We start from the raw sequence: 57400 nt of genomic DNA, 5'->3' as shown, positions 1-57400 counted from the left end.
CACCTTGCGCTCGATGTCGGGCAGTCGCTGCAGGACCGTCGCCAGCTTGTTGCGCAGGCGCAGCGCTTCGGCCTCCTCCGGGTTGCGTCCCCCACCCCGGGACTTCCCGGAGTCGGAACGCGGTCGAGAGGAGCTGCTGCCCTTGTCGGGCCGGCCTTCGGCGCTGCGGCGGTTCACGGGTCACGAGCCTAGCGGCTGGCCGGTCGGCCGCAGGCCACATCGGGCGTCCGATCGGGGCGGGCGCAGCCGCCCGGGGATGCGGCCCTCCCCTCAGCGGCATGCGAGGATTCCCCACATGGAGCCCGACCTCGTCCTGGTCGAACGCGACGGCCCCCTGCTGCGCGTCACGATCAACCGCCCCGATGCCCGCAACGCCATCAACGTCGACGTCACCGTGGCGTTGCTCGACGCCATCCGGCAGGCCGAGGCCGCCGACGACATCGTGGCGGTGGTCCTCACCGGGGCCGGTGACCGGGCCTTCTGTGCGGGCGGCGACCTCGGGGGCATGGACCTCGGCGCGGGCGAGACCGCCATCCACAGGGGACGTGCGCTGTTCGCGGAGGTGCTGGAGGGGTTCCGCCGGCTCCGCCGCCCGGTGATCGGTCGGGTCAACGGCCATGCGCTGGCCGGCGGGTTCGGACTGGCGCTGGCCTGCGACGTGCTGATCGCTGCCGACAGCGCGACGTTCGGGGCCACGGAGGTCAGGGTCGGGCTGTGGCCACACATGATCTCCACCGTGATCGCCGACCATGTCGGCCCCAAGAAGGCGATGGAGCTGATGCTGACCGGCACCCGGCTGACCGCAGCGGAGGCCCTCGACCTGAAGCTGGTCAACCAGGTGGTCCCGGCCGGGGAGCTCGACGCCGCCGTCGACGCGTTCACCGACCGGCTGGCGGCGCTGTCGCCGGTCGTCCTCTCCCTCGGCAAGGAGTCCTTCGGGACGTCCCGGACCATGCGCCGCGAGGACGCCCTCCCCTACCTGGCCGGCATGCTCTCGGTACACGTGCGCACCGATGACGCCAAGGAGGGGATCATGGCGTTCCTCGAGAAGCGTCCCCCGGTGTGGACCAACCGCTGACCGACATCACCACCGCGGCGCCCTTCCCCCGCTCCCGCGTGCTGGTGACCGGCGGGTCCGGCTTCATCGGGCGGTCGCTCGTGGACGAGCTGCTGCGACGTGGCACCGACGTCGTCAACCTCGACCCGGTCCCCGGTCCCGGTCGCTGGACCCCGGGTGACGTCCGTGACCTGCCCGCCGACCTCCCCACGGTCGATGCGGTGGTGCACGTCGCCGGCCTGGCGGGGGGTGGTTCGCCCACCGACGCCGAGCTGCACGGGGTCAACGCCGACGGCACGGCCCGGGTCGTCGACCATGCGGTCCGCACCGGTGTTCGCCGGCTGGTCCTGATCAGCTCCATCGCCGTGCTCGGTCCTTCCGAGCAGCCCCTGGACGAGTCGGCGCCCCCACGACCGACGGGCGCGTACGGCCGGTCCAAGCTGCTGGCGGAACGGGCCGTCACCCGCGCTGCACACGAGACCGGGATCGAGGTTGCGATCGTCCGCCCGGGGTACGTGTTCGGCCACGACAACCGCGGCAACTTCGGTCGCATGGTGGCGGCGATCCGGTCGGGCCGGTTCGCCGTCCCCGGCCGCCGGGACACCCTCAAGGCCGGCATCTACCTGCCCGATCTGGTCGGCCTCCTCGTGCGGTTGCTCGACGCGGCGTCCCCACCGCCGCTGGTCCATGCCGTCTATCCCGACACGCCCACGCTGGGGGCGCTGGTGGCCATGATCCACGGGCGACTCGAGGCGGACCCGACGACCCCCGGGCTCCCCGCACCACGGGTGGTTCCCGATCCGCTCGTCCGTGCGGGGCTTCGCGCGCTCGACGTCGCCGCCGGTACGGGGATCCGCCGGGCAGCCGACCTCGGCGAGACGATCCGCAAGCTCCGCGGGAGCTCCAACGTGGTGTCGTCGGTGCTCGACAGCTCGAGCTGGGCCTTCGGTTGGCAGGACGCCCTCGACGACCTGCTGGTGACGGGACCCGGCAGCTAGCCGGGCGTCTCGGCCGCCCCCCCGAGTCAGATCAGCGGAGCTCCAGCTTCGCCATGACGTTGTCGATGAGACCCGGCGGCGCGGCGTCCCGGCACGACGTGGCGACGATGGCCTTCAGTCGCTCCTCGAAGTCGGCACGGTGCCCGCACGGGGGGCAGTCCAACATGTGCGCCTCGACCTTTGCCCGCGTATCGGGGGCACATTCGTCGTCCAGGAACGCCTGGAGCTGGTCGAGGAACTCGGTGCAGCGGTCACCCATCAGCTGATCCTTTCCTCGTCGTCGGTCGGTCCGTCGGTGGTGAGATCGTCCTCGGAGATGATCCCGTGGCGAACCGCGTGGTCGTACAACGCCTTCTGCAGCCCGCTTCTTCCGCGATGCAGGCGACTCATCACGGTGCCGATGGGTGTGTCCATGATCTCGGCGATCTCCGCATAGCTGAATCCTTCGACGTCGGCGAGGTACACCGCGGTCCGGAACTGCTCCGGCAGGCCGTCCAGGGCGTCCTTCACGGCCTGCGCCGGCAGCTGCTGCATCACCTCGAACTCCGCGCTGGGCGCCGATCCCCCCTCGAGCCGGTCGAACAGCGAGAAGTCACCGGAGTCATCGAGGTTGTCCTTCACCCCGTCGGCGGAGACCTCCTGCGGACGGCGCTGCTTCTTGCGGTAGGAGTTGATGTAGGTCGTGGACAGCACGCGGTACAGCCACGCGCGCAGGTTCGTGCCGGGCCGGAACTGGTGGAAGGACGAGTAGGCCTTCGCCATCGCCTCCTGCACGAGGTCCTCGGCGTCTGCCCGGTTCCGCGTGTACCGCATCGCGGCACCGAAGAGCTGGTCGACGTACGGCATCGCGTCCCTGACGAAGATCTCTCGACGTTCGTCGTCGGTCAGCTGCTGCCGGACGGGGCTGCTGGAGTCCTGCTGCGGGGTCGTGGCCATCTCCGCCGAAGTGTACGGGGTGGCGACGGAGGCGGTTCGTTGCACACACAATGTCGTGTTAACCCTTGTCAAACATCCCAATAGCGAGTTATACCGTCCTCGAACACCTGTGAACACGTACGGGAGAGATGATGGACGTCGACGAGCTGGATGCGTGGCTGGGGACCGGGGACGATGCGTCGGGGGCGACGGACGGCGAGGGCCGCACCCGGCCCCCGTGGGGCAAGGCGCCGCCCCGCCGGGACGACCTCGGCGCCGACCGGGACGATCGACGCCGACGCTGGGTCCCGATCGTCGGCGGGGCCTTGCTGCTGTGGGTGCTCGTCATGGCGGTGGCCTTCGGCCGCGGAGCCGGGCCCACCGACGACGCGTCAGCCGACGAACCCTCCGTCATGGACCTCGCCATGGCAGGTGGGGCGCCGTCGGACGGGGGCACGCCGGTCCAGGGAACGGTCACGGCGGCCGCACCGACCGGCGCACCGGCACCCACGGGCCCAGAAGCGACCACCGTCGTGGACGCCTCGACGAGCCCCGAGGGCACCTCGGTCGTCGACACCGCGGTTCCGTCGAGCGGCGAACGCGACTTCGGGGCGATCGTGGCCCTCCGGGCCGCCCTCGGCGAGTCCACCGACGGAACCGACCGATACCTGGAATGGGCCGTCCCGGTCGACCGGGTGGCGCTGCACGACGAGGTGGAGCTGGTCGTGCTCGACGCCGTGTGGCTGAGCGGTCGCGACGGCACCTACGACCGTGCCGAGGGAGGACGATGGGCGGTGCCCGTCGACGCCGACGGCGCGGCGCTGACCGCACCGTGGGCACTCGGACCCTCGACCGCTGCCGAACCGCCCGACCCCGTCGACCCACCCGTGCTGCGACAACGCGTCGCCGAGGTGGAGGATGCGCTCGCCACGGGCGGCTGGAGCGACGTGGTGGTGCACGCAAGTGACGCGCACCCCGAGCTGACCGGCGTGTGGGTCGTCGTCGTCGACGGGGTCGACCCCGCCGGGATCCGACGCGTCGGCGCCCTCGCCTGGCTGCACGACGACGGGGTCCTGCGCGTCCTGGGCGGTGACCGGTGATGCGTCCGCGCACCCCCTTGCAGCTGGTGACGGCGTTCGCCAGCCTCCTCATCGAGGTCGAGGCCGGCGTGCGTCCGGCCCGACACCTGCGGCCGATGCTGGCACCCGAGCTGCAGGGCACCCTTCGCCGGGTGCCGCGGGGCGGCATCGGCGGCGGCATCGCGAAGGTGCACAAGGTGCTCGTGCAGGCACGGGGTGACCGATGCGAGGCGGTGGTCCTGCTGGCACGACCGGAACGCACGACCGCACTGATCGTTTCGCTGATGCGCGACCGGTCGGGCTGGCTGGTCGTGGACCTGGCCCGGCCGGGAGAGGACCCCATGCCGGACCTGCCGCCGGAGCACCCGACCCTGCCGCAGATCGCCTGGCATCGGACCACCGACCGCCAGACGCGGCCACAGGACTGGCAGCTGCCAGCCGGATGGCGGCAACCACCTCGCCCCGCGCTGCCGGACGCGGCATGAGGTGGAGGTCTGCCGAGCGGCCTATCGTGGCCCGCCATGGAGCCTGCTGACCTCCTCCCCCTCCTGACCACCGTGCTGCCTGTGGGCGAGGTGGTGGCCACGCCACACGCCGGTGTCGCCGACGCGCTCGCCGCCAGCGGGGTGGAGGTGCGGGTGGAGGGGCCGTCCGTGCTGCCCGACGGCAGCGTCGGCGCGGTCCTGCTCCTTGCCGGCGAGGTCCCCGCGGCGGGTGACCGCGGTCCGACGCTGCTGGCCGAGGCGGTACGGGCCACGCGCCCCGGCGGGATCGTCGCGGTGGCGGCGCCGTCGGCGATGCCGGCGCGGCTGGCACGGACCGGCGACGGCCAGCCGGCCCTGACGGCCACCGACGCCGACCACATGCTGCGCGAGCGGGGGGTCGAGGTCGAGCTGCTGGCCGCGCCCGGGGCAGCCGCGCGGCTGGCCGGTCGCCCGTGGGCCGGCGCCGACGACCTGCCAGTCGACCGCTCCCCCGGGCTGCTCGACGCCGGTGAGGTCGTCCTGGCCGTGGGGCGCACTCCCCGCAGTCCCGCCGACCGCAGCCGGACGTTCTTTGGCTCGATCGCCCGGAAGGTCGCAGCGGCGTCGGTGATCTGCACCGACGACGACGGCCGTGTGCTGGTCGTGTTCGACGACTTCAAGCGATCGTGGACGTTGCCCGGGGGGCTGGTCGATGCCGCGGAGAACCCGGCGGATGCCGCCGTCCGCGAGGCGTGGGAGGAAGGCGGCGTGCGGGTCGTGCTCGACGAGCTGCTCGGCGTGTTCGCCCACGACCACCCCGATCGCGTCCAGTTCTTCTACGCCGCTCGTCCGGAGGTGCCGACGCCCTCCCCATCCCCCGTGCACACCCACGAGGTGTCGCAGGTCCGCTGGGTGACCCGCGACACCGCCGAGGCGATGGTGGACCCGATGATGCGACGCCGCATGCGGGAGTGCCTGGACGGGCGGCAACGCAACCCCCACCGCACCTGGGGCTGGTGAGCCTGCGGCTCAGCGGTTGACGATCGAGCGGGCCAGCTCGAGGTCGCCCTCGACGTCCAGGTCGACCAGCGGCTGGCGGCCCCAGACCGCCAGCCACAGTTCGTCGGCCGAGCCCGCGACGGTCGCACGGGCAGCGTCGGGGTCACCGTGGGAGGTCGACAACGTCGTGCCCTCGTCGGTGAGCAGGACGACGGTTCCCTGTGGTGCGTCATCGGCTCGAGCCCGGGGCAGGAACACCGACAGGTACTCCGCGATCCCGTCGAGGGCCTGGTCGGCCTCGAACCCGACCGCGGCGTTGCGGGCGAGCTGTGCATCCCAGCGGTGGATGGCGGCCTCGTGGGCCATCCGACGATGCCAGAACGACACGGTGTCGTTGGTGGGGTCGAACGTGAATGCGGGGGCGTCCGGTGGCAGGCGACGAAGGGTGTCGAGCAGCACGGCGGTGCCCTCGCGGAACCAGTCGGCCAGCCCGTCGACCGGCGGGGTGGGCCGTGGCCCGGGCGGCGGGTCGGTCACCCCCCGGTCCAGGTGGCTGCCGTGGAACCACTGCACGACACCGAGGTGCCCGAGCAGATCGGCCATCGTCCATCCCGGACAGGGCGGGACAGGCACATCGAGGCTGCCGGACAACACCGCCTCGAGGAAGGCAGCGGATTCGTCCTCGATCAGGCGCAGGTGGTCCACGCCCCGGATCATGGCACGCCGTGAAGCCCTCCGGCTGCGCAGTGGCTAGGGTTCGCCGCCGTGACGACACATCCTCGGGACCGCGCCTCGCTGACCGCACGGGCGGTTGCGCTCGGCCGTGCGGTAGGTCGGGGCGACCTTCGCGACGGCCTTGCCGAGCGGGCGCTGCCTCGTCTCGTCCGTCCGGCGGTTCGCGGCCTGCGTGCCGCGGCGGGGCTGCCCGGCGGGCGGGCGGCGGTGGCCGTTGCGCTGGGCGGCCTCAACGTGCATGCCGCCCTGCGCATGCACGCCGTCGACGCCGAGGTCGAGCGGGCCGTGCACGACGGCATCGGACAGGTGGTCGTGGTGGGCGCCGGGTTCGACACGCGCGCCTGGCGGATGGAGGCGCTTCACGGCACCCACGTCGTCGAGGTCGACCGCCCGGCCACCCAGCGTCGCAAGCAGGCCACCATGGCCGATGTCGCGCCGCTCGCCGACGTCGAGTTCGTCGCCGCGGACCTCGCCGAGGACTCCCTGCTGATGGCCCTGGCACCGACGGCATGGGACCGACACCGCCCCACGTTGTGGGTGTGGGAGGCAGTCGTGCCCTACCTCGACGACCTGGCCGTGCGGTCCACCGCCACCGGGCTGGCCGAGCTCTCGGCGCCCGGCAGCCGTCTGGTGATGACGTTCGCCCACCCGGTCGGCGGGGGCGGCGTCGCCGGCGCGCTCGTGGACAGCGGGGCACGGCTGGCGTTCGAGGTGCTGGGCGAGCCCCTGCGATCGGCCTACGACGACTGGGACATCACCGCGCTGCTGACCGAGGCGGGGTTCCACGACCCCGTCGTCACGGGCAGCCGCGAGTGGGCGCGAACCGTGGGACAGGATGCCCCACGCCTGATCTTCGCCGCCGAGCGGCTGGTCACCGCCGTCCGGCGCTGACCGGGATCAGGGCACGGCCGGGGGCTCGAGCGCCTCGTCGGCCGTCGCGGGGTCGCCGGTGGTGTCACCGACCGCCTCCTCCTCCGGGGTGGACCGTCGCCAGGCGAGGATGCCCGCGCCGACGATCACGACGACGATGGAGACCCACCCGTTGCGGCTCAGTCCCAGCAGCCGGAAGGTCGTGTCGGTGCGGATCAGCTCCAGCAGGAACCGGATGGTCCCGTAGCCGATCAGGTACACACCGATCAGCCTGCCGCGCAGGGAGGGGTGGCGCCGCTCGAGCCACAGGATGACGGCTGCCAGCCCGAGGTTCCAGAGGGATTCGTACAGGAACGTCGGGTGGAACGTCTCGGCGTCGGGGTAGGCCGCCGGCCGTCGACCCGGCGAGATCTCCAGCCCCCACGGCAGGGTCGTCGGGGTCCCGAACAGCTCCTGGTTGAAGTAGTTGCCCCACCGGCCGAAGGCCTGGGCGATCGGCACGGCCGGGGCGACGGCGTCCAGCAGGTCGGGCAGCCGAACGTCCCACCGTCGGCTCAGCACGACCAGCACGAGCGTGCCGACCGTCAGGCCACCGAAGAGGGCCAGGCCGCCCTCCCAGATGGCGATGACCTTCCACGGTTCGTCCTCGAAGCGCGACAGGTGGGTCGACACGTAGGCCGCCCGGGCACCGAGGAAACCCAGCAGGATCGCCCGGATCAGCATGCGCTCGACGACCTCGGTGTCCGCACCCCGTCGGCCCATGCGGACCACGGTCATGCGCCACGCGATCGCGACGCCGATGGCGATGGCCAACCCGTAGAAGGTCAGCTGCAGCGGCCCCAGGTGCAGGGCGTTGGTGGACGGGGACGGGATCGAGGCGAGCGCCGCGGCTACGCCCCAGGCTTCCGCCGGGGGCTCCGCCCCCGGCCCCCCGAACGGCGCCCTCCGGGCCTCATTTCGTTCGATCCTCAGGCGCCGTGGCACTTCTTGTACTTCTGGCCCGAACCGCAGGGGCAGGGGTCGTTGCGGCCGGTCTTGTCGTCGTTGCGGATCGTGCCGGCCTGCTGGGCAGCAGCCGCGGCGTTCTCCTTGGCGGACCCGGGCGCAGCGGCGCCGGCGCCCCCACTGGCGACGGAGTAGGACGCCCCAGCGCCCTTCGGCGCGGCGTCGCCCGACTTGGCCGAGGAGTAGCTGAACTGCGTGTCCATGGGCCGGTTGGCGGCGCCGTCGAGGGACGGACGGGAGATGCGGGGGCGCGGTGACGCCGGCTTGGCCTCGGCGCTCGCCTGCGCCTCGCCTTCCTTGCGGACCGGCAGGTTGAAGATGTAGCCGACCGACTCCTCCTTGATGCGCGCCTGGATGTCGGCGAAGGCGTTGTAGGCCTCGCGCTGGTACTCCACCAGGGGGTCGCGCTGACCGACCGCGCGCAGCCCGATGCCGTCGCGCAGGTGGTCCATCTCGTAGAGGTGTTCGCGCCACACTCGGTCGACGACCGAGAGGATCACGCGCCGCTCGACCTGGCGCATGCCGGCCGCACCGATCTCCTCCTCGCGGGCCTCGTACCGCTCCATGGCGGTCTCCTCGAGGCTCTGCCGCAAGTCGAAGTGCGCCTCCTTGCCGTCGAACTGGCTGACGTCGATGGCGAACTCGTCGACGCCGAAGAGCTTGCGGACACGCTCCTCGAGCTGCTCGACGTCCCATTCCTCGGGGAACACGCCCTGTGGCGCGAACTGGACGGCCAGGTTGTCGACGGCGTCCTCGACGAACTGCTCGGCGATCTCCTCGACCTGGCTGTCCTCGCCGTGCAGAACGGTGTCGCGCTCGCGGTAGATGATCTTGCGCTGCGCGTTCATGACGTCGTCGTACTTCAGGACGTTCTTGCGGATCTCGTAGTTGCGCGACTCGACCTGCGCCTGTGCCCGGGCCACGGCCTTGGTGACCATGTTCGCCTCGATGGGCAGGTCCTCGGGCATGTTGAGGCGGTTCATGATCGACTCGACGGCCGAGGCGTTGAACAGCCGCATCAGGTCGTCCTCCAGCGACAGGTAGAACCGGGACTCACCCGGGTCGCCCTGACGTCCGGACCGACCGCGCAGCTGGTTGTCGATGCGTCGGGAGTCGTGCCGCTCGGTGCCCAGCACGTACAGGCCGCCGAGCTCGAGGACCGTCTTCTTCTCCTCGGCGCATTCGACCTGGAAGGCCGCGAGGGCCTTGTCGTACTCGGCCTGGTAGCGCTCGCGCCACACCGACTCGGGCTCGACCTCGCCGGTCTCGAGGTCGGTGACCGGCTCGGCCCCGGCCTCGCGCTTGGCGACCTTCGTCGCGAGCGCCTCGGGGTTGCCACCGAGCTGGATGTCGACACCACGACCGGCCATGTTCGTGGCGACGGTCACCGCACCGATGCGGCCGGCCTGCGCGACGATGTCGGCTTCGCGGAAGTGGTTCTTGGCGTTCAGCACCTCGCAGTCGACGCCGGCGACCTTGAGGCGCTTGTGCAGCTCCTCGGAGCGCTCGACGCTGGCGGTACCGACCAGGACCGGCTGGCCCTTCTCCTGCCGGGCCTTGAGGTCCTTGACCACCGCGTTGAGCTTGGCGTCCAGGGACTTGTAGATCTGGTCCGGCTGGTCGAGGCGCTGGATGGGACGGTTGGTCGGCACGACCACGACGCCCATCTCGTAGATCTCGGCGAACTCCTTCTCCTCGGTCTTCGCCGTACCGGTCATGCCCGCGAGCTTGTCGTAGGTCCGGAAGTAGTTCTGCAGGGTGATGGTGGCCAGCGTCTGGTTCTCCTGCTGGATCTTCACCCCTTCCTTCGCCTCGATGGCCTGGTGCAGGCCCTCGGAGTACCGGCGGCCGTGCAGCGTGCGGCCGGTGTTCTCGTCGACGATCAGGACCTCGCCACCGTCGACGATGTACTCGTCGTCGCGCCGGAACAGCTCCTTGGCGCGGATGGCGTTCTGCAGGTGGTGGATCAGCGGCGTGTTGGCGTTCTCGTAGAGGTTGCCGACGCCGAGGAGCTCCTCGACCTTCTCCACGCCCTCCTCGGAGACCGCGATGGTGCGCTTGGCCTCGTCGACCTCGTAGTGCTCGTCGCGCTTCAGCTTCGGGGCGATGCGCTTGGCGAACACCTCGTACCACTGCGAGCTGGCGTCGGCCGGACCCGAGATGATGAGCGGGGTCCGGGCCTCGTCGATGAGGATCGAGTCGATCTCGTCGACGATGGCGAAGTTGTGGCCGCGCTGCACGAGCTGGTCGGGCTGCAGGACCATGTGGTCACGCAGGTAGTCGAAGCCGAGCTCGTTGTTGGTGCCGTAGGTGACGTCGCAGTCGTAGGCCGCCTTCTTCGCGGCCTTGGGCTGCTGGGGGTACACGTACCCGGTGCTGATGCCCAGGAAGGAGTAGACCTGCCCCATCCACTCGGCGTCACGCGAGGCCAGGTAGGGGTTGACCGTGACGACGTGGACGCCCTTGCCCGCGAGGGCGTTGAGGTAGACGGGGGCGGTGGAGGTCAGGGTCTTGCCCTCACCGGTGCGCATCTCGGCGATCTCGCCCTGGTGGATGACGATCCCACCGAGGACCTGCACGTCGAAGGGACGCTGTCCGAGGACACGCCACGCGGCCTCGCGGACGGTCGCGTAGGCGTCGAAGAGGATGTCGTCGAGCGTCTCCCCGTCGGCCAGCCGCTTCTTGAAGACGTCGGTCTGGGCCGCCAGCTCGCCGTCGGACATCGTCTTGATGTCGTCCTCGAGCGCGTTGACCTGCTCAACCATCTTCCAGAGCTGCTTGAGCCGCTTGCCCTCGCCCATCCGCAGCAGTCGATCCAGCATCCGTCACTCTCCCGGCCGCCTGGGACCCGTGTCCTCGCGACCACCGTTTCGTCACGCGCACACGCCGATGGGCGCGCGTCGAACCCCGTCAGAACGTGGGGTCCGGCTCCCAGCGTATCCCCGTCCGCTGGATCGACCGACCCAGCAGTCGGACATCCCCCGGCCGACCGAGCAGATACCCCTGGACCAGGTCGGCCTCCACGCCGAGGGCGGCGTCCAGCTGGTCCTGGCGCTCGATCCCCTCCACGATCACCACGAGGTCCATCGCATGGGCCATCGTGACGACGGCCCGCAGCACCGTGTCGGTGTCCTCGGGCCGGCCCACCAGGGTCTGGTCGACCTTCAGGATGTCCAGCGGCAACGACTGCATCGTCGCGAACGAGGCGTAGCCGGTGCCGAAGTCGTCCAGCGCCACCCGGACGCCGAGGTCCCTGAGCCGCTGCAGCTGCGTCACGACCGTCGGCGTGCCGGCGAGCAAGGTGGTCTCGGTGACCTCCAGCACGAGCCGGCGGGGGTCGACGTCCTCGTCCCGCAGGAGGGCCTCCAGGAGGGAGGGAAAGGCCTCGGACTCCAGCTGCGCACCGACCACGTTGATGCTGACGACCTCCAGCTCGGGGTGTGCCGCCGCGGTGCGGACGACCGTGCGGGCCACCGCGTCGCCGAGCGGCACGATCAGGCCGGTCTCCTCGGCGATGTCGACGAAGGACGCGGGCGTCAGCATGCCCACCGTCGGGTGGTTCCAGCGCACGAGCGCCTCGACGCCCCACATGGAACCCTCCCTCGGATCGAGGATCGGCTGGTAGTGCACGTCGAGCTGCCCGGCCTCGATGGCCCCGGGCAGCTCGGCCTGGGTCCGCATCCGGCGCATCCGTTCGTGCTGGATGGCCGCGTCGAACACCACGACCCGGTCGCGACCGAGCTGCTTGGCCCGGTACAGCGCCGCGTCCGCATCGGCGACCAGCCGTTCCGCGTCGACGGTGTCGTCGGCGACCGCCACCCCGACCGAGCAGCTGACCCGGGTGATCCCGGCCTCCAGCGAGAAGGGCTCCGACAGGGCTTCACGCAGCCGTTGGGCGATGGTCGTGGCCTGCTCGGCATCGGTGTCGGGCAGCACGAGCAGGAACTCGTCGCCGCCGAGGCGCCCGATCCGGTCGTCCGGACGGATGACGCGAACCATGCGCTGGGCCGCGGTGACCAGCAAGGCGTCCCCCGCGGGATGTCCCAACGTGTCGTTCACGAGCTTCAGCCGGTCGAGGTCGCAGAACAGGACCGCCACACGCCGCCCGTCCTCGAGCATCCTCGTCAGGTCCTCCAGCAGCGCGACGCGGTTGTCGAGTCCGGTGAGGGCGTCCTCGTAGGCCATCCGCCGCAGGGTGGCCGCATGGGTTCGGGTGGCCGTCACGTCCCGGACGTTGGCGACGATGGCGGACACATCGGGGTCGTCGCGTCGGTCGACCAGGCGCATCTCCAGCCAGCGATCGGGGATCATCGCGGGGCGGGCGGTCACGCTGACCACACGGCCGCGGGTGCTCGCCGCCTCCCGGAACGCATGCATGACCGGGCCGATGTCGTCGGGGTGGAGCAGGTCGACCCCTCTCCTGCCCGTGGCCGCCTGCCCGGCGAGGTGCTCGATGGCCGGCGTGCTGTAGGTGACGAACCCGTCGGCGGTGAACAGGGCCACCCCGTCGACGGCGTTCTCGACCAGCGCGGCGAACAAGCGGTTGCGGGTGCCCAACCGACGTGTGCTGCGCTGGTGCCCGAGGATCGCCGCACGCAGCCGCACCCCGACCGCGATCAGCAGCAGCGACTCGAAGCCCAGCAGCCCGGCCCCACACGCGAGGTCCGCGCCGACGGCGCATCCCGTGCGCAGCACCAACGGCACGACCAGGGCGGCGCAGATCACCAGGAGGCGCGCCCCGGAACGGTCCTGCTGACGGCCGAGTCCGTCACCGGGACGTGTCGCGGACGGGTGGATCGCCGCGATGCCGACCAGCGCGTAGGCCAGCCCGAGCAGCGGTGCGGCAGGGCCTTCGTGCACGTCGCCCATCCGCCCGGTCGCCCAGTGCACGAGGGGAAACGCCGCACCGGCGATCCCCGCCAACGACATGACGGTCGCGTAACGCGGCAGGCCGCCGGCAGCGAAGGCCCAGCGCACGACCAACGACAGGACGAGCAGGACGAGCGCGAGGCTGCTCGAGACCCGGATGATCCCGAGCGTCGTGGAGCTCGCCAGGACCACCGGGTCGGGACCGAGGACCGCGGACCACCAGACCGCAGCGACGGCCAGCCCGACGATCAGGGCATCGAGCTCGTCGACGCGACGCCAGCCGAGTTCCTCGCCGTCCGGCGACCCGTCGGCACGGGAGTCGCCGTATCGGCCGAGCGAGCGAAAGGCCCCCCGGAGCAGGGGAAAGGCGGCCAGCGTGGCGCCGATCAGGAGCAGCTCGCCGACGAGGCCCTCGACCAGCTGGGCGGCCGTCATGCCCGCGCCGTGCACGACGAGGCCGAGGCGGAGCCGCCGCCAGCCCGGGTCCAGCGGAGGATGTCGTCGATGGAGGAGCACCATGACGCCGATCGGCCCCCACAGCAGGCCGAGCAGCCACAGCTGCCGCGTGGCTCCCGGTGCCAGCCCGTACCACGACACGACGACGGCCAGCCAAGCGACTGCGACGGCACGCCACCAACGGGGGCGCGACAGCACGGGACCCCCTCCGTCACGGCTCGTCACGACGTCCCACTCCTGTTCTTGCGGCGACGACGGATGGTAGCGCCGCGTGGACGGGCGGTGGACCGGGCGAGCGGGCGCCGGTCCCGGACGGTCATGGGATCCGACGGCGCTGCTGGCGAGCCCACCTCGTGTCGTCCGGGGGGTGTGACGACCGGGGCCCGGTCCCTCGGCCGGTGCCCGTCGGAGGTGGGCTCGCCCCCTCATGCAGCGTGTGCGCCACCGCTGGCGGCGCCACCTGGGTGCACGATAGGAACGTGGCTTTCACTATCCTTTCGGAACGTGGATGCCCTGCTCCTTGCCAGACCCTCCTTGACCGCACGGCTGGACCGCGCCCTGGAGCATCGCCTGACCGCGGTGGTGGCCGGTCCCGGGTCGGGCAAGAGCACCGTCCTTCGCGCGTGGTGCTCCGGGGTACGGGCCGCGGTCTGGCATCCACAACCGACCGCGTCGTGGGCCAGCGCGGCATCCGGCCTGGTCGAGGCGCTGGCCGCGGTCGTCGAGCTGCCCGACATGTCGGCGTCGTGGCGCAGCGCCGCCCCCGAGCCGGAGTCCCCCGCCCGACGAGGTGCCGCGATGGCCGGCGACCTGGTCGATGCCATCGGCGACACCGAGCTGGTCCTCGTCGTGGACGAGCTCGATCCGGTGGCCGATGTCCCCGGCGTCCGGCATCTGCTGACGTCGCTGGTGCGGCAGGCCCCGCCGACGTTGCACGTGGTCGTGGCCTCGGGTTCCGCGCTGCCTCCGGGCCTGGCCGCCCAGTGCGGGTTGGAGCTCACCGGTGACGACCTCGCGTTCGACCTGCCTGCCGTCGAGGCGATGCTGCAGGCCATCGGCGGTGACGCCGGTCGAGCCGCCGAGATCCTCGGGGCCACGGGCGGCTGGGCGCTCGGGGTCAGGCTGGCGGCAGAGGCCGACGACCCGTCGATCCCCGCTGAGGTCCGTCCGCTCGTCCAGCGCGCGCTGGAGCAGCGGTCACCGGCTGCGCGAGCGGTCCTGCAGGCGGCCGTCGACCTGCCCTGGGTCGATGACCGGATGCTGGGGCACCTGGGGGTGGTCGACGCGCGTCGGGGCCTGGAGGAGCTGCAACGCCACGGGGTCTTCCTGACCCCCGTCGGCGGGAACGGCCATCGGCTGTCGGACCTCGTCGGCGACATCGTCGCTGCGGCGACCGGCGAGTCGCCGTCGGACCGCACCCGTCGCCTGCGCACCGCCGCCGGATGGCTCGAGGACAACGGCCAGCCGGCCCCGGCGCTGGCATGCCTCGTCCGCGCCGCCGACCACGAGCGGTTGGTCGCCATGCTCGAGGCGAACGGGACGCAGCTGCTGCGCAGCGGCCGCGTCGACGTGGTCGCCGACGCCTGCACGGCGGTTCCACCCGAACGACGCACGAGCCTGCTGCACATCCTGGAGGGCGATGCCCACCAGGTACGGGGCGACTGGACGGCGTCCCTCGCCGCCTACCTCCGTGCGTCCCAGGACGCCGACCCCGGTATCCGCCCGAAGCTGGCATGGCGCATCGGGCTGATCCACTACCTGCGGGGCGAGCTGGAGGAGGCCATGGCGGCCTACGAGCGTGGCTTCCCCATCGCCGGGGAACGACCGGCCGGCACCGGGGACGGGGCCGGACTGGGAGACATCGCGCTGGCCCGGGCGTGGGGCGCCGCCGCCTGCTGGCTCCGCGGGGACCTGCCCCGTGCCCGGCAGCTGGCGACCGATGCGTTGCAGGACGCCCTCGCGAGCGCGGAGCCGGGCGCCGAAGCCGCCGCCCGGACGGCGCTGGCGATGGTGGCCGCTGCCGATGGCGACCGCGCCGCCAACGACGCCCACTACCGCGCGGCGCTGGCCGCTGCCGAGCGGGCGGGCGATGCGCTGCAGCTGATCCGCATCCACACCAACCGGGCGTCGCACTTCTGCGAGGAAGGGGCGTTCGACGCGGCGCTCCGCGAGCTGGAGAAGGCGATCCACCTGTCGGGGCTGGCGGGTGAACGCACGATGCGCAGCATGGCCCTGTCCAACCGCGCCGAGGTCCACCACCGCCTCGGCCGCATGGAGGAAGCCGCCGCCGACGTCACCGAGGCCGAGCGCATCTGCACGGAGGTGGGCACCGACATGGTGGTCTACCCGCTGCTGCGGCGGGGCCTGCTCGCCGGCGACCGCGGTGACCGCCCCGCTGCGCTCTCCGCCCTCGGACGGGCGATCGAGATCGCACGACGAACCGACGACCGACAGGTCCTCGCTCCTGCCCTGGCGGCGCGGGCCGTGGTCCTGGCCATCGAGGACCCGACGGCCGCCGAGGCGCTGGCACGCGAAGCCGTCACGGTGTCCGGTGGGCTGGCCAGGGCGGAGGCGCTGATCGCCCTGGCGGCGGTCGCCCTGCACCGCCACGACCGCGCCGAGGCCACGCGCTTGGCCCTCCAGGCGCTGGCCGACGCGCGTCATCGCCGGGATCGGGTCAACGAGGCCGAAGCGCTGCATGTCCTGGCGGCGGCAGACCGCACCTCCGGTGCCCGCCACGTCCGAGCGGCACGGGCGATCTGGGCGGGGTTGGGGTGCCCGATCGGCGTCGCCGCGACCACGCTGCTCGCGGCCGACATCGGCAGTCCCGCGTCCGCCGAGGCCGAGGCGCGGCTGGTGGGCATGGGCGCCGCGGGCCTCGCCGAACGCATCCGCGCCTGGCGCGCCGACGGCGGGCACGATGCCGGCACCGAGGACGTGCGCCTGCGGGTGCTGGGCGGGCTCACCCTCGAGCTCGACGGTGTCCCGGTTCCCCACGAGACCTGGGGCTCCCGGAAGTCCCGCCTGCTGCTGGCGCAGCTCGTCGCCCGTCGAGGTCGTCCGGTCCCCCGCGAGGAGCTGGCGGTGTCCCTGTGGCCCGACGGGGACCCCTCACGCCTGGGTCCCCGGTTGTCGGTCGAGCTGTCCAAGCTCCGTCGGGCGCTGGGGCCCGCTCGGGACGCCATCGTGGCCGACCGCGACAGCCTGCACCTGGACCCCGACGAGCTGTCCGTCGACGTGTGGCGGTTCGTCGACGACGCGACCGCGGGACTGGACGCTGCGAGGAGCGGCGCGGACGGCAGCGAGTCGTTGCGGCGGGCCGACGCGGCCTACACCGGCGACTTCCTGGAGGAGCATCCCTACGAACCATGGGCGGCGGGTCTGCGCGACCGTGCACGGGCGCTGGCGGCCAACGTGGCGCGAACCCTGGCCGCCACCGCCTGGGCGGCGGGTGATGCCGCCGAAGCCGCACGCTGCTGGCGACGGGTGCTGGAGCGCGACGCCTTCGCCGAGGACGCCCACCTGGCACTCGTCGAGGTGCTGTCGGCCGTCGGCACACACGGCGAGGCCCGACGCGCCTACCAGACCTACGTGGCCCGCATGGAGGAGATCGACGCCCCGGTGGCGCCGTTCCCGACACCGAAGGCCGCTACGTGATCACTTGATCTCGAGCAGCTTCTCGCGGACGGCGTAGACGACTGCTTCCATGCGCGAGTGGAGGTGCAGCTTCTCCAGGATGTTGCGCACGTGGTTCTTCACCGTGTTCTCGGAGATGAACAGCTCCTTGGCGATGTCGCGGTTGTTCATCCCCTTGGCGACCAGCGTCAGGACCTCCATCTCGCGGTCGGTCAGCCGGGGCGCCGGCATCTGCTGCTTCTCCTCGTCCTTCTTGGCCATGGCGGCGAACTCGTTGAGCAGCTTGGATGCCATGGAGGGAGAGATCAGCGACTGGCCGGCGTGGACGCTGCGAATCGCGTCGGCGACCTCGTCGATGGAGATCTCCTTGAGCAGGTATCCCGACGCGCCGGCCTTGATCGCGTCGTAGAGGTCCTCCTCCTCGTCGGAGATCGTGAGCATCAGGATCTTGGTGGAGGGGACCTTGTCCTTGATGGACTTGGTGGCCTCGATCCCCGTGATGCCGGGCATCCGGACGTCCATCAGGACCAGGTCGGGGATGTGCTCCTCGGCCAGGGCGATGACCTCGTCACCGTCGCTGGCCTCGGCCACGACGTCGATGTCGTCCTCGGACTCGAGGACCATGAACAGCCCCCGGCGGAAGAGCGCGTGGTCGTCGGCGACGATGACCTTGATGGAGTCGGCCGGCGTCTCGCTCATTCGATGCTCCCGTAGTTCGCGTGTGGGTGGGGCCGTCGATGCCCTGGTGACTACTCATGTAACCAGACGTCGACCCCACCCGTTCGGACTACAGACTACCCCCTCACAAAGGAGTCGTTAGGGTGCCGTAGCCATCGCAGCGGGCTGGTCGGCGCCCACCGCCTCGATGAGGCCGATGTCACCATCACCCCGTCGGTACACCACGTTCGGGGCGCCCGTACCGGCGTTGGTGAACAGGTAGAAGTCGTGGCCCAGCAGCTCGAGCTGGAGGACGGCGTCGTCGGGGAACATCGCCGTCAGCTCGAACTCCTTGCGCTTGACGATGTTGGGCGAGGGATCGTCGTGCTCGACCTGGCCGTTGGTGGCGGCCCGCCGGTGCACCTGGGGCAGCTCGCCGGTGGTGCGGGCGTCGTCCCGGCCGCGGCGGCCCCGGTCGATCAACCGTGTCTTGTAGCGACGCAGCTGCCGTTCGAACCGGGCGATGGCCTGGTCGATCGCCTCGTGGTGGTCCTGTCCCTCGCCGAGCGCGCGGACAGTGTGCTTCTTGGACCGTGCGGTGATCTCCACGCTCGCAGGGTTGGGTATCCGTGGATTGTGTTCCTCTGCGAAGCTCACCTCGAGATCGAGGATCCGGTCGAAGAACCGAGTCGCGTGTTCGACCTTGCGCCGCGCCTCCTCCTTGACCCGTTCCGGGATCTCGCAGTTCCGTGCTCGCAAAGTGATGTCCACATGCGCCTCCTTGATGGGTGCCTACTGCTCGGTCATGCGACCCTCAAAACCACGAACGCCCCGGGCGCCGATGTCGGCGTCGCGGGGCGTGCAGGATGCGGGGCAGGCTTGGCTCCAGCTGTCTGGCGGATCAAGCCTCACCTCCTGTTGGTCGCACCCGATATGGTGGAGGCAGCGACGCCCCCGCGCAAGGGGCAGTTCACCCACGAGACACTCCGCGAGCACCACAGGGGTGCACGCCGACTCGCCGCCGACGACGAGCCGCACGCAAGCAGATGGAGGCCCCATGCCACCCTTCGCCGTCCGCTCGACGACCGACCACCTCGCCGCCGACCAGCTGGATGCCTGGTGCACGCTGTTCGAGGGATGCACGCGGATCGCCGCGCTCGTGCCGCGCCAGCACGCCACCGCCCTCGGGGTGATCCAGCGCCTTCGGCTGGTGCCCGACGAGTCCATGGAGGCCGTCATCGACGACGGCACCGGCCGGCTGCGCGTGGTGTGGACCGGCAGCGACCCGCTGAACGGGCTCGAGCTCGGCCGTGGCCTGCGGGTCGAGGGCACCGTCAGCATCGACGGGGGCCAGAAGCTGATGCGCAACCCCACGTGGTGTGTCGTCCGCGACCCCTACGCGTGCGCGGAGAAGGAACGCGACAAGGACCGCGCGTCGCGCGCGGACAAGGGCCTCAGCGCGCGCCGATGAGCGCTTCGCGCATCTCCTCCACGCGCATCACCGGCACCAGCGCCAGCACCTCGTCGCCCTCGGTCAGCGCCGTCGTCCCCCGCGCGGGCAGCACCCGGTTGCCGCGGACGATCGCCACGATGGCGCTGTCGGGCGGGAGCGGCAGTCCGTCCACACGCTGACCGGTCGCGGCCGACTTGTCGTCCAGCCTGACCTCGAGCAGCTCGATCTCGCCGCGCCCCAGCTTGAGGAGGCTGATCAGGTCACCGGTCAGCACCTCCTCCTCCACCAGCGCGGTCAGCAGGTGCGGGGGCGACACCGCGAGGTCCACACCCCAGGAGGCGTCGAAGAGCCACTCGTTGGCCGGGTAGTTCACCCGCGCGAGCACGCGGGGCACGCCGAACTCCTCCTTGGAGAGCAAGCTGATGACCAGGTTGTCCTCGTCGTCGCCGGTCACGGCAACCACGACGTCGGCGCTGCGGACCTCCGCCGCCTCCAGCACCGCCGGTGCACACGCGTCGCCGTGCACGATGCGGATGCCGTCGCCGACCCGCGCGACCGCCTCGTCGCGCTTCTCCACGATCGTCAGGTCGTGCCCTCGATCGCGCAGCTCCGCGGCGAGGTAGCGACCGATGCCGCCGGCCCCTGCGATCACGACCTTCATGCCGTCACCTCCATGCCGTCGCCGTTCATGACTGGCTCTCCTCCGACACGGTTGACAGGAACGCCTCGGCCTCCTCGAGGGCCGAACGCTGCACGGCGAGATGGATGCGTTCGCCGGCCTGCAGCAGCTGGCGGGGCACCGGGATCGAGGTCTGCCCGACACGGGTGACGGCAGCCAGCAACCACTTGCCCTGGCGCTGGAACCGCTCCACCTCCCACGGGCCGCCCTCGGCCGGCAGGTCGTGCGCCAGCACGACGACGTCCCCCTCGCCCGGGCCGATGGCGGTCTCGTGCTCCAGCACGCCCTCCCGGAGGTGGCCGAGGATCGCGTCGGTGGTCCACCGCGCGCTGGCGATGGTCGTGATGCCGTGGCGTTCGTAGATCGTGGCGCGGTCCGGGTCGTAGATCCTGGCCACGACGGTCCGTACGCCGAACCGTTCCCGGGCGATGCGTGCGGCGACGATGTTGGAGTTGTCGCCGCTGGTGACCGTCACGAACGCATCGGCGTGGTCGACGCCGGCCTTCAGCAACGTGCTGCGGTCGAAGGCGAGGCCCTGCACGGTCGTGCCACGGAAGCTGGCCGGCAGCCGCCGGAACGCCTTCGGGTCCTCGTCGACGATCACGACGTGGTGCCCCGCCGCATCCAGCTCGCCCGCGAGGCTCGAGCCCACACGGCCGCAGCCGATCAGGATCACGTGCACTGGCAGGACTCCTCTGCGTGACGGGGACTGGGGCGGACCGTGCCGTGCCGTCGGGCGACCGACGGGGCCACGGCCCGGGGTGAGACGATAGCGCCAGCAGGCCCGCGGCGGTGGTTCGGCCCACCCGGACGGACAGGGCTCGAGGCCGTACAGTCCACGATCGCCATGGGTATCTACTCCTCGCTGAAGCGCCGGGTGATCGGTGACCCCCGTGCCAGCGGGGAGCTGACCGGACAGGTCCTGCCGCCCTGGCTCGGCCTGCCGACCTTCGCCAGCGACACCCTCTCCTCCGCGGCGTACGCGACCGAGGAGACCATGGTCGTCCTCGCGCTTGCCGGCGCCGGGGCGCTGACGGTTGCCGGACCGCTGGCTGCCGCGGTGGCCGTCCTGATGATCATCGTCATCATCGGGTACCGCCAGACCGTGCGCGCCTACCCCGACGGTGGTGGCGCCTACGTCGTGGCGACCCGCAACCTCGGCCGGCGTCCGGGGCTCGTCGCCGCTGCGGCGCTGCTGGTGGACTACACCCTGACCGTCGCGGTGTCGGTCTCGGCCGGTACCGCCGCCATCGTGTCGGCGTTCCCGGAGCTCAGCCCGGCCCGCCTCCTCGTCGCGCTCACCTTCCTCGGCGTCATCACCGTCACCAACCTCCGCGGGGTCCGAGAGGCCAGCATCGTCGTGGCGGTCCCCGTGTACGCCTTCGTGTCGATCATGGGCGCGATGATCCTGCGGGGCATCGTGCTGTGCTCGACGTCGGGGTGCCCGGCCGTGCCCTTCGAGCAGCCCGAGGTCCCCGCCGCGGTGACCGGCCTGACGGTGTGGCTGGTCCTGCGCGCCTTCGCCACGAGCGCCACGTCGTTGACCGGTGTGGAGGCGGTGTCCAACGGCGTGCAGGCGTTCCGCCCCCCGGCGTCGCGCAACGCGGGCATCACCCTCGGCTTGATCGGACTGCTCGCCGTGCCGATGGTGCTGGGGATCGCCTACCTGGCGACCAACATCGAGGGGGTCGTGGCCTTCGCGGGGCTCGAGCGGACCGTCACCTCCCAGATCGCCGGCGCGGTGTTCGGCCCCAGCAGCGTCGGGTTCTTCGGCGTGCAGGTCGCGACGGCTGCCATCCTGTTCCTGGCTGCCAACACCGCCTACGCCGACTTCCCGCGCCTGGCCTCGCGGCTGGCCGACGACCGGTTCCTGCCCCGGCAGCTGTCGGCCCGCGGCGACCGGCTGGTGTTCTCCAACGGCATCATCGCCCTGTCCTTGGCCGCGGCCCTGCTGATCGCCCTCGCCGGCGCGCGGGTGACCCTCCTCGTCGCGCTGTACATCGTCGGGGTGTTCACCGCCTTCTCGTTGTCCCAGCTGGGCATGGTCCGCCACTGGCTGCGGGAGCGCGACCCCGGATGGCGTGCCTCGGCTGCCCTGAACCTCGTCGGTGCCCTGGCCACGGGCGCGGTGCTGCTCGTCGTCGTGGTCACCAAGTTCACCGTGGGCGCCTGGGTCGTGCTGGTGCTGGGCCCGGCGGTGGTGCTGGCCATGATCGGCGTGCGTCGCCACTACGACGCCTACGAAGCCGCCGTCGTCGGGATGGGCCTGCACCCCCAGCCGCAGCGACCGGTGCGCGTGATCGTGCTGGAGGACCGCGTCGACGCCGCCACCGCGGCCTCGGTCGCCTACGCCTACGGGATCGGGGCCGCCCACATCACCGGTGTCCTGGTCCCGACCGGCCGTCAACGAGAGAACGCCCGCGAGCGCTGGCGCCAGCTGGCGCCCGGGCTGGAGGTCAACGAGTACGCCCCGGGTCTGCGCCGGACCCCGGCGATGGCCCAGCGCGACATCGCGCTGGAACGGGCCGGGCAACACCCCGAGGCCTTCACGATGGCGGTGGTGCCCGAGACGCGGTCCAACACGTGGATCGACGTCGCCCGGCGGCACCGGGTCGCCCAGCGGGCCAAGGCCGCGCTGGTCGCCAACGGCAGGCTCGTCGTCACCAACGTCGTCTCCCCCATCGGGGGGCCGGGTCCCTACCAGGTCACCGAACCCGTCGAGCACCATGTCGTCGTGCTGGTCAACCGGGTGCACCGGGCCACGCTGCGGGCGATCGCCTACGCCGAGTCGTTGCAGGCCACATCGGTGCAGGCGCTGTCGGTCAACGTCGGCAGCCGCCGCTCGCGCGAGATCCTGGTCGACTGGAAGAAGGCCGGGCTGAAGGTGCCCCTGGACCTGGTCGACAGCCCGTACCGGTCGCTGATCGACACCGTCGAGGACTACATCGCCGAGTTCGCCCCCGACGGGCAGCACACCGTCGTCACGGTGGTGATGAGCGAGTTCGTCCTGCCCCGATGGTGGCAGCGGTCGCTGCACAACCAGACGGTGCTGCAGATCAAGAGCGCGTTGCTGTTCACCCGCGGCGTGGTCACGACGTCGGTGCCGACGCTGCTGTCGAGCCTGGACCCCGACGCGCTCCCGTCCGCCGAGGCCGACGGCCCGCTGACGGTGGACCACCAGCAGCAGCCAGCGTGACGCCGAGGACCCTGCTGGCGCCGGCGGCGCGCAGGGTGGTGGCGGCGGCGAGCAGGGTCGCGCCGGTGGCCCGGACGTCGTCGACCAGGACGATCGGCCCGTCCAACCGCCGGGTCGCGCGGAACGTGCCGTCCTGTGCGTCCAGCCGCTGACGCGCGTCGAGGTCGGGCTGCTCGACGGGACGGCCGACCCGTTCCAGCAGCCGGATCCCGTCGGGTCCGGCAAGCCGTTCGGGCAGGTCGACCCCGCGCCGCCGCCGGCGCGAGCGGGGTGCGGGGACCCAGGTGACGGGGACGGCGGTGGGGAGGACGAGCAGCCTCGCCAGCGCATCGGCCGCCTGGCGGAGTCCGCCGGACTTCGTGGCCTTGATCGCCGTCGACAGCGGGTGGGCGTAGGCGAACGCGCCGACGGTGGCGATGCCGTCGCCGAGCGGGTGGACGGTGCCGTCCGGGTCCAGCTCGTCCGCGCAGTCCGGGCAGAACGGGACGGGTCCCGGGTCGCGACAGCCGAGGCACCGCGCCGGGACGAGCAGGTCGAGCAGCATCCCGACATGCTGGCCCGCCGACCGCCGGCGTGTCCCTCCTCCTCCCCTCCCCCTGTGGACAGCGCCCTGCGAGGCCCGGCCGACCCCCACCCCGTTCGGCACGATCGGGGCCTGCGTCGCCCATGCGCGATTTTCCCCCCGATCGGGCCGGTTGGGTAGCGTGACCGACATGCTGTCTGCCTACGCCGCCCGCTTCTCCCCCGACGACCCCCTGTCCGCCCTGGAGGTGGGCGAGCAGCCCGAGCCCGAGGTGCACCCGGGCTGGGAGCTCGTCACCGTCAGGGCGGCCGCGCTGAACCACCACGACCTGTGGTCGCTGCGCGGGGTCGGCATCAAGGAGGAGCAGCTGCCGATGATCCTCGGCGGGGACGCCGCCGGGGTGACCGCCGACGGGCGCGAGGTCGTCTGCCACGGCGTCGTCGCGGGGGTCGACGGCATGGGCAACGACATGGACCCCAACACGCGGTTCAGCCTGTTCAGCGAACACCACCCGGGCACGCACGCCGAGCGGCTGGCCGTGCCCAGCGTCAACTTGGTCGACAAGCCCGCCGAGCTGTCCTTCGTCGAGGCCGCGTGCCTGCCCGTCGCCTACCTGACCGCCTACCGGATGCTCTTCGTCCAGGGCGGGTTCCGCCCCGGTGAGACCGTCCTCGTCCAGGGCGCCGGCGGCGGGGTCAGCACGGCCGCCATCCTGCTGGGCCGGGCTGCGGGACTGCGGATCTGGGTGACATCACGCAGCCAGGAGAAGGCCGACCGCGCCGTCGAGCTCGGGGCACACGAGGCCTTCGAGTCCGGTGCACGCCTGCCCGCCCGGGTCGACGGGGTGCTGGAGACGGTCGGCCGGGCCACGTGGGAGCACTCGCTGAAGTCGGTCCGCAACCAGGGCACCGTGGTCGTGGCGGGCATGACGTCGGGGGACCCCTCCCCCGCCGGCCTGCCCCACCTGTTCTTCCGCCAGATCCGCGTCATCGGCTCGACCATGGGCACCCGTGCCGAGCTGCGCGACCTCATCACCTTCATGGCGGCCAGCGGCGTCCGCCCGCTGGTCGACGACACCTATCCCCTGGCCGAGGCCCGCACCGCTTACGAGCGGATGGCCGAGGGCGAGCTGTTCGGCAAGCTGGTGCTCGTCAACGAGTAGCCGGGCGGAGGATTCTCCTCCCCAATCGGTGCCGACCGGCAGGAATGGCGGCGTGGACGTCGAACACCACCGCCATGAAGCTTCGACTCGTCTCCCTGCTGATCATCAGCCTGATCACCGCCGGTCTGAGCGTGACCGGCGGCGGATCGGCCACCGCTGCCCCCTCGCCCCGCGGCTCGACCGTGACCGACGCCTGGTTCCCGTCCGGCGACGGCACCATGCTGCACGCCGAGGTTGCCCTCCCCACCGCCGGCTGCGCCGACGTGACCAACGCCAACGGCACCACCGGCTGCCCCACCATCGTCTCGATGGGCCCCTACTTCGGCGCCGGTGTCCAGAACGGCGTGGCGCTCGGCTTCGGTGACGTCCTCAACGACGCCAACTGGTCCAACCGCTTCGCGGACTTCTTCGAGTTCGAGTTCGACACCGACGACGACGGCGAGGGCGACACCAACATCTTCGAGATGGGCTACGCCGTGGTGCAGGTCGACTCGCGTGGCTACGGCGAGTCCGGCGGCTGCAACGACTACGGCGGGTTCGGCGAGCAGATGGACATGGAGGCCGCCATCAACTGGGCCGGCAGCCAGGACTGGTCCAACGGCAAGGTCGGCACGTGGGGCAAGTCCTACGACGGCTGGACCCAGGTCATGGGCCTCGCCGAGAACCCCGTGCACCTCGAGGCCGCCATCATCCAGGCCCCCATCATCGACGGCTACGGCATCGCCTACGTCAACGGTGTGCACCACGACTCCGGCTGGTACGTCACCACCAACCTCTACGCCCTGTACGACTACAGCCCCAACTCGGTGGCGGCGATCACCTCCAACCCGGCGGACTCCCGCCACGCCATCACCGGCATCGCCGGCGTCAACGAGAACGGCAACCCGGGCACCCCGGCCTGCTGGGCCCAGCAGAACGCCGAGGTCCTCAACCCCGACCGTGACTGGTACTTCTGGCAGGAGCGCGACCTGCGTCCCCGCGCCGGCGCCAACGACGACGTCGCCGTCTTCTTCACCCACGGCTTCACCGACGTCAACACCAAGCCCGACCAGGTCTTCGGTGTCTACGACGGCCTGACCGCCAACAACCCCGAGAACACCCGTGCCTGGTTCGGCCAGTGGAACCACGTCCGCGGCTCCGACGCCAACGGCGGCGGCTACGACCGCGGCGATCACGAGGGCTGGGTCGTCGGTCGCGCCGGCTGGAACGAAGAGGCGCTGGACTGGCTGAACCACTACCTGCGCGGTGAGGACTTCGTCTACGCCGTCAACGACCTGAACCTGGTCGAGGCGCAGGACCAGCTGGGCAACTGGCGGACCGAGGCGCAGTACCCCTCCACCGACGTCCGGTACCTCGACATGCCGATCGCGGCCGGCACCTACACCGACACGATGTCCTCCAACGGGTACTGGACGCTGTCCGAGCCCGTCGCCGCCGGCGAGGAGTTCCGCATCACCGGTGAGGCCCAGGTCACCATCGACGTCGACATCACCGTCCCGAACGCGCAGTTCGTCGGCGTGCTCTACGACGTCCTGCCCAGCGGCCAGGCCGAGGAGATCGGTCGCTCGATGTACCGCATCCCCGAGTCCGGGGAGTACACCTTCACCACCCACCCGGGCGACTGGGTCATGCAGGCCGGCCACAAGCTCGGCTTCGAGATCAAGTCCACCCACCCCGAGTCCCAGCCGTACCCGACGGGCCAGACGGTCACCGTCAACGGCGGCACCGTGTCCATGCCGATCCCGGAGTTCACCCGCGAGCTGAACCTCGAGGGCGTCCAGACGACGGCCCGCAGCCTGATGCGCGACGCCGTGTCCGGTACCCGGGTCGAGCTGACCAACGACCAGTTCGACATCTCCGCGCTGGCGCCCCGCCCCTACACCCAGGCGGATGCCGACGCCGGCATCCCCAACCCGCAGGGCGACTTCGAGGGCACCGTCACCCCCTTCGAGTAGCACACACCCGAAACGCATCGGCCCCGTCGTCCATCAGGACGGCGGGGCCGTTGTCATGAGGGGTGACCGGCTGGTCGTCACTCCAGCAGCGCGACGGGCTGCGTCGCGACGATGTCGGTGGCACCCAGCGCGCGGAGGTCGGCCAGGCGGGCCCACAGCTCCTCGTGCTTGGCGACGAAGTGCACGGCGGCGAGGTCGTCGCGGCCGGCCAGCGGCAGGACCGTCGGGGACTCCAGGCCGTGGAACATCTCCACCAGGTCGTCGATGCGGTCCTTGGGGACGTGCATCATCACGTAGCGGGCCTGGCGGGCGGCCAGGGCCGCCTCGAGCCGCAGGTCGAGGTCCTCGAGCACGGCCAGGCCGGCGGTGTGGACGAACTCGGCCTCGCACTCCCTGATCTCGGTCAGGACCTTCAGGCGGTTCTGCCGCAGCGACGTACCGGTCTCGGTGTTGTCCACGATCGCGTCGGCGAGGCCCGCGGCGCAGACCCCCTCCAACGACCCGCCCATGGCGACGACGCGGACGTCGATGCCCGCCTCGGCGAAGAACTTCTCCGTCAGGTTGGGCATGTGGGTGGCCACGACGCCGCCCTCGAGGTCGTGGTGGTCCGTGCGACCGTCGTCGTCGCGGCTGGCGACGATCAGCGTGGACCGGGAGTAGCCGAGGGGACGGCACTCGAAGCCGTCCAGCTGGTACTCCATGCCGATGTCGGTGGCGATGAACGCGCCGTCGAGCGCCCCGGCAGCCAGAGCGGCGGCGGCGTCGCGGGGACGCATCTCGATCAGCTCCAGCATCCCGGCGCGGGTCATCGAGCCGGCGCCACGCAGGCCCGACACGCGGTACCCGGCGGTGGACAGCAGACGGATGGCCTCGTCGCGGAGGCGGCCCTTGGACGGCACGGCGATGCGGGCCAGGCCGGCCTCGGCGGCGCCGTTGGTGGACAGGGCGTTCATGGCTTCATCCTCCCCGCGAGCACGTCGGTGACCGACTCCCAGGACACGCCGGCACCCACCAGACCGGCCATCAGGTGGAAGACCAGGTCGGCCGCCTCCTCCGCGGCACGGTCGGGATGCACGTCGTCGGCGCCGAGCTCGAGACAGACCTCGAACGCCTCCTCCATGATCTTGCGCTGCACGGCGACCGGGTCGGTCAGCAGCGTCGCGGAGTACGACCCCTCGGGGGGGTCGGCCTTGCGCTGCCGCAGCAGCGCCTCGAGGTCGGTCAGGAAGTCAGCGGACACGACCCGGCAGGGTACCCGTCGTCAGCGAAGTGTCGGCAACCAGGCGGTGATCACTCGGCCGAGGCGTGGTCCGGCGGCCCGTCCCTCGACCATCACTTCCTCGTGGTCGGTGGGGGTGCCGCCGACGCGGTGCACGTTGGTGATGAGCGAGCAGCCGAGCACCGCCATGCCGGTGGCGTTGGCGGCGATGACCTCGTTGACGGTGGACATGCCGACCGCGTGACCGCCGACGATGCGGTACATCGCCACCTCGGCCTTCGTCTCGTACGTCGGCCCCGCCAGCCCGACGTAGACCCCTTCTCGGAGGGTGACGTCGACCTCCTTGGCGGCCGCGTGGAAGGAGTCCCGCAGGGCGCTGTTGTAGGCGTCGGACTGGTCGAGGAAGTGCGGCGGCACGATGCCGGTCAGCGCGTTCTGGCCGCTGCCGTTGATGTGGTCGTTGATCACCATCAGGTCGCCGGGGTTCAGCGTGTCGACGATGCCGCCGGCGGCGTTGGTGGCCACGTAGGTGCCCACCCCCACGCCAGCGGCCGCACGGACCGCCGCCACGACGCGGTCGACGCCGAGCCCCTCGTACAGGTGCACGCGGCCCTGCTGGACCAGCACCTCCACCCCGGCCAGCGTGCCCGAGACGAACCGGCCGGCGTGACCCGGCACGGTCGTGTCCGGCAGGCCGACATCGGCGAAGGGGATCTCCAGCCGATCGGTGACGGCCTCTGCCAGGTCACCCAGCCCCGAGCCCAGGGTCAGCATGACGCTCGGCCGGCGGTCGCCCAGGCGGTCGCGCAGGGCGTCGGTCGCAGCGGTGAGCTCGGAGGATCCGGGCAGCATCAGGCAAGCGCCTCCTTCATCTCGGTGATCGGGTCGACCGGCGTGGGGTCGATCCGACGGGCGATCGCCGTGTGGACGCTGGCGAGGTCCAGCAGGCCGGTGAGGGACACGAACCGTTCCAGCGGCCCCTCGCCCTCGGCGGTGATCTGCTCCTCCCACGCGAAGCGGTCGGCGAAGAGGTCGCGCAGCACGTCGATGCGTCGCTGCTCGGCGGGGTCCTCCGCCAGCCACAGGACCGCGCCGGCCGTGGCGGTGTCGGCCCAGGCGACGACTTCGTTGTGGCACAGCTCGGGCAGGCCGTGGTGGGTCGAACGCATCTCGGCGTTCTCCGCCAGCTGGCAGCGCATCCGGTAGGCCGCCACCTCGCCGATGCCTCGGGTGCCGTAGACCGCTGGGATGCCGGCGTCGGCCGCAGCCAGCCTGAGGGCCAGCTGCTTGGCGGCGTTGTCAGCGGTCGGGACGTCGCGCCGGTTGCGGGCGGCGACCGCGGCCAGCCGGTCGATGGCGGCGTCGAGGTCGCGGTCGAGCTCGAGCGCCACGAGGACCGGCACCAGCAGCGACCCGGTCGAGTGCCGGGGCTGGCCACCGCCGGGGACGTCGACCACGGTCTGGCCGGCGTCGTCGAGCAGGTCCGCCAGCTGTCCACCGGAGGTCACGCCGATGACGGGGGCACCGCGGTCCAGGGCGACGCGGGTGGCGTCGAGGGTCTCGCTGGTGTTGCCGGAGTACGACACCGCGACGACCAGGGTCGAGCCGCCGACCCACGCCGGCAGGCCCGGGCCCTTGTGGGTGAACACCGGCAGGTCGTAGCCGGGCGCGGCGACGGCCTGCACGACGTCGGCGACGATGCCGCTGCCGCCCATGCCGCACACCACGACGTGGTCCACCAGGTCCAGCGGGGCGCGAACCCCCTCGGATCGATCGCGTGCGGCGGCCCACTGCTCGGCAGCACGTTCGACGTCGCCGAGCGCGTCGGCCGGGTCGATCGCCGCCAGCGCTGCCGCGTCGTCGAGGTCGACGGACTCCAGCTCGATCTCGTCCACCCCCATGCTGGTCACTTGTCCCGGATGATCGTGCCGTCGCCGGTGGTGATCTCCGACTGGCCACGGGGCGGCTTGGCTTCCTCCAGCAGCATCACGGGGATGTTGTCGCGCACCGGGAAGACGGCGGTGCACTCGTTGCACAGGATCACCTGGCGGCGCTCCTTGTACTCGATCTCGGCATGGGTGTCGCAGGGACAGCGCAGCAGCTCGACGAGGTCCTTGGGGACGGCCATCGGGGTGTTCTCCTCGGGTTCTTCGTGGTCAGTTCTGGGTCTGGCTGATGGTCTGGAGGGGGTCTGCGGCGTGGTCCGCGGCGTGGTCAGCTGCGGACGATGTCGAGGACCCGATCGCGGATCTCGACCATGGTGGCCTCGTCGTCGCCCTCGACGTTGAGCCGCAGCAACGGCTCGGTGTTGGAGGGGCGGAGGTTGAACCACCAGCGGTCGGCCTCGACCAGCAGCCCGTCGGGTTCGCTGATCTCGGCGTCGTCGCCGAAGTGCCTGCGGACCGCATCCATGGCGGCCTGCTGGTCGGTGACGGTGGAGTTGATCTCACCGGAGGCCGCGTACCTGTCGTACGGGGCGACCAGGTCGGCCATGGTGCCACCGGACACCGACAGCGCCTGCAGCAGGATGACCGCGGCGATGAGGCCGGAGTCGGCCCGGTAGTTGTCGGCGAAGTAGTAGTGGCCCGAGTGCTCGCCCGCGAACAGCGCGCCGGTCTCGGCCATGACCTGCTTGATGTAGGAGTGCCCCACACGGGTGCGGACGGCGGTGCCGCCGGCGGCCCGGACGGTCTCGGGGACCGTCCGGGAGCAGATGAGGTTGTACAGGACCGTCTCGCCGGGGTGGGCGCGAAGGGTCGTGTCGGCGATGACCGCGGTGACCAGCGACGGGGAGACCCCGTTGCCGTCCGCGTCGACGCAGAACATCCGGTCGGCGTCGCCGTCGAAGGCCAGGCCGATGTCGCAGCCGTGCTCGCGCACGGCGGCCTGCAGGTCGAGGAGGTTCTCGGGTTCGATCGGGTTGGCCGGGTGGTTGGGGAACGTGCCGTCGAGCTCGAAGTACAGCGGCACGACCTCGAACGGCAGGTCGTCGAAGACGGCCGGCACGACGAGCCCGCCCATGCCGTTGCCCGCGTCGACGGCAACCTTCAGCGGCTTCAGCGCATCGACGTCGACGAAGCTCCGCACGTGGTCGGCGAAGGCGTCGATCGTGCCCTCGACCGTGCGGTGCGTGCCCGGTTCGGCGGCCTCGTCGGGCAGGGCGCCGTCCAGGATCAGGTCGCGCATCTCCGCCAGGCCCGTGTCCAGCGCGACCGGCTCCGCGCCGGCACGGCAGAACTTCATCCCGTTGTACTCAGCCGGGTTGTGGCTGGCGGTGAACATCACCCCGGGCAGCCCCATGTCCCCCGAGGCGTAGTACAGCAGGTCGGTGGACGCCAGCCCGATGTCGACGGTCCCGACGCCCTGCGACCGCACCCCGGCCATGAACGCCTCGGCGAGCTCGGGCCCCGTGGGGCGCATGTCCCGTCCGACGACGATCTCCGGGCCGCCGAGCACCACAGCGGCCGCGCGACCCAGGGCGTGGGTCAGCTCGGCGTCCATCTGCTCGGGTACGGTCCCACGGATGTCGTAGGCCTTCACGATCTGGCTGAGTTGGTCCATCTGGCGGAGGATGCTACGCGGTATGGCGAGCGTGACGGGTGTCCGACAGGCGAGTGCCGTCGGACGGCGGGTGGTCGACGTGCTGGCAGCCGCGTTCGCCGACGACCCGTGGCTGCGGTGGTCGCTGCCCGACCCGGGGTCGATGCGGTCGCTGATGAGCCTGTTCCTGCGCACCGTCGGCGTGCCGTACGGCATCGTCCTCGTCGCCGGGGACCCGGTGGTGGGGGTCGCGGTCCTGATGCCGCCGGGCGCGCAGGCCCCCGACATGCCGGAGGTCGGTGAGGTCGTCATCGGCCTGCACGGCCGGCGCATCGGGCCGACGCTTGATGCCGAGGCGGTGCTTGACCGGGTGCGACCGGCGGACCCCGGCTGGGTGCTGCACACGCTGGGCGTGCACCCGGCGGCACGGGGGGCAGGCGTCGGCTCGGCGTTGCTCGAGGTGTGCCTCCAGCGGGCGAGGGCTGACGGCGGCCGGCTGACCCTCGAGACCGCCTCCGCCTCGTCACGCGACTTCTACCTCGCCCGTGGGTTCGAGGTGACCGCCGAGGTCGACCTGTCGGTCGGGCACGGGCTGGGCACGGACGCGCCGACCGTGTGGCTGCTGGCGCGGGCCTGAGCACCGTCGGCACGTTGCGCACCAGAGCCGGCATCGCGGCCGACCTGCACATCCCAGTCGACGTGCGGTGCAGGAACGCCGGCCCCGCGGCGAAACTGCACAACTCGATGGAGGGGGCGGGGCGCGTGGAGGTGGGGCGGGCGCGTGGAGGTGGGGCGGTCAGCTGGCGTGCCGGTCCAGCAACGCCTCGGCCACGGGCAGGGCGGCCTCGCGGTCGGCGGGGACGAGCCCGATGCGGGTCCGCCGGTCGACCAGGTCGGGCGCGGTGGTCGCACCCTCGCGCTGCAGCGCGAACACCAGCTCGGCCCGCAGGTAGGGAAGGTGGTCGAGGACGCGCCGGCCGAGGCTGGGGTCGTCGGCGATCAGGTCCTCCAGCACCTCGGCTTCGCTGCCGTAGCGGCCGACCAGCCAGGCCCGGGCCGCGACCCAGTCCAGCCGTCGGCGCGGCAGGGCCCCCACGAGCGGTTGGCGCGCCGTGGTGCATGGCCGGTCGGTCAGCCGGTCGACGACGTCGGCAGCCATGCGCCGGTAGGTGGTCAGCTTCCCCCCGACGATGGTGAGCGGACCGTCGGCGTCGTCGAGCACCAGGTGGGCGCGGGACAGGTCGGCGGTCGCCTCCGTGTCCCCTGCCACCAGTGGCCGATACCCCCCGTATCCGCCCACCACGTGGGCAGGGTCGATCGGGTGGGCGAGCACCCGCTCGATGGACCCGAGCAGGAACGTCCGCTCCTCGGGGGTGACCGTGGTCTCGTCGGGCACGTCGCCGTCCACCGGGTCGTCGGTGAGACCCAGGTAGATGCGTCCGTCGGGCTGCGGGAGCGCGAAGACGAACCGGTTGAGGTGGCCGGGCACGGGCGCGGACAGCGCCGCCGTCGGCCGCCCCAGCGCGGCCGCGTCCAGGACGAGGTGCACACCTCGGCTGGGCCGCAGGCGTACTCGACGGTCGAGGGTGTCCGACCATGCGCCGGCAGCGACGACCACCCGTCCGGCATGCACCTCGACATGCTCGCCGTCGACGTCGAGCATCGCCCGGTCACGGTGCACCTCGACGGCCGCGACACGGGGCAGCACCGCCGCACCGAACGCCGCAGCGGTCCGCGCGATGGCCACGACCAGGCGTGCGTCGTCGACCAGCTGGCCGTCGGTGTTGAGCCAGCCGCCGACGAGGCCGGACCGATCGACGGCAGGCACCCGGGCACGCACGCCCCTCGGGGTCAGCCAGCGGGGGCCGGGCAGGGTCCGGTTGCTGGTCCCCGCGGCGATGCGCAGCGCGTTGCCGGCCACGTAGCCGAGGCCGGACAGGACGCCTGCGCTTGACGGCATCCCGTCGTTCAACGGCGTGACGAACGGCAGGGCCCGGGTCAGGTGCGGCGCGATGTGCTCCATCAGCAGGCCACGTTCGACGGCGGACTCGTGGGCGAGCCCGATGTCCCCCTTCGCCAGGTAGCGCAGGCCCCCGTGGGCCAGCTTGGAGGACCAGCGGGACGTGCCGTTGGCGAGGTCGCCCCGGTCGACGACGGCCACCTCGAGGCCCCGCGCAGCGGCGTCCAGTGCGATCCCGGCGCCCGTGAAGCCGGCGCCGACGACCAGCACGTCGGGACGCCACCCGTCGACGAGCCGCGCCAGCTCTGCGGCTCGACGGTCGCTGGTCAGGGCCGACGGCGGGAGGCTCGCGGAGGTACGGGGCCCGGTCACGCCCGCACCTCCTGCGGCGTCGACGCCGGCACCGATGCCGGCGTCGCTGCAGGCACCGACGCGGGTGGCGCCGTCGCGGCGAGGCCGCCGCGCAGCAACTCCAGCACGGCCCCGCGCACCTGCGGCGCCCCGAGCTCGGCGGCGGAGATCCGGTGCGACACGAGGGCCGACTGCACGGTCACGAGCACCACATGGGCAAGCAACGCCGGGTCGGCGTCGCAGATGCTGCCGTCGGCCTGCCCCCGGACGACGAGGTCCTCGAGCACCTGCAACGCGGTGCGCTGCACGACGCCGAACCGTTCGACCAGGTAGGGCAGCAGCACGTGGGGGTCGACATCGAGGACCTTCCTGACCAGCGGGTGTTCCGGCAGGGTGCGCAGCGCGGTGTCGACGGTGGCGAGCAACCGATCGAGCGCGTCCCGCTCCGTCCCGGCCGGGGGCTGTGCTGCCGACAGGACACCCACGAGCTCACGGGTCAACAACGACGCGACGGCGTCCCCGACGTCGTCGAAGTGGGTGTAGAGGGTGGCGCGGGACATGCCGGCCGCCCGCGCGATGTCGGCGAAGGTGGTTCGCTTCACCCCCACGCCGAGGACCACCTCGTACGTGGCGTCGAGCACCGAATCAACACTTGAACGCTTCATATATAAGTGTCAAAGTTAGAGCACCATGAACGACTCGTCCACCCTTGTCACTCCCGCCGAGCAGCCGATGATCTGGTCGGGCTGGGGAGACCCCACCCTCCGTCCCGGACTCTCACCCCGCGCCGAGGCGCACCTCGCCCGCTGGATCGGCCCGCTCGAACGCCACACCCCGCCGGTCGCGCTGGAGGACGTGCGCACGACCCCGCCCCGCCTGGACGACGCTGCCCGCGCGGCACTCGCCGCCATCGTCGGCGAGGACGGCGTGCGCGACGACCACCGCACCCGTGTCGAGCACGCCGGCGGCAAGAGCTACCCCGACCTGCTCCGCCGCCGGCGCGGCGACGCCGTGGCCGCGCCGGACGCCATCGTGTACCCGCGCACCCACGACGAGGTCGCCGCCGTACTCCAGCAGGCCGTCGAGTCCGGCATCGCGGTCGTGCCCTTCGGGGGCGGCACCAGCGTCGTCGGCGGCGTCGAACCCGAGCGCGGACCGTTCGACAGCCTGATCGCCCTCGACCTGTCCCGGATGGATCGCCTCGTCGACATCGACGAGGAGTCGCTGCTCGCCACCTTCGAGCCGGGCATGCGCGGCCCCCAGGCGGAAGCCGCGCTGCGTCGCCGCGGCTACACGCTGGGCCACTTCCCGCAGAGCTACGTCTACGCCTCCATCGGCGGATACGTCGCGACCCGCTCCGCCGGGCAGGCGTCGAGCGGCTACGGCCGGATCGACGAGAAGGTGCATGCCGTGCGCCTGGCCACGCCGGCCGGCGAGCTGTCGTTCGGTCGTGCACCCGCGACCGCGGCTGGCCCCGACCTGCGCCACGCCGTCGTGGGGTCCGAGGGCCTGCTCGGCGTGATCACCGAGGCCACGCTGCGGGTCCACCACGCACCGGAGCAGGAGGTCCACGAGGCCTGGGCGGTCTCGTCGTTCGCCGAGGGTGCCGAGGTCCTGCGCGAGCTCGTGCAGTCCGACGCCGCCCCCGACGTGTGCCGGCTGTCGGACGAGGACGAGACCCGGGTCTTCCTGCAGCAGACCGAGGGGCTGAAGGGCAGCGGGTTCCGCGGCTACCTGAAGCTGCGCGGCTACGGCGAGGGATGCCTGGTCATCCTCGGCTGGAGCGGGCGCAGCGACGGCATCGCCCTGCGTCGAGCGGCGGCGACCCGCATCCTCCGCGACCACGGCCTGCTGCGACTGGGGACCAAGCCCGGAGACGCCTGGGCCCACGGCCGCTTCAGCGGCCCCTACCTGCGCGACGACCTGATGGACCGTGGCGTGTTCGTGGAGACGCTGGAGACCTCGACCACGTGGTCACGCATCCCGACGCTGTACACGGCCGTGCGGTCGGCGCTGACCGACACACTGACCGGTCGCGGCACCCCGCCGATCGTGCTGTGTCACATCTCCCACGTCTACGAGAGCGGCTGCTCGCTGTACTTCACCTGGATCGCGCGGCAGGAGGTCGGGCAGGAGCTGGAGCAGTGGAAGGCCACCAAGCAGGCGGCCGGTGACGCGATCATCGATGCCGGAGGCACCATCACCCATCACCACGCCGTCGGGATGGACCACCGCGGCTGGATGACCGACGAGGTCGGCGGGCTCGGTGTCGCGATGCTGCGAAGCCTCAAGGCGACGCTGGACCCGACCGGCATCCTCAACCCCGGCAAGCTGATCCCCGAGGCCGCCACCGACTGACGGGGACGAGTGGCCGGAGTTGGGGCCGGCGCCGGACCCATCGGGTCGGGCGCCGGAGGCCGTTCTGGGGCGGTCGTGGACCGCGTCTGGCGGGTCAGCAGGTCAGCTGCTCAGCTCCGCGATCACGACGTCGAGGCCGACGTCAGCGCCTTCGGCGATGTCCTCCCACCAGCGCTGCTCGCAATGGCGGCAGGTGTGGAACTGCATCGGACGATCCTTGGGGGCCAGCGCAACGCTCAGCAGGTCGGTGCTGGCGCAGTTGGGGCACGAGATGTGGGTTGCCATGGCGGTTCGCCTTCCGAGTCGATTCCGCTCACCCCTGAACATCGGCATGCAGCGGCGACCTCGCCATGGCTCGTCGTGGCCAGATTCCGGGCGCAGCAGGGCTAGTCATGCCGGCCCCGCCGACGCACCGCACGTGGCCTTTCGACGCCTCAGAGCAGCCGCAGGCCCGGGCCACCGCCGTTGCCGTCGGGGTCCGGCCCGTCACGTTCGGCGTCAAGCGCCTCGAGCTTCCTGCGGACCTGGGCGGGCAGCTCGCTCCCGATGTACTGGCTGCGCTTGCGGCCGTCCTCGTGCCAGTGTGCGTACCAGTACGGCCCGTGCGGGCAGGTGGCACATGCATCCTTGTTGCAGCGGACGAACTTCTGCCGGTACTGCACCGACGGCATGCCCGGGACGTCATCGATCTCGACCACCGGCGCCTCGCTGTCCAGCAGGAGGCCCCTCGCGAGGATCAGGAGCTGGCGGAGCTCGGCTTCGGGCAGCCGGCGGACATCGGCGACCAGACTGCGGGACAACCCCATGCGCTCACCTTCCCCGTCGCGTGACCGTCGACTCGATCTTTCTGTGGCTGGGACAAGAAGTCACGTTGCCCTCATTCAACACTTGAGTCCATCGTCCGGAGGGGCAGCTGGACTACGACGGCCTCCCGACGTGCCGGCTGCGGGACCGGCGGAACCACCGGCGCCACGGCCTCCTCGTGGGCATCCGGCTCCCCGCGCTCGCTGGTGACGGCCTCGCGCCCGTCCGCTCGGCCATCGTGCTGCCCGTCCGGGGCCGGCCGGTCCTCCAGGTCGATCTCCAGCGTCCCGACGACGGTGCCCGAGAGGTCCGCCGCCATCTCGCGGATCACCGGGGCCAGCTCGTGGGCGACGCGAGTGAGGGCGGGCGAGGGACGGTCGTCCTCGACGCGTACGGGACGGGGCTGCTGCCGGTCCTCGCCCTCGTCCTCTCCCTCGTCCTCGGGGGCGTAGGAGGGAAGGTCGTCGAGCAGCGCGTCGTAGCGGGACGGCGGCCTCGGGGGCTCCGGCGGCGCGGCCTGGAGCATGCTCCGGACCCCCTCGCGCAGGCGGGTCGCCCGCTCGACGATCTCGGCCGCCGACGGCTCCTTCGGCGCCTCGACCGGCTGGCGTGTGTCGACGAGGGTCCAGCCCTTGGGGACCGTCAGGCAGTCCGCATGGTGGGGACACAGGTCATGGGTGGCCGGATGGTCGTCGCCGAGGTCGGACAACCAGACCTCGGCGGAGGCGTAGCGATAGCTCAGCGTCGCGGCGGCGGGCCAGCGACAACCGGTCTTGATGCACGAACGCATGTCGGCCATGTCCTCGACCGTACGACCTCCGGACCCCGGAACCGCGCATTTGCGTCGGACACGACGTACCGCATCGAGCACGTGAAGTCGAGCCGATGCAGTATCACTGTCGGACATGAGCGACCGAGACCGGCACGGCCGGGGCACCCGTGCCGACAACGACCTGCGCCACCGACCGACCGACGGCTTCCGCACGGCAAGCGCCGCCCGGTTCGTCGTGCTGGTGCGCGGCGCCGTCGCGGCGCTGCCCGGCGACCTCCGCGCCCACCTGGACCCGGTCGACATCGTGGTGACCGACGTCCCGTCGCGGCGGTCGCTGGAGGAGCTGCGCCCGGCCGGCGACATGCCGTTGGCTCGGGTCGGGCTGGGCCACGGTGACAGGCCGGCACGGCTGACGGTCCATCGCCGCCCGGTGGAGCTTCGGGCCACGACCCGCGAGGAGCTGCAGGGCCTGCTCGCCGAGGCGGTCGCGAACGCTGTACGCGAGGCGCTGGGACTGGGCCCGACGGGCTGACCGCGGCGGTCGCCGTCCCCGCCCCGGTCTCGGTAAGCGGGCCGTCTCGGTCAGCGGGCGCCGTTGATCAACGAGCGCAGTGGATCAGCGAGCGGTGTCGGTCACCGGGCGGTGGGACGGCGGCGGTGACCGCGGCGGACCTTGCCGAACAGGCTGCCCTCCTCCTCGCTGGTGCCCGGGGGCAGCGGCGTGGGGCTCGCGCTGGGCTCGCCGGAGGGGGTTGGTGCCGGCGCAGGAGTGCTCGGGGCCGGCTGGTCCTCGCTGGGCTCCGACGTCCCACCCGTGGCCGGGCTGGCGGTGGAGGAGGGCACGACGGGTGGGGTGATCTCGGGTATGGGCACCGGGGTCACGCTCGGTCCGACGTCCTCCGCCTCCGACCCGATCCCCCCCTCGGCGCCACCGCTCTCGTCGACGACCGCCGGCGTGGGAGTGGCCGTGGCCGAGATCGCCGGTATCGAGGTCAGGCCGGGATCGCGTTGTGCCGCGACCGCCTGGCCGCCGCCGAGGAGCGCGCCGGTGTCGACGCCCGTGGCCGACCAGAACGCTGTGGCGCTCTCCGGCCGCAGGTTGACGACCCCGGCGACGAGCGGCAGGTCCGTCGAGACCCTCGCCGGCCCCTCGGGGGTGGCCTCCGACAGCGACAGGGAGGCGATGCCGTTGGGCGGTACCGCCACGGCGGTCCATGTCTCGGGCATGCCGCCGGCGACCTGCACGTTGGCCGTGGCCACTTCCGCGCCCGGGTTGTACAGGGTGACGGTCGAGCTCGCGGCCTGACCGCCGGCGACGGTCCAGCCAACCGCCGCAGCGGGCACCGCGGTCGCGACGGCCACGCCGGTGCGCTGGACGTCCTCGATGGCCGAGGTGCGCGTCGCCACGACACCGACCCCGTTGACGCTGGTCAGGCGGACCCCGAAGCGGGGCAGCGCCGAAAGGCCCTGGAGGTCGATCCTCGTCGTGCCCCCCGCCGGCACGGTGGTCTCCGACGCCAACGACGCGGCATCACCGAGCGGGGTGGACACCTGCAGCTGCACGGCAGCAGCCCGGGTCCCGGGGTTGTACAGCGTCACCCACGAGGTGGTGACACCGTCGCTGGTCGCCTCGGCGACGGCGATGTCCTCCTCGGCGCGGGTGACGGCCTCGATCAGCGCGGTGCCCGTCGGACCCTCGACGTTCTCCGCCGGTGGCGCCAGGCGCACCTGACCCTGCGGCACGACGCGTCCTGCACGGCTGGTCACCGTCACGGCCAGGTCGGGGGCCTCGGGACGGAACTGCGCCAGGTCCAGGACCTGGGAGGACCCGGCGGGGACCAGGATCTCGTCGGCGATCACCAGCTCGACCCGACCCTCGGCCGTGCCGAACTGGAGGCTGACCAGGGCGTCCTGGTCGAAGGGGTTCATCAGGTGCAGCAGCGACTCCGACCCGAGGCTCGTGTCGAAGCCGGTCAGGTGCCACTGCGATGCCGGGCTGGTCGCACACCCCGACACCGCGACCTCCTCGCCGTCGGTCAGCTGGTAGCTGGCCACCATCGGGCCACCTCGCCAGCTGACGGTCAGCGGCTGGCCGAGCTGGTCGGCGGGGATCGGCAGGGTGGCCGACGTGCCGGCCTGCAGCAGGCTGGGCGGCTCGACGGTGGGGACCCCGTCGACGTAACGGGTGATGGCCACCTCGCTGTCGATGTCGCTGGCCGAGGACAGCACCAGCGCAGCGCCGCTGCCCTCCCCCGCGGTGACCGGGCAGTAGGCCGTCCCGGTGGTGGCCGCCGCGACGTCGCTCGGCGACGGTGGCTCGAGCTCGCGCGAGGTCGTCACCTGGCCAGCGGCGACGCTGCCGACCACCACGAGGACAGCGGCCAGCAGCAGCGCGACACCGCGCTTGCGACCACGGGGACGGTCCAGGTCGGTCATCGGACACCCCCAGGGGTCTGGCCACGGGTCGTACCGGGTGGCGGGGCGTTGGGGTCGATGCGGGGGATCACGGTGGTGGTGTCGGCCAGCCCGACGAGCTCGGTCGGCAGGGTGGCCACCGGCTCCTCGTCCTCACGACGGCCGGGCGGACGGAGCGCCAGGGAGATCACGCCGAGCGCGACCAGCAGCTGCACGGCCACGACGGCCCTGCGACGGAGGCCGCCTGCAGCGACGACCCGGAACCGGTCCTCGGGGCTGTTGTCGACGCGGAAGGCCGTCACGGGCGGCAGGTCGACGCGTTCCAGCTCCCCGCCGGCGTCCACGGCACGCCAGGACCCCGAGTCGGCCTCCGACAGGACCAGCAGGCCGTCGGTGGGCCCGCCGGCCCCGCCGCTGTACTCGCCGGGACCGACGTGCACGAGGGCGCCCTCGGCGGTGCGGTTGCCGAAGCTGGGCAGCCCGGAGGCCAGCAGCTGGGACGCCGCGGGTTCGGGCACGACGCTGGCCCGGGGCAGCCAGCTGCTGACCCGGTAGGCGACCGCGGCGGTGGACGGGAGCGGCTCGAGGGCGCGCTGGCCGGCGAGGGATGCCTGGATCTCCGCGTCGGGTGCGAGCAGCACGACGTACCGGACGTTCAGCAGCCCGAGCACGGCCCCCGGGGAGTCCCCGACGCCGGCCACCGCCTGGGTGACGGTGTCGTCCAGCAAGCGGGTCAGGGGCTCGTTGCGGATCGTGCCGAAGGACACCATGGTCGGCCCCTGGGCACCCGTGACCTCCCACCGCACGGTGCCGTCCTCGGCCCGGTCCAGCAGCAGGACGCGGTACTCGCCGAGCTGGTCGACGTCGGCGCCGATGAAGGCGGGCAGCAGCTGTGGGTCCTGGCGGAGCTCGACCCAGGGTCCGCCGGCCAGCAGGGTGATGCCCGCGACCAAGCCGATGGCGATGCCCATCGCGGCGACGCCGGTGCCGACCTGCCCGGCCCCGAAGTCGCTGGCAAGCAGGGTCTCGGTGGACCAGCGGGCCACGATCATGGCCAGCACGGCCAGGGCGACCGCGCCCGGCAGCAGCAGGGCGGGGGGCCAGACGAGGGGGAGGCGGTAGAACGACGCCGCCCAGCCCGCGGCGCCGGAGGTGACGACCAGCAGCACCAGGGCACCGGTGATGAGGGGACGGGCACGCATGCCCACGACGAGCGCGCCGAGGAGGATCGCCCCCGGGATGGCCAGCATGACCCAGCCGAGGGTCCCGTCGAGCCCGTCGACGATGTGGGGCTGGCCGACGATGGCCTGCCAGAGGGGCAGTCCGAGGATGGCGGGCGGCCCGCCGTCGGTGGCGAGGGTGCCACCCGAGGGGCCACCGTCGCGAAGCACGTCGAACAGCCACGGCGCCAGCATGACGACCGCGCTGGCCCCACCGACGGCCAGGCGCAGCAGCGGGCGGATCCAGCCGCGCAGCAGCGCCACGAGCATGCCGACGATCACGACCGCAGGCGCCAGGAGTCCCTCCACCGGTGCCGACCCCAGGGCGAGGAGGACGGCGAGGGACAGCAGCGCGGTGCTGCGCCAGGCCACGCCACGGTTGGTCGAGGGGTTGGTCGCGCGGATGACCAGCGACACGATGCCGGGCAGCAGCGTCGCCACGACGGCCACGCCGTAGCGGCCCTCGCCCAGCGCACCCAGGACGACCGGCGAGGTCACGTAGACGGCGGCACCGATGACGCGCGGCCAGGGGCGGCTGGTGACCAGCCGTCCGGCACGAAGGGTGACGACGAACGCCAGCGGCACCAGCCCGAAGACCAGCACCCGCTGGGCCAGCCACGCGCTGCCGAGCAGGCTGGAGAGGATGCCGAGGATCGCCTGGACCGGGGAGGGGAACGAGGCGGACGCCAGCGGCTCACCACCCCAGGGGCTGAGGTAGGACTGCAGGAACGCCGTGGCGTCCTCGGGCCACGGAGAGATCTCGCCACCGACCAGCTGTCCCTCACCGAGGAAGCCGCTGAGCGAGGCGAGGAACGCCAGCAGCAGGGGGATGCCGAGGAGGACCAGGGGCCGGTCGCGGAGGAACCGCTGGACGGGCTGGTCGGCCAGCGGGTCCACGCGCGCGACGGTGACGTCGTCGGCGTCGACGAGGGCCTGGGTCGAGCCGCCGGAGACCAGCTCCATGATCGACTCGCCGTAGCGCCGAAGCCGTGGCAGGCCCGGGGTGAAGAGGCTGGACAGCCGGGAGTCGGGCTGGCGGCGTGCTGCCTGCACGGCGCGGCGACGACGAAGCGTCGCGGGCAGCTGGGCCAGGTTCCACAGGTAGGCACGGACCATCGCGAAGCCCTCGGCGAACCGACGGGACAGCACGAGGCCGAGGATCCGCAGGACGTCGATGAGGGCGCCGAGCGGCAGGACCCACGCCAGGCGTCGGCCCGAGTAGTTCTTCAGCATCGAGGCCAGCGTGTGCCGCTCGATGCGGTAGCGGGCCTCCTCGGGGCTGCGCCGACCCTTGACGTGATGGGCCGAGGCCGCGAGGTGGTAGCCCACTGCCGACGGCACGACCGCCACCCGCCGGCCAGTCACCCACGCCCGCCAGCACAGGTCCATGTCGTCGCGGAACTGGTCGAAGCGGGAGTCGAAGCCGCCCAGGGTGGCCAGCGCCTCGCGACGCAGCAGCATGCCGGCGGAGGACACCCACAGCACGTCCCCCCGGGAGTCGTGCTGCCCCTGGTCCAGCTCGTCGGCGTCCAGCCGGTCCTCGGCACGGCCGAAGGCATCGGCGCTCATGCCGACCTGCTGCAGCAACGGGTCGTCGGCCCATTCGCGCAGCTTCGGCCCGACGATCGCCAGGGACGGATCCTCCTCCATCGCGCCGACGAGCCACTGCACGGCATCGGGCATCAACGCCATGTCGTCGTGCACCAGCAGGACGTAGTCGATGTCCTCGTGCTCGGTGGCACGCAGGGCCGCGACGACCGCCCGGCCGAAGCCCTGGTTGCGGTCCAGCGTCAGGACCCGGTCCTCGGGCAGCCGACGCCTGAGCAGCTCGCCGCTCGTGTCGGTCGAGGCGTTGTCGACGGCGATCACGTCGAGGTTGGGATAGCCCTGGGCCCGCAGGGTGCGGAGGGCCCCGAGCACCCACTCCGCCCCGTCGTGGACGACGAGGACCGCGAGGACCCTCGGCGGACCGTCCGGGCGTCGGACGGAGTCCGTGCGTGGCGACGAATCAGGGCGCGGCGACGAATCAGGGCGCGGCGGCGCCGACGAGCGCAGCGGCTCGCCGTCGGACGGGGTGGTGGGGGTGGGGGTGGACATCAACGTCGGTGACGAGCCGAAGGGCGCGTCGAATGGTCAGGCTATCGACGCACCCCCCGGGGCAGCGGTAGCCCTGACGTGGTCAGGAGGCCAGTCGCTTCAGCTTGCGACGTTCCCGTTCACTCATTCCGCCCCAGATCCCGAACCGTTCCTCGTTGGCCAGCGCGTACTCGAGGCACTCGGGTTTCACGGTGCACATCTGGCAGATCCGCTTGGCCTCTCGCGTCGACCCACCCTTCTCGGGGAAGAAGGTGTCGGGCTCCGCCTGGAGGCACTTGGCGTCGTCCGCCCATGGCAGCTGTTCGATGCCGATCATGTCTGCCTCTTTCGTCCTTCGCCGGTCGGGGGACCACGCCCACGACCCACCAGTTGTTCAGCAGAGCCACGGACGTGTAACTACACGGGTGTAAGTCTGTCCGGTACGGCGCGGAACGTCAACCCCGATGGCGGGTTCGTGTGGTAAACGCCGCCTGCGCCCGACGACGGAGACGTCGTGGGCGTGGGGCGTGGCGGCGGTCCGAGAGGTCAGTCCCCGGCGGTGCAGGTGCGGCGGTGCGCGGCGAGGCCGGGGGGCGTCCGTGCGACGAACCCGCAGTCCGGACACACCGTGTTGGTGCCCGTACCGGCAGCGGGCGGCGCCATCGGCGCCGGGTTCGCGGCGGCCGGACGACCCGCGACCCGGTCGACTCGCTCCATCAGCTCCGTCATGCGGTCCGACAGGGCGGCCAGCGCGGCCTCGCGCTGCCGCCGCGTCCCGGACATGGACTCGGCCTGCTCGAGCACGCTGGCCTGCAGCGCGTCGATGCGCCCCCGCAGCTGGTGCATCGCATCGGTGACGGCGCGGGCGAGCGCCGGGTCCGCGTCGGCCGCCACGGTCGGCACGACCGTGTCGGCTGCGGCCTTCCTGGCGTCCTCGAGGGCACGTCGGACGGTCTCGCCGATGCGTCGGTCGACCTGCTCGACCCTGCCCAGGGCCTCACCGACGTCGGCGACTGCAGCCACGACGCGGTCGACGACCTCGTCGAGCCGGCCGTTGGTCTGTCGCTCCAGCCGCGGGCCGAGGGCGATGAGGCGCGAGGTGGCTTCGTCGAGCCGACCCAGGCCGTCCAGCTGGACGTGCTGGAAGGCCTCCGTCAGCGACGACCGCAGGGCCGACTCGGCCCGGTCGAGCTTGCCGAGTACCCCCTCTGCCCGGGACGCCACGCCGTCGAGGACCTCCTCCGCACGCGAGGACACCGCCTCGAGCACCGAACCGGTGTCCGCAGCGACGGCCTGTCGCAGCTCCTCCACGATGGTCGGGTCCAGCGCACCGCTGCCGGCGCCGACCTCGACCTCGTCGAGCTTGGCCACGACCCCGTTCAACCGACGGAGGACGGCGTCCACCCGCGCTTCCGCGGCGGTGGCGACCCGGGTGATCGCCTCCTCCACCGACGCCTCCGACACGGCTGGGTCGACTGCCCGAGGGGTCGACTCGCGCATGGCCTTGAGCAGCCGCTTCTCCATCCCGGCGATCAGCGCCGCGATGGGCGACTGGTCGCTGTCGAACAGCGCCGTCGGGCTGTCGCCGCCGGCACCGGCCGACTCGGCGATCTCGGCCCGGATGACCTCCAGCGCTGCGGTGACCTCGGCGAACCCGCCGCCGGTGAGGCGACGCTGCTCGTCGAGGCGATCCCGGACGAAGGAGTCGATCTCGCGGACGGAACGGGCGACATCGGCGGGTACGGACCGCAGCGAGCCCTCGATCTGCTCGGTCAGCTCGGCCAGCCGTGCGTCCTCGCGCTGGAGCCGTTCCGACGACAGGGTCGCCTGCTCGGCGATGCTGGACTCCAGGACCTCCATGTGCGTGGTCAGGCGGCCGCCGAGGGCCTCGAGGCGCTCCTCGAGCGCGCGATCACCGTCGCTGCGCGCGGTGACCTGCTGGCGGACGTGCTCGGTGAGCTGCATGACCTGCTCCCCCACCTCGCCCACGAGCCGCTCGAGCTGGGCCTCGACCGCCGCGGCGGTCGTGCTCGTCCGCTCGGTCTCGCGGGCCGCCGTCTCGCGGATGGCGTCCCGCGCAGACCCGAACTCCTCGGTCAGCCGGCTGGTGACGTCCTGGACCAGCGCGTCGACCCGGTCGACGGTCTCCTGGTCGCGCGCGGCCAGGTGCTCGACGCGTGTCTCCAGCGTGGACCCCTGGGATGCGAGGGTCTCGGTGACGCGTTCCAACGACTGCTCGACGGCGGCAGGGACCCGGCCGAGCAGGTCCTGCAGCTGGGCGAGCTGTTCCCTGACCGTCACCTCGCTGCTGGACAGCTGGGCCACGACGGCCTCGGCCGCCCCGGTGCTGGTGGTCGCGGTGGTCTCGACCGCGTCGCCGAGCTGCTGGACCTGCGTGCGGACCTCGCCGGTCAGTGCGTCGACGAGCGCCTGCAGGCCGTCCACGGCGCTGCCGAAGCTGTCGCCGGACGCGCCGAGCCGGGCCGTCACGTCCCCGGCTGCGGACTGCACCGCGCTGACCACCTCGGCACCGATGGTCACCAGGTCCTCGCTGGCCTTGCTGCTGGCCTGCGCGGCCCGGTCGGCGCGGATGCTGGCCTCGTCCACGCGGGCGGTGGCGTCGTCGACCCTGCTGGCGAGCTCCGCGGCGACGGCGGTACCGCTGCCCTCCATCCGTTCGGCCAGGGACTCGGCCACGGCGGTGGTCTGCCCGTGCAGCTCGGCCATGCGCTGCTGGGTGCGGTCCAGCGACGTCTGCATGGCCTTCGCGAAACCGGCGAGGGCCTCGTCCACGCCGTTGACCATGCGGTCGGCGGTGTCCTGCAGCGCCGCGGTCTGCGCCGCGGTGTCGGTCCCGGCTGCCGCCAGCCGGTCCGACAGGGCGGCGAGGTGGCCTTCCATCTCTGCGGCCAACGACTCCCGGACGCCGACGAGGCCCTCGTCGATGGCCGTCCGGGCCCGGGCAGTTGCCTCGCCCAGCTCGGTTGCGGCACCGGAGGCCGACATGCGGGTCTCGGCGAGCTCCTCCTGGAGCGACCCGATGGTGCTGGCGATGCTCTCGCGCAGGAGGCCGAGGCCGGCATCGGCCCGGGTGCGCTCGGCGGCGGCCTCGCGCAGGAGGGTCCCGCGCAGGTCCTCCACGATTGCGGCGACCTCGGGCTGGAGGCGTTCGGTGACCTCACCGATGGCCGCGGCGGCGGCGCGGAGCTCCTCGGCCCCCCGTTCCTGGGCGACCCGGTAGGTCGACGCGCTCTCGACCACGACGGCCCTGGTCGTCTCCAGCTGGTCGTTGAGGTCGCTGCGGACGGCCTCGACGGCCTCGCTGAGCGTGCCGGCAGTCGTGGCCATGGTGGCGCTGGCCTGCTCGCCCCGGACGAGGTGCTGCTCGGCCTCGGCGGTCAGCGCCTCGCGGAACTCCGCCACGAGCCGGGCGAGCGCCGGCTCCATCGCATCGGCGACGCGCCCGGCCTCTGCCAGGGGTGCCTGCAGGTCGCCGAGGACCGTCGTGGCCACCGCGGTGACCTCGGCCTGCAGGCGCTCCACGAGCGCCTCCACACCGGGGACGACACCGGCGGTGGCGTCGATGACCTCGGTGGCGCGGGCCGACAGCGCACGCTCGTGCGCCTCCAGCTGCTCCGCCATCGCGTCGGACGCCTGGCTGAACAGCGCGGCGACCCGCCGCTCGGCCGTCTCGTCGGCCCGGGACAGCAGCGCGTCGATCTCCGCGCGGGCCTCGGACAGGGCGTCGAGGAGTCCTGCCCGGGTCTCGCCCATCACGCCGGGGATCTGGCTGCTGACGCCGCGCAGCTCCTGCACCGCCGTCTGCAGCGCGTCCAGCCCCTCGGTCTGTGCCCCGAGCAAGCGGGTCGCGGCATCGTCGGCCGCGTCCCGCAGAGAGCCGGCGACACCCTCGACGGCTTCGTGGACCCGGCCTGCCGCGTGCTCCGACGCCTCGGTCAGCATGCCGAGCGAGCGGTCGGTGCGGTCACGATCGGCGGCGGACGCCGCCAGCAGGGTGGTCTTGACGTCGTCGAGCGCGGCGCGGACCCCGGGCTCGAGCTGGTCGGCGACCTGCTGCAGGCTCGACGCGGCACCTTCGAGGTGGCTCGCGCTCTCGGACTGCGCGGTGACCAGCCGACTCCAGGAGGTGGCAACATCGCCGCCGGCCTCGGTGATGCGCTGCTCGAGGAGCTCGTGCAGCGAGGCGACGCCGCCCTCGAGGTCGGTGCGGGCCGAGCGGGTGGCCTCGGCGGTGGCGGTGGTCAGCTCCTGCATGGCGGCACGGACGCCCGCCTGCATCTGCTCGACCGCCGCCAGCACCGGTGGGGTGATCGCCTCGGGCAGCCGGCCGAGGTCGTCGGTGACGGCGGACAGCTGGCCGATTCCCTCCGCCTGCGCTTCTGCCAGCCGGGCGGTGGCCCGCCCGACGGCGCTCAGCACCCCGTCGCGAGCGGCCGCGGAGGCCTCGGCGAGGGCCGCGATCGCCTCCTCGACCTGCTCGCGGTCCCCGTCGGTCCGGGCGAGCAGGGCGGAACGCAGGTCCTCCAGCGCCGCACCGACCGTCGGCTCCAGGGTCCGGGCGGACGCGGTCAGGACCTCGGCTGCCGTCCGCATCTCGCGGGAGCCGGTGGTCTGGGCGTCCAGCAGGGCGGACACGGCTTGCTCGATCGCGGCTTCGGTACGCAGGGTGCTGGCCTCGGTGGCCTCGCGAACCAGGTCGACGCTGCGGGAGGTCGTGGCCTCGGTGCGCTCGGCAACGGCGTCGACAAGCTCGTGCAGCCGTTCGGCGCTGGTGGTGCTGACGTCCTCCAGCCTGGCGGCGCTGGACCCGGCGATGTCCTCCAGCCGCGTGGCAGCCCGACGCATGGCGTCGGTCGCATCGGCGTTGGAGTCGATGAGGTCAGCGAACCGGAGGGTCACGGTCCGGTCCATGGTTGCCATCAGGTCCTCGACGAGGGCACGAACCTCGTCCGGGGTGGCCCCTCGACCCGCGGCGATCCGCTCGACCGCCGCTGCGGTGTCGTCGCGCTGCTGCTCGACCAGGCCGGTCAACCGACCGGCGATGTCGTCGAGCGTGCCCCGCAGCTCCGGTGGCAGCGTGCTGGCGACCTGGGCGACCTCGGCCAGTCGATCGGCGACGTCGGCGTGCCGTTCGGCGATGTCCTTGGCGGTGAGGTCGATCACCCGGTGGATCTCGCGCACCTCCTCCACCGTCTCGCCGCTGCGGTCGGTCAGGTCGCGGGCCAGGACGGCCATGCCATCGGCGGCAGCGCTGGCGGCCCGTTCGGCCGACGCCGACGCCGACTCGCTGGCCTCGATCGCTGCCCGGGCTGCGGCCTCGGTGGCCTGCGCTGCAGCCTCGGCAGCACGGTCGGCGGCTGCGGTGGCGGACGCCACGGCCTCCGAGGTCGCCCGCTCGGTGGCGGTGGTGGCCGCGTCGGCCGCCCGTTCCGTGGCGCTCGTCGCCTCGGCAGCGGCCCGTTCCGCGGCCTCGGCAGCCTGCTGCGCGGACGCCGCGCTGCGGTCGCCGGACTCCTCGGCGACCTCGACGAGTCGGTCAGCCGCCCGTTCGGCGGCGTCGGCCAGTCGCCCTTCGGCGGCAGCCTCCATCGCGGCCAGCGCGTCCTCGGCGCGGGCACGGAGTGCCTCGACGGACTGCTCGGTGGCCGCCCGGTCGTCGGCGGTCTGTGTCCGGAGCTGGGCGATGACGTCGTCGAGGCGGCCGACCGCCTCGACCCAGGCCTCGTCGCGGTTGGCGTCGACCACGTCGGAGATGCGACGAAGCGCGGCGACGACCTCGCGGCGGCTCTCGTCGACGGCCTCGGCGACGGGCGCGGACTGCCGCTCCAGCCGCGCCATGGCCTCCAGCAGGTCCGCCCGGGTCGCCGACAGCGTGGACGCCAGCTCGCCGTCGTCGCGACGTTCCGACAGCTGGCGGCTGACGTCACCGATGCGGTCGGAGACCCGGGTGATGTGGTCGGCCAGCTCCTGGCGTGCCTGCTCCAGGTCCTCCGGGGTGACCGCCGGTCGGTCGGGCCGGTCGGTGGCCGCCGACAGCTGTCCCGAGAGGTCGACCATGCCGTCGGACAGCGCGATCAGGCTCTCGTCGACGCGGGAGACCAGCCGACGGATCTCACGCTGTTCGTCCAGCTGCTGCTCCACAGCGCTGGAGAAGGCCTTGTCGACCCGGAACTCGATATCGCTCATGACGAGGCTCCCTGGAGGGTTGGAGTTCTGGCGATAGTAGGCGGGCCGACACGCCGATCGGTGCAGGCCCAGCCCGTCCGCCCAGCCCCACGAGAGGGGCGTGCGCTGACCTAGCTGGTGGTGTGCAGCCGACGACCGAGCGTGGACCTGCCGAACCGTTCGGCGAACCAGGCGCGGTAGTCGAAGTCGCCGAACCACTCGGCGACGATGTCACCGTTGTCGACGGTGCGACGGGCGTCGATCGCCGCGCGCTTGCGGAGGAACGCCGGCGCCATCCGGACGTCGTCAGCGACGGCAAGCGCGAAGGCCGAGGGCACCGTCACGGCGATGTCGACGGTGCGCAGCCAGGTGGTGGCGGCGAACAGGTGGCCCTGGCGCAGCAACGACACGGGGTCGTCGTTCTTGAGCACGACGAGGAACCAGTTGCGGTAGCTGAGCCGTTCGACGAAGCGGGACCGCCGGGCGAACTGGCCGCCGCGTTCGTGCAGCCCGGTCGCGTCGGGGGTGTATCGGGTCCGCCAACCCCGGGCCTTCAGCCGCCAGTCCAGGTCAACGTCCTCGAAGAAGGCGAACAGGTCCTCGTCGTAGACCTCGCCGTCGACGGCCACGTCGTGCAGCGCGTCGAGGCGGTACAGGCCCGCGCAGCCGGAGATGCCGAAGATGTCGGCGGGTTCGTCGTAGCGCCCGTCGTCGGGTTCGCCGCCGCCTCGGTTGCGGAACACCCGGTTGGTGTGCGCGGTGTGGCCCGTCGTGTCGATCATCCGATGGCCGTCGATCATCGCGGGCTGGGAGTGGTCGGCCTCGCTCATCCGCCACAGGCGGCCCTGGACCGCCGCGATCCGGTCGTCGGCCTCCATGGCGGCGACGGCGTTGGCGATGTGGTCGGGCGCGAGGCGCACGTCGGGGTTGAGGACGAAGAACGCCCCGTCGGTGGCCTTCGCGATCCCCTGGTTGGCGCCGCCGGCGAACCCGTTGTTGGTGCGGTTGGCGATGACCTCGACGTCGCCGTAGCGGCGCGCCACGTCGGCCGAGCCGTCGTGGGAGTCGTTGTCGACGACGACGATGTGCAGGTCCGGATGGGTCTGGGCCAGCAGCCCCTCCAGCGCACCGGGCAGGTGCTCGGCAGTGTTGTAGGACACCACGCAGGCGGTCACCTTCACCGAGCGGCCTCGTCCGCCGGGTGTGACGCGGGTGCGTCCACACGGGCGGTGGGTGCGTCCTGGCCGGGTTGCCACAGCGGGCTGGGATGCTGTCGTGGGCCCCCCTCGGCGATCGCCGGGGGTTCGCTGTCCGGTGGCCAGACACCCTCGGGGTTGTCGAGGTCGAAGCGCATGTCGAGCGGCGCGATGCCGACGTCCCACGGGTCGCCGTGCACGACGACCCGCGCGGCGCTGTCGGCCACGGCGTGCACCGCTTCCGTCTCGGCGTTGCCGATCTCGACATCGAACAGGTAGGTCCCCGACAGCACGTTCAGCGACAGCTGGACGGTGGCGGTGAACGACGCCCCCGGCGGCGGCGGGGCGACGTACTGCACGCGATAGGACGTCCGGGACTCGTACAGCGTGGTGTTCAGGTCGGGGCGACGGACAGCCACGCGGACGTACAGGCCCCCGTCGCCGACGAGCTGCTCGGTCGGCGTGGCCGTGACCACGAGGCGGGCACGGCTGCCGGGACGGGCGACCGGGGCGGTGGTGTCGACGCCGTCACCGGTGATCGTGGTGTCGTCGAGGACCTCCAGCGACACGTCGTCGATGGTCACGGCGTGGGTCAGCGGGTCGATGGCCTCCTCGTCGTCCTGCTCCTCACCGTCCTTTGCGTGCGGGGACAGCTCGGGGAGGTCGGGCACCTCCAGGGTGGCGCCGTGGCCGGCGGCCAGCCGGCGCTGGTACTCCGCGAGGGCCTGCGCCGACGGGCCGTCGAAGACGACCTTCCCGGCCTCCAGCAGGATGACCCGGTCGCACAACGACTCGATGGAGCCCAGGTCATGGCTGACCAGCACGACGGTCTTGCCCGCGTCGGCGAACGCCTGCATGCGCGACAGCGACCGCTCCTGGAAGGTCTGGTCACCCACCGCGAGGACCTCGTCGACCAGCAGGATGTCGGGGTCGACGTGCACGGCGATCGCGAAGCCGAGGCGCACGTACATGCCCGAGGAGTAGTTCTTGACCGGCGTGTCGATGAAGTCGCGGACCCCCGCGAAGTCGACGATGCGGTCGAAGCTCTCGTTCACCTGGGCTCGGGACAGCCCGAGGATGGAGCCGTTGAGGTACATGTTCTCGCGGCCGGTCAGCTCGGGGCTGAACCCGGCGCCCAGCTCGAGGAGGGTGGCGATGCGGCCGTTGACCTCCACGGTCCCGCGGTCGGCAGGCAGGATCCGTGCCATGCACTTGAGGAGGGTGGACTTGCCCGAGCCGTTGTGGCCGATCAGCCCGACCCGCTCGCCCGGCATGATGTCGAGCGTGACGCCGTCGAGGGCGTGGAACTCCTTGTAGTGGGCGCGGCGGAAGCTGGTCAGCCGCTCCTTGATGCCCGGGGGTGCCTCGTCGTAGATCCTGAAGATCTCGTGCAGGCCGTCCACCCGGATGGCGGGGGTGCGTGCCATCGGGCTAGATCTCCTTCACGAAGCTGGACGCGGAACGGCGGAACACGACGTAGCCGAACGTGAACGCGAACACGGCCCAGCCGAGGCACCACAGCCACGTTGCGGCGTCGGGGATGGTGGGCGGCGGGTGCGGGACGCCACCGGTCGGGTCGCCGGGGTCGATGGGCAACGCGATCCCGTACAGCAGGGTGTGGAACAGCTCGGCGAACCAGGTCATCGGGTTCAGCCGCAGCACGTCGACCCACCGCTCGCCGTTGGACAGGCCCCGGACGGTCTCGATGGAGTAGATGACCGGCGTCAGGTAGAACCAGGTCATCATCAGGACCTGCAGCAGCTCCAGCAGGTCGCGGAACTTCACCGTCAGGGCACCGAACAACATCGAGACGCCCGCGGTGAACAGGCTGATCAGCAGCAGCGCCACCACGATCGCGGGCAGCAGCTGCGGGTGGAAGCCGCGGTAGTACAGGATCAGCGGGGTCACGGCGAGCAGGGCGAGCAGCAGGTGCACGCCCTGGGAGATGACCAGCGAGAACGGGATCAGCTCGCGCGGGAAGTAGACCTTGGAGATCAGCGGGCCGTTGCCGATGATCGAGCCGGCCGACGCGGTGACGGAGTTCTGGAAGAACTGCCACACCAGGTAGCCGGCGAGGAAGAACACCGTGAAGTTGCCGTTGCCGAACGGGACACGCAGGAACGTGGCGAAGACCACCGTGAAGACGGCGGCCATGAGGAGCGGGGTGACCAGGGACCAGGCGAATCCCAGGACCGACCCCTTGTAACGAACCTTGAGCTCCTTGGAGATCAGGTTCCGCAGCAGGTCACGGGATTGCCACACCTCGCTGGCCACAGCGGTGGGAGTGCTCATGTGTGGTCACCCAGTGTGCCAGCGGTGGGGCCCGTGGCGGCTGACCCGACGGACGGTGCCGGCACCCGGCCCTCCACGAAGAACGCCCGCCGGATGATCCGGCGGGCGTTCTCGGTCAGGACGGTCGGGTCCGGGACGGATGGGTCACGACGGTCGCGTCACACGAACAGGATGCCGATCACGCGGCCGTTGCCCCCGTTGGTGCGGACCTCGATGGCCCCCTTCTGGGAGTCGCCCTGGTTGATGCTCGCGGGGACGTCCCACTGCACGCTGCTGGTGCCGGCGGCCGTGGACGGGGTCCCCACAAGGCCGTTGGCCGCGGTGATCTGGGTGAAGCCACCGCTGTCCTGGCAGGCGGGGTCGGCGAGCGGGTTCGACCGGCGGTAGTCCACGCAGTAGAACAGCGACACGTTGGTGACCGACTGCCCGGCGGGGATGTCCAGCTTGTAGGTGATCGTCTCGCGGGTACCGGTGTCCAGGCTGCCGTTGTTGGCCGGGTCGGTGATGGTGACCCCGACCCCTGCGGTCTCCAGCGGGTTGCCTGCGCCGAGGCGGCTCGGGCTCTCCAGGGACGGGGTGGCCCGCACGGTGTACACGCGGTAGCAGTAGACGAAGTCCGACAGCTGGTCGCCCTCGTCCACGGTGGTGTCGGGGAACGTCACGGTCGCACCGCTGGCGGGCTGGGGGACGGGGCTGCCCTGCACGTCGTCGTACTGCAGCGCCGCGTCGCAGACCTCGACGCCCGCGTCCTCGTTGCCGGACTGGACGCGCACCTCGGCCCGCTCGATCCGGTAGCCGGACACGAGGGTGGACGGGACCGGGACACGGGCCCATTCGAGGTTGACCTGACCGGCGGCGTCGGTGACGGCCAGCCCCTCGACGGGCGGGGGGTTGCGGACCAGGTCGAGGTCGGGGGTGAACGCCCGCTCCGAAGTGGTGCCGTCGGTCACGGTGACCCGCAGGCGCAGGTTGGTGTCCGCGGCGTCGCGGATGCAGTTGGTGGAGGTGCTGTCGTTGGCCGGGCACATCCGCGCGACGAAGGTGGCCTTGCCGTCGTCGTCGTCGTCCACGAAGTCCACGGCGACGTTGGTGCCGTTGACCATGTCGACGTAGGGGCCCGCCCCACCGTCGTAGGACACCTGCCAGGTGGCCTTCAGGTCCTCGGGGTCGGTGTCGGTGTCGGTGACGGTGTACTCCACGACCAGGTCCGGCCCGTAGTACACGGTGTCATCGGTGGAGGGGGATTGGATGGACACCTGCGGGGTGCCCACGTTGGGGGTGACCGGGCCGGCGTTGGCGGGGTCGCTCGCCTGATCGGCCTCGTCGACCACGACCAGCCGGTAGCAGTAGGTCGTGCCGTTGGTGACGTCGCCGTCGGTGTAGGTCGTCCGACGTCCGTCGGTGATGGTCTCCACCTCGGCGTAGGTGCCGCCGGGGCAGGTTGCGCTGGTGCTGCGGGACAGCACGTACTCGGCGGTGTCGGCCGGACCGCGCTCCCAGGTGAGGGTCACCTCCCCGTTGCCGGCGTTGGCGTCGAAGGTGTCCAGGGCTGCGGGCACCTCGTCCTCGGGGGTGACGGTGGCACCGGCGGACGGGTCGGACTCCCGCTCGGCGGCGTCGAGGGTGGTCACCGTGACGGTGACCTCCTCGTCGGGGGTCAGGCCGCCGAGCACGTAGGTCTCGATGTCCCGGGCGACCGTCGGGGTCGACGAGCCCTGCTTCTCGCCGTCGACGTAGACGTTGTAGCCGAGGAGGATGTTGTTGGGGTCGGCGACCTCGTCCCACGTGACCGTCGCGCGGGTGCCGTCGTCGTCGATGTCGTCGACTGCGTCCACGTCGGTCGGCGCGGGCAGCGCCGGGAACTGGCTCGGGTCGTCGGTCTCCTCGCCGCCGGCGGCGTCGCCGAGCGCGTTGGAGACGGTGTCGCGGATGACGGTCTCGTCACCGATGACCAGCAGCTCGGCCGGGACGTTGCTGGTGCCGGTGCCGAGGTAGCAGAGGGTCTCGCGGGACGGCTGGGTGGCGTCGTCGCAGGCCGTCGGCTCGGAGGTGCCGACCATCAGGATCGGGTTGCCGAGCGGTGCTGCCGCCAGTCCGTAGCCGAAGTTCTCGCCGTAGCCGTTGATCACGGTGAAGTCGTGGCCACCGGCGCTGATGTGGCCGAACAGGTCCTGGGCGGCGTCGATGGCGGTCTCGACGCGCGTCGGCCCCTCCACGCGGTCGACCTGCAGGCCGAGGGTCCGCAGGGCGTCGGCCACCGCGGTGCTGATGGCTGCCGTGCCGCCGCAGATGATGACGTCGGTGGCGCTGGAGGACTCCAGCGCCGCCCGGGTGGCGTCGCTCAGCTGGTCGGTCTCGCTCAGGTAGATCGGGATGCCGTTGGCGGCGGCGTAGGCCCCACAGCTGATCGCGTCGACCCATCCCGTGGTGCGATCCGACGTCGTGCCGGCCCCGTCGGGCCCGAAGGCGCGGGCCAGGAGGACGGTGCCGTCGCTCGGCACGCCGACCAGGTCAGCGGCGGCGATGGCGGTCTCCAGGCGGGTCGGGCCCTCGATGCGCTGGACCGTGTAGTCGCCGAGGTCGTCGGTGACCGCGGTGCCGATGGCCGAGGTGCCACCCATCACGTACACGGTGTCGCCGGCGTCGAGCAGCCGGTCGATCTCGGCGGCGGTCGCCTGTGGCAACGAGTCGGACTCGGTGAACATCACCGGCCCGTCGACCTCAGCGGCAACGGCGGAGGCCGTCAGGCCGTCGGGGAAGTTCGACTCGGTGGCCAGGACGACGGCGTCAGTGCCGAGCGGCGTGCGTGCCGCGGAGATCTGGACAGCGGCGTCCACGAAGTTGTCGACCAGGACCTGGGTGACGTTGTCGTAGTTCGACGCGGCGCGTGCCGGCGTCGGTACGGCGACCAGCGTCGCTGCGGCGAGCGCCACGACGACGAACGCGACGAGCGTCCCCACCCGGGTGTGGCCAGCGGCTCGTGGCCATGACGATGTGTTCACGACTGCTCCTTGCGGGATCGGTGTTGACCTGCGGCGGGGTCCCGCCCCTCCATCGAGGTGTTCTACGTGCCGCACGACGGTCAGGTTACGCGGCGCCCCTCCGTGCGTGGACACCCGTCCGTGCTTGGACGCCCGGTCGGTCCGGAGGGATGCGGGTGCGGACGAATCCGATCGCGCCGATCATCGTCCATCGACGACGCAGGCCCCGATCGCGCCGGTCATCGCGCCGGGACCAGCAGCGGATCGCGCCGATCATCGTCCATCGACGACGCAGGCCCCGATCGCGCCGGTCACCGCGTCGGGACGTCGGATCAGGTGGTGGCGGCGACGAACTCCTCGCGGGCCGCGTGGCTGACGTTGCGAACGAACCGCAGCGCCGCCGGGGCGCCGGGGCCGAAGCCGGCCTGGCGGACCGCGTCGGCCACGGGACGGGGCATGCCGTCGCCGGCGAACAGCAGCGGGGCCGAGTGACGGGCCGAGAACGTCGTGGTCGCCAGCGCGGTCGCCCAGCCGTCGTTGGTCCAGCCCGGGCTCACGACCAGCGCGGACCCGGGTTCGGCACGCGTCGACCAGGCGTCGAGCATGACCCGGCCACCGGTGTCGGCCCGGTCGGTCCCGGTCAGGCGCCACGCCCCAGCGGCGTGCACGACCGATTCGTCGACCATCACGTCGCCGCCGACGACGACGCGGTCGGCCTCGGGCCAGCGGTCGAGGACGCTCCTGGCCGCATCGTGCAGCGATCCGCGGCCGGTCAGCACGACCGGGGTCCCGAAGCGGGCCGCGAAGGCGCCGGCCGCGACGGCGTCCGCCCAGCCGTCACCGTTGGCGAGGAAGACCCGCCACGGCGTCCCTCGCAGGGAGCCGACCTCGTGGGCGACCATCGCCGCCGTCTCGTAGCGGGAGCTGCCGCGCAGCCGCACGGGGTTCGCGCCGATGCTGCGGATCTGCCCGTCGATGTCGCCGTGCAGCGCACCACCGACGAGGTGGACGGTGCCGCCGCCGCCGAGTGCCCGGCGCAGCTCGTCGAGGAGCCACCCGTGGAGGGGTTGGTCGGGGCGGGTCATCAGCAGCGGGGTGTTGCCGTCGACCAGTCCGGCCGCGGCCAGCGCGTCGGCGGCGAGGTCGCCGCGGACCACCACGGCCCGGCCGGCGCTCCCGTCGCCGATCAGCTCGCGGGACTGCGCCAGCGCCTCCTGTCCGGCAGAGGGCACCGGCGTGCGGATGAAGTTGCCCGTCGCGTACAGCCGGCCGCTGGACGTGACCGCCCAGCCCAGCCCCATGTCGGTCCAGTCGCCCAGCAT

46 protein-coding genes (2 of these 46 only partly in view) are annotated in these 57400 nt (G+C 72.1%); 14 read left to right on the top strand and 32 right to left on the bottom strand.

What is annotated here, in order from left to right; translation table 11 throughout:
- Window positions 1-177: the 5' portion of a sigma factor-like helix-turn-helix DNA-binding protein gene (locus CUC05_RS00455; RefSeq protein ID WP_108664110.1), read on the bottom strand. The gene continues 168 nt to the left of window position 1, outside the view; the window shows 177 of its 345 coding nt (coding positions 1-177); it begins with the start codon at window positions 175-177; the stop codon falls past the left edge of the window.
- Window positions 178-295: 118 nt separating this feature from the next.
- Here CUC05_RS00455 and CUC05_RS00450 point away from each other — a divergent pair, with 118 nt between their 5' ends.
- Together CUC05_RS00450 and CUC05_RS00445 are read left to right on the top strand one after the other, a co-directional pair.
- Window positions 296-1078 carry an enoyl-CoA hydratase/isomerase family protein gene (locus CUC05_RS00450; protein WP_108664109.1) on the top strand — a complete coding sequence of 261 codons (783 nt, stop codon included), beginning with the start codon at window positions 296-298 and terminating at the stop codon, window positions 1076-1078.
- On the top strand, window positions 1063-2055 hold the full coding sequence (locus CUC05_RS00445; protein ID WP_108664108.1) for an NAD-dependent epimerase/dehydratase family protein: 993 nt from the start codon (window positions 1063-1065) through the stop codon (window positions 2053-2055). Before CUC05_RS00450 ends, CUC05_RS00445 begins: the two co-directional genes overlap by 16 nt.
- A gap of 31 nt (window positions 2056-2086) precedes the next feature.
- On the opposite strand, the gene rsrA is transcribed toward CUC05_RS00445, so the two are convergent.
- Both rsrA and CUC05_RS00435 read right to left on the bottom strand, forming a co-directional pair.
- Window positions 2087-2314, bottom strand: coding sequence for a mycothiol system anti-sigma-R factor (rsrA, locus tag CUC05_RS00440; RefSeq protein ID WP_108664107.1), 228 nt, complete (start codon window positions 2312-2314; stop codon window positions 2087-2089).
- Window positions 2314-2991 (bottom strand): sigma-70 family RNA polymerase sigma factor, encoded by a 678-nt coding sequence (locus CUC05_RS00435; RefSeq protein WP_108664330.1) that lies wholly within the window; start codon window positions 2989-2991, stop codon window positions 2314-2316. Before CUC05_RS00435 ends, rsrA begins: the two co-directional genes overlap by 1 nt.
- 131 nt (window positions 2992-3122) lie before the next feature.
- Here CUC05_RS00435 and CUC05_RS00430 point away from each other — a divergent pair, with 131 nt between their 5' ends.
- Genes CUC05_RS00430 through CUC05_RS00420 form a run of 3 tightly spaced genes read left to right on the top strand, consistent with a single transcriptional unit; the run spans window position 3123 to window position 5533 of the window.
- Window positions 3123-4070 carry a hypothetical protein gene (locus CUC05_RS00430; RefSeq protein ID WP_157965040.1) on the top strand — a complete coding sequence of 316 codons (948 nt, stop codon included), beginning with the start codon at window positions 3123-3125 and terminating at the stop codon, window positions 4068-4070.
- Window positions 4070-4534: an Rv3235 family protein gene (locus CUC05_RS00425; protein ID WP_108664105.1), complete on the top strand. Its 465-nt coding sequence runs from the start codon at window positions 4070-4072 to the stop codon at window positions 4532-4534. Before CUC05_RS00430 ends, CUC05_RS00425 begins: the two co-directional genes overlap by 1 nt.
- A gap of 36 nt (window positions 4535-4570) precedes the next feature.
- Window positions 4571-5533 (top strand): NUDIX hydrolase, encoded by a 963-nt coding sequence (locus CUC05_RS00420; protein WP_108664104.1) that lies wholly within the window; start codon window positions 4571-4573, stop codon window positions 5531-5533.
- A gap of 9 nt (window positions 5534-5542) precedes the next feature.
- On the opposite strand, the gene CUC05_RS00415 is transcribed toward CUC05_RS00420, so the two are convergent.
- Window positions 5543-6217 carry a maleylpyruvate isomerase family mycothiol-dependent enzyme gene (locus CUC05_RS00415; RefSeq protein ID WP_157965039.1) on the bottom strand — a complete coding sequence of 225 codons (675 nt, stop codon included), beginning with the start codon at window positions 6215-6217 and terminating at the stop codon, window positions 5543-5545.
- Between the two features lie 60 nt (window positions 6218-6277).
- Between CUC05_RS00415 and CUC05_RS00410 the strand changes: the two genes are divergently transcribed.
- Window positions 6278-7138, top strand: coding sequence for a class I SAM-dependent methyltransferase (locus CUC05_RS00410; RefSeq protein WP_108664102.1), 861 nt, complete (start codon window positions 6278-6280; stop codon window positions 7136-7138).
- Window positions 7139-7144: 6 nt separating this feature from the next.
- Here the strand turns inward: CUC05_RS00410 and lgt are convergent, their stop codons facing one another.
- From lgt to CUC05_RS00395, 3 genes are all read right to left on the bottom strand, one after another.
- Window positions 7145-8101, bottom strand: a complete 957-nt coding sequence (gene lgt / locus CUC05_RS00405) for a prolipoprotein diacylglyceryl transferase (protein WP_157965038.1) — start codon at window positions 8099-8101, stop codon at window positions 7145-7147.
- A complete protein-coding gene (secA, locus tag CUC05_RS25470) occupies window positions 8086-10944 on the bottom strand; it encodes a preprotein translocase subunit SecA (RefSeq protein WP_108664100.1) in 2859 nt (952 codons plus the stop codon). Before secA ends, lgt begins: the two co-directional genes overlap by 16 nt.
- 88 nt (window positions 10945-11032) lie before the next feature.
- Complete coding sequence (locus CUC05_RS00395) at window positions 11033-13645, bottom strand: putative bifunctional diguanylate cyclase/phosphodiesterase (RefSeq protein ID WP_170127879.1); 2613 nt, start codon at window positions 13643-13645, stop codon at window positions 11033-11035.
- Between the two features lie 306 nt (window positions 13646-13951).
- Between CUC05_RS00395 and CUC05_RS00390 the strand changes: the two genes are divergently transcribed.
- Window positions 13952-17104: an AfsR/SARP family transcriptional regulator gene (locus CUC05_RS00390; protein WP_108664098.1), complete on the top strand. Its 3153-nt coding sequence runs from the start codon at window positions 13952-13954 to the stop codon at window positions 17102-17104.
- On the opposite strand, the gene CUC05_RS00385 is transcribed toward CUC05_RS00390, so the two are convergent.
- Window positions 17105-17782: a response regulator gene (locus CUC05_RS00385; protein WP_108664097.1), complete on the bottom strand. Its 678-nt coding sequence runs from the start codon at window positions 17780-17782 to the stop codon at window positions 17105-17107.
- A 117-nt stretch (window positions 17783-17899) separates the two neighbouring features.
- Window positions 17900-18511: a ribosome hibernation-promoting factor, HPF/YfiA family gene (hpf, locus tag CUC05_RS00380; RefSeq protein WP_108664096.1), complete on the bottom strand. Its 612-nt coding sequence runs from the start codon at window positions 18509-18511 to the stop codon at window positions 17900-17902.
- 286 nt (window positions 18512-18797) lie between these two features.
- Between hpf and CUC05_RS00375 the strand changes: the two genes are divergently transcribed.
- The gene (locus CUC05_RS00375; RefSeq protein WP_108664095.1) at window positions 18798-19211 is read left to right on the top strand and encodes an OB-fold nucleic acid binding domain-containing protein; all 414 of its coding nucleotides are present in this window, start codon (window positions 18798-18800) and stop codon (window positions 19209-19211) included.
- Here CUC05_RS00375 and CUC05_RS00370 read toward each other — a convergent pair.
- Window positions 19195-19854, bottom strand: coding sequence for a potassium channel family protein (locus CUC05_RS00370; protein WP_108664094.1), 660 nt, complete (start codon window positions 19852-19854; stop codon window positions 19195-19197). The genes CUC05_RS00375 and CUC05_RS00370 overlap by 17 nt on opposite strands.
- A gap of 25 nt (window positions 19855-19879) precedes the next feature.
- The gene (locus tag CUC05_RS25060; protein WP_170127878.1) at window positions 19880-20554 is read right to left on the bottom strand and encodes a potassium channel family protein; all 675 of its coding nucleotides are present in this window, start codon (window positions 20552-20554) and stop codon (window positions 19880-19882) included.
- A 165-nt stretch (window positions 20555-20719) separates the two neighbouring features.
- On the opposite strand from CUC05_RS25060, the gene CUC05_RS00360 reads away from it, so the two are divergent.
- The gene (locus tag CUC05_RS00360; RefSeq protein WP_108664093.1) at window positions 20720-23068 is read left to right on the top strand and encodes an APC family permease; all 2349 of its coding nucleotides are present in this window, start codon (window positions 20720-20722) and stop codon (window positions 23066-23068) included.
- Here CUC05_RS00360 and CUC05_RS00355 read toward each other — a convergent pair.
- The gene (locus CUC05_RS00355) at window positions 22962-23612 is read right to left on the bottom strand and encodes a ComF family protein (RefSeq protein ID WP_108664092.1); all 651 of its coding nucleotides are present in this window, start codon (window positions 23610-23612) and stop codon (window positions 22962-22964) included. The genes CUC05_RS00360 and CUC05_RS00355 overlap by 107 nt on opposite strands.
- Before the next feature lie 169 nt (window positions 23613-23781).
- Here CUC05_RS00355 and CUC05_RS00350 point away from each other — a divergent pair, with 169 nt between their 5' ends.
- Both CUC05_RS00350 and CUC05_RS00345 read left to right on the top strand, forming a co-directional pair.
- Window positions 23782-24753, top strand: a complete 972-nt coding sequence (locus CUC05_RS00350) for a zinc-binding dehydrogenase (protein ID WP_108664329.1) — start codon at window positions 23782-23784, stop codon at window positions 24751-24753.
- A gap of 74 nt (window positions 24754-24827) precedes the next feature.
- Window positions 24828-26708 (top strand): CocE/NonD family hydrolase, encoded by a 1881-nt coding sequence (locus CUC05_RS00345; RefSeq protein WP_157965036.1) that lies wholly within the window; start codon window positions 24828-24830, stop codon window positions 26706-26708.
- A gap of 77 nt (window positions 26709-26785) precedes the next feature.
- On the opposite strand, the gene hisG is transcribed toward CUC05_RS00345, so the two are convergent.
- From hisG to CUC05_RS00315, 6 genes are all read right to left on the bottom strand, one after another.
- Window positions 26786-27661 carry an ATP phosphoribosyltransferase gene (gene hisG / locus CUC05_RS00340; RefSeq protein ID WP_108664090.1) on the bottom strand — a complete coding sequence of 292 codons (876 nt, stop codon included), beginning with the start codon at window positions 27659-27661 and terminating at the stop codon, window positions 26786-26788.
- Window positions 27658-27948: a phosphoribosyl-ATP diphosphatase gene (hisE, locus tag CUC05_RS00335; protein ID WP_108664089.1), complete on the bottom strand. Its 291-nt coding sequence runs from the start codon at window positions 27946-27948 to the stop codon at window positions 27658-27660. The genes hisG and hisE overlap by 4 nt, the downstream gene beginning before the upstream one ends.
- 21 nt (window positions 27949-27969) lie before the next feature.
- Window positions 27970-28779 (bottom strand): purine-nucleoside phosphorylase, encoded by an 810-nt coding sequence (locus tag CUC05_RS00330; protein ID WP_108664088.1) that lies wholly within the window; start codon window positions 28777-28779, stop codon window positions 27970-27972.
- Entirely contained in the window at window positions 28779-29828 is a 1050-nt protein-coding gene (locus CUC05_RS00325; protein ID WP_240606176.1) for an SIS domain-containing protein, read from the bottom strand. Before CUC05_RS00325 ends, CUC05_RS00330 begins: the two co-directional genes overlap by 1 nt.
- A gap of 5 nt (window positions 29829-29833) precedes the next feature.
- On the bottom strand, window positions 29834-30055 hold the full coding sequence (locus tag CUC05_RS00320; protein WP_108664086.1) for a Trm112 family protein: 222 nt from the start codon (window positions 30053-30055) through the stop codon (window positions 29834-29836).
- An 86-nt stretch (window positions 30056-30141) separates the two neighbouring features.
- A complete protein-coding gene (locus tag CUC05_RS00315) occupies window positions 30142-31488 on the bottom strand; it encodes a phosphomannomutase/phosphoglucomutase (protein ID WP_108664085.1) in 1347 nt (448 codons plus the stop codon).
- Between the two features lie 22 nt (window positions 31489-31510).
- Between CUC05_RS00315 and CUC05_RS00310 the strand changes: the two genes are divergently transcribed.
- Window positions 31511-32104: a GNAT family N-acetyltransferase gene (locus tag CUC05_RS00310; protein WP_157965035.1), complete on the top strand. Its 594-nt coding sequence runs from the start codon at window positions 31511-31513 to the stop codon at window positions 32102-32104.
- Between the two features lie 159 nt (window positions 32105-32263).
- On the opposite strand, the gene CUC05_RS00305 is transcribed toward CUC05_RS00310, so the two are convergent.
- Window positions 32264-33799, bottom strand: coding sequence for a glycerol-3-phosphate dehydrogenase/oxidase (locus tag CUC05_RS00305; protein ID WP_108664083.1), 1536 nt, complete (start codon window positions 33797-33799; stop codon window positions 32264-32266).
- Window positions 33796-34419 (bottom strand): TetR/AcrR family transcriptional regulator, encoded by a 624-nt coding sequence (locus tag CUC05_RS00300; RefSeq protein WP_170127877.1) that lies wholly within the window; start codon window positions 34417-34419, stop codon window positions 33796-33798. The genes CUC05_RS00305 and CUC05_RS00300 overlap by 4 nt, the downstream gene beginning before the upstream one ends.
- 49 nt (window positions 34420-34468) lie before the next feature.
- Between CUC05_RS00300 and CUC05_RS00295 the strand changes: the two genes are divergently transcribed.
- The gene (locus tag CUC05_RS00295) at window positions 34469-36136 is read left to right on the top strand and encodes an FAD-binding oxidoreductase (RefSeq protein ID WP_205712053.1); all 1668 of its coding nucleotides are present in this window, start codon (window positions 34469-34471) and stop codon (window positions 36134-36136) included.
- Between the two features lie 102 nt (window positions 36137-36238).
- Here the strand turns inward: CUC05_RS00295 and CUC05_RS00290 are convergent, their stop codons facing one another.
- The 3 genes from CUC05_RS00290 to CUC05_RS00280 form a co-directional block, all read right to left on the bottom strand.
- Entirely contained in the window at window positions 36239-36421 is a 183-nt protein-coding gene (locus tag CUC05_RS00290) for a hypothetical protein (RefSeq protein WP_108664081.1), read from the bottom strand.
- Window positions 36422-36570: 149 nt separating this feature from the next.
- A complete protein-coding gene (locus tag CUC05_RS00285; protein WP_108664080.1) occupies window positions 36571-36942 on the bottom strand; it encodes a DUF6788 family protein in 372 nt (123 codons plus the stop codon).
- 71 nt (window positions 36943-37013) lie between these two features.
- Complete coding sequence (locus CUC05_RS00280) at window positions 37014-37739, bottom strand: DUF3499 family protein (protein ID WP_170127876.1); 726 nt, start codon at window positions 37737-37739, stop codon at window positions 37014-37016.
- A 106-nt stretch (window positions 37740-37845) separates the two neighbouring features.
- On the opposite strand from CUC05_RS00280, the gene CUC05_RS25055 reads away from it, so the two are divergent.
- Complete coding sequence (locus CUC05_RS25055) at window positions 37846-38244, top strand: hypothetical protein (RefSeq protein ID WP_170127875.1); 399 nt, start codon at window positions 37846-37848, stop codon at window positions 38242-38244.
- A gap of 101 nt (window positions 38245-38345) precedes the next feature.
- Here CUC05_RS25055 and CUC05_RS00270 read toward each other — a convergent pair whose 3' ends face one another.
- The 9 genes from CUC05_RS00270 to CUC05_RS00230 all read right to left on the bottom strand — a co-directional run.
- Complete coding sequence (locus tag CUC05_RS00270) at window positions 38346-40148, bottom strand: DUF5719 family protein (protein WP_108664077.1); 1803 nt, start codon at window positions 40146-40148, stop codon at window positions 38346-38348.
- Window positions 40145-43444 (bottom strand): glycosyltransferase family 2 protein, encoded by a 3300-nt coding sequence (locus tag CUC05_RS00265; protein WP_108664076.1) that lies wholly within the window; start codon window positions 43442-43444, stop codon window positions 40145-40147. The genes CUC05_RS00270 and CUC05_RS00265 overlap by 4 nt, the downstream gene beginning before the upstream one ends.
- An 82-nt stretch (window positions 43445-43526) precedes the next feature.
- Window positions 43527-43760: a WhiB family transcriptional regulator gene (locus tag CUC05_RS00260; RefSeq protein ID WP_108664075.1), complete on the bottom strand. Its 234-nt coding sequence runs from the start codon at window positions 43758-43760 to the stop codon at window positions 43527-43529.
- Window positions 43761-43969: 209 nt separating this feature from the next.
- Window positions 43970-49630 carry an apolipoprotein A-IV repeat region-like domain-containing protein gene (locus CUC05_RS00255; RefSeq protein WP_108664074.1) on the bottom strand — a complete coding sequence of 1887 codons (5661 nt, stop codon included), beginning with the start codon at window positions 49628-49630 and terminating at the stop codon, window positions 43970-43972.
- A gap of 110 nt (window positions 49631-49740) precedes the next feature.
- Complete coding sequence (locus CUC05_RS00250; protein ID WP_157965033.1) at window positions 49741-50790, bottom strand: glycosyltransferase family 2 protein; 1050 nt, start codon at window positions 50788-50790, stop codon at window positions 49741-49743.
- Entirely contained in the window at window positions 50787-52232 is a 1446-nt protein-coding gene (locus CUC05_RS25205) for an ABC transporter ATP-binding protein (RefSeq protein WP_114476287.1), read from the bottom strand. Before CUC05_RS25205 ends, CUC05_RS00250 begins: the two co-directional genes overlap by 4 nt.
- 4 nt (window positions 52233-52236) lie before the next feature.
- A complete protein-coding gene (locus CUC05_RS00240) occupies window positions 52237-53097 on the bottom strand; it encodes an ABC transporter permease (RefSeq protein WP_108664072.1) in 861 nt (286 codons plus the stop codon).
- A gap of 158 nt (window positions 53098-53255) precedes the next feature.
- Window positions 53256-56099 (bottom strand): cell wall-binding repeat-containing protein, encoded by a 2844-nt coding sequence (locus CUC05_RS00235; RefSeq protein WP_170127874.1) that lies wholly within the window; start codon window positions 56097-56099, stop codon window positions 53256-53258.
- A 311-nt stretch (window positions 56100-56410) separates the two neighbouring features.
- Window positions 56411-57400, bottom strand: partial view of a CAP domain-containing protein gene (locus CUC05_RS00230; RefSeq protein WP_170127873.1) — the 3' portion only. 471 nt of this gene lie beyond the right edge of the window; only the last 990 of its 1461 coding nucleotides appear in the window; its start codon lies off the right edge, out of view — the gene reads right to left on this strand; the stop codon is at window positions 56411-56413.

The organism is Euzebya rosea, from assembly GCF_003073135.1.
Lineage (GTDB): Bacteria > Actinomycetota > Nitriliruptoria > Euzebyales > Euzebyaceae > Euzebya > Euzebya rosea.
The sequence above is the reverse complement of the archived record's forward strand: the minus strand, read 5'-3'. Positions and strand labels throughout refer to the sequence as shown.

Excerpts from the sequence above, each read along its gene's own strand:
- CUC05_RS00450 (WP_108664109.1), top strand. The coding sequence starts at position 296 with ATGGAGCCCGACCTCGTCCTGGTCGAACGCGACGGCCCCCTGCTGCGC.
- rsrA (WP_108664107.1), bottom strand. The coding sequence starts at position 2,314 with ATGGGTGACCGCTGCACCGAGTTCCTCGACCAGCTCCAGGCGTTCCTG.
- CUC05_RS00435 (WP_108664330.1), bottom strand. The coding sequence starts at position 2,991 with ATGGCCACGACCCCGCAGCAGGACTCCAGCAGCCCCGTCCGGCAGCAG.
- CUC05_RS00430 (WP_157965040.1), top strand. The coding sequence starts at position 3,123 with ATGGACGTCGACGAGCTGGATGCGTGGCTGGGGACCGGGGACGATGCG.
- CUC05_RS00425 (WP_108664105.1), top strand. The coding sequence starts at position 4,070 with ATGCGTCCGCGCACCCCCTTGCAGCTGGTGACGGCGTTCGCCAGCCTC.
- CUC05_RS00420 (WP_108664104.1), top strand. The coding sequence starts at position 4,571 with ATGGAGCCTGCTGACCTCCTCCCCCTCCTGACCACCGTGCTGCCTGTG.
- secA (WP_108664100.1), bottom strand. The coding sequence starts at position 10,944 with ATGCTGGATCGACTGCTGCGGATGGGCGAGGGCAAGCGGCTCAAGCAG.
- CUC05_RS00385 (WP_108664097.1), bottom strand. The coding sequence starts at position 17,782 with ATGAGCGAGACGCCGGCCGACTCCATCAAGGTCATCGTCGCCGACGAC.
- CUC05_RS00375 (WP_108664095.1), top strand. The coding sequence starts at position 18,798 with ATGCCACCCTTCGCCGTCCGCTCGACGACCGACCACCTCGCCGCCGAC.
- CUC05_RS00370 (WP_108664094.1), bottom strand. The coding sequence starts at position 19,854 with ATGAAGGTCGTGATCGCAGGGGCCGGCGGCATCGGTCGCTACCTCGCC.
- CUC05_RS00360 (WP_108664093.1), top strand. The coding sequence starts at position 20,720 with ATGGGTATCTACTCCTCGCTGAAGCGCCGGGTGATCGGTGACCCCCGT.
- CUC05_RS00355 (WP_108664092.1), bottom strand. The coding sequence starts at position 23,612 with ATGCTGCTCGACCTGCTCGTCCCGGCGCGGTGCCTCGGCTGTCGCGAC.
- CUC05_RS00350 (WP_108664329.1), top strand. The coding sequence starts at position 23,782 with ATGCTGTCTGCCTACGCCGCCCGCTTCTCCCCCGACGACCCCCTGTCC.
- CUC05_RS00345 (WP_157965036.1), top strand. The coding sequence starts at position 24,828 with ATGAAGCTTCGACTCGTCTCCCTGCTGATCATCAGCCTGATCACCGCC.
- hisG (WP_108664090.1), bottom strand. The coding sequence starts at position 27,661 with ATGAACGCCCTGTCCACCAACGGCGCCGCCGAGGCCGGCCTGGCCCGC.
- CUC05_RS00330 (WP_108664088.1), bottom strand. The coding sequence starts at position 28,779 with ATGCTGCCCGGATCCTCCGAGCTCACCGCTGCGACCGACGCCCTGCGC.
- CUC05_RS00325 (WP_240606176.1), bottom strand. The coding sequence starts at position 29,828 with ATGGGGGTGGACGAGATCGAGCTGGAGTCCGTCGACCTCGACGACGCG.
- CUC05_RS00320 (WP_108664086.1), bottom strand. The coding sequence starts at position 30,055 with ATGGCCGTCCCCAAGGACCTCGTCGAGCTGCTGCGCTGTCCCTGCGAC.
- CUC05_RS00315 (WP_108664085.1), bottom strand. The coding sequence starts at position 31,488 with ATGGACCAACTCAGCCAGATCGTGAAGGCCTACGACATCCGTGGGACC.
- CUC05_RS00310 (WP_157965035.1), top strand. The coding sequence starts at position 31,511 with ATGGCGAGCGTGACGGGTGTCCGACAGGCGAGTGCCGTCGGACGGCGG.
- CUC05_RS00295 (WP_205712053.1), top strand. The coding sequence starts at position 34,469 with ATGAACGACTCGTCCACCCTTGTCACTCCCGCCGAGCAGCCGATGATC.
- CUC05_RS00290 (WP_108664081.1), bottom strand. The coding sequence starts at position 36,421 with ATGGCAACCCACATCTCGTGCCCCAACTGCGCCAGCACCGACCTGCTG.
- CUC05_RS00285 (WP_108664080.1), bottom strand. The coding sequence starts at position 36,942 with ATGGGGTTGTCCCGCAGTCTGGTCGCCGATGTCCGCCGGCTGCCCGAA.
- CUC05_RS00280 (WP_170127876.1), bottom strand. The coding sequence starts at position 37,739 with ATGGCCGACATGCGTTCGTGCATCAAGACCGGTTGTCGCTGGCCCGCC.
- CUC05_RS25055 (WP_170127875.1), top strand. The coding sequence starts at position 37,846 with ATGAGCGACCGAGACCGGCACGGCCGGGGCACCCGTGCCGACAACGAC.
- CUC05_RS00270 (WP_108664077.1), bottom strand. The coding sequence starts at position 40,148 with ATGACCGACCTGGACCGTCCCCGTGGTCGCAAGCGCGGTGTCGCGCTG.
- CUC05_RS00265 (WP_108664076.1), bottom strand. The coding sequence starts at position 43,444 with ATGTCCACCCCCACCCCCACCACCCCGTCCGACGGCGAGCCGCTGCGC.
- CUC05_RS00260 (WP_108664075.1), bottom strand. The coding sequence starts at position 43,760 with ATGATCGGCATCGAACAGCTGCCATGGGCGGACGACGCCAAGTGCCTC.
- CUC05_RS00255 (WP_108664074.1), bottom strand. The coding sequence starts at position 49,630 with ATGAGCGATATCGAGTTCCGGGTCGACAAGGCCTTCTCCAGCGCTGTG.
- CUC05_RS25205 (WP_114476287.1), bottom strand. The coding sequence starts at position 52,232 with ATGGCACGCACCCCCGCCATCCGGGTGGACGGCCTGCACGAGATCTTC.
- CUC05_RS00240 (WP_108664072.1), bottom strand. The coding sequence starts at position 53,097 with ATGAGCACTCCCACCGCTGTGGCCAGCGAGGTGTGGCAATCCCGTGAC.